This is a genomic window from Sulfitobacter sp. (assembly GCF_036960155.1).
Taxonomy (GTDB): domain Bacteria; phylum Pseudomonadota; class Alphaproteobacteria; order Rhodobacterales; family Rhodobacteraceae; genus Sulfitobacter.
On the sequence record NZ_JBALWB010000004.1, the window covers coordinates 1 to 57671 of the forward strand.

Below are 57671 nucleotides of genomic sequence, written 5' to 3' on the forward strand. Positions count from 1 at the left end.
ATTTTTTAACATTTACTGTCAGGGGCTGGGCCTTCGGGGGACCCTTTTTCATGTCAATTCGTTTGGTTTTAGGTGTAAAGCGATGCCACACCAAGCTGGGCGTGGATTTCGTTGATCTGCTGTGGTTGTAAACCATAGGCGCTTGCCAGTTTGTGTAGGTATTGCGCTTCGTCGCCGCTATCCAGATCGATGGCCATCACGCTCATTGCGTATACCTGCTGCCCCATACCTTGGGGCGTGTTTGCGACAAGGCCGTCCACATCAACAGGCGCTTGAAGTTGCGCCTGAACAAAGGCGGCCTCTTCAGCGTCTACTTCACCCAGTTGACCCAGCAGCTTTTCCTTCTCGGCGTCATCAAATGTACCATCCGATTTTGCGGCTTGGATCATGGCGGTCAGCATCAGCGCTGCTGCTGCTTCCTGATCCTGAGACGGGGCGATTGCCGGCTCTGGCGTTTGGTCAAACTGAGAGTTGAGAACCGCACCAAAGCTTTCATTGCTTTGAGCAGGGGCATTGCCCAACGCGCCACCAAGGCTACCAAGAAGGCCACCGGCACCTGCCGCGCCCGCAAGCCCACCCAGCAAACCGCCAAGGCCACCTTGTGAACTTGTTGTAGCACCTTGCGCGCCGCCAAGGCTCTCTAGCAAGCCACCCAAGCCGCCAGACCCGACGCCGCCCGCAGTTGTGCCGCCGCCCAAAAGGCCACCCAGCATATCCTGAAGCCCGCCAGCGCCGCCCGCCGCAGCCGTGCCGCCCGTCAAACTACCAAGTAAACCGCCCAAGCCGCCTGCTTGTGATGTGCCGCCTTGCTGGTTGCGCTTCATCATTGCGCCAGCGCCTTTGGCTACAGCCACGCCTAGGGCCACTTTGGCCAGTGTTTTCATTAGGCTCATGGACGAGCTCCCCTAAGTTGATTCATCTGTTGCAAAGCATGGCATATTTTTGTGCGTTATATTCGGGGAAAACACATTGTCTGGCTGCATTGACATTCCTGCGCCCTGCGGGGCTTGGTAAGGTATGGAACGTAAAACAGAAATGGACGCCTTTGGCGCCGCGGCTTTGACAGCATTTGCAGTGCATCTGGCCTTCAATCAAGTTGTGATCAAAGTAACGGGCGGTGGTTTTAACCCCGTTTTCGCGGCTGGGGTACGCTCAGCTGGCGCTGTGTTGGTGCTTTTGCTGTGGATGTATCTACGCGGTGTATCTTTTCGCATTCCACGGGTTGCGCTGCCATGGGCACTGGCATCCGGGCTGTTGTTCGCGTTTGAATTTTTGTGCCTTTATAATGCGCTTGATCTGACAACGGTTAGCCGTTCCGCAGTAATCTTTTACTCCATGCCGCTGTGGCTGGCCTTGGCCAGCACCGTCCTACTGCCAGATGAACGGCTGACACCGCGCAAGGCGTTGGGCCTCGCGTTGGCGTTTTCGGGCGTTGTTGTGGCGCTGTCAGATCGCAGTGGCGGCCACGTGAGCTGGACAGGTGATTTGCTTGCGTTGCTATCTGCGTTGAGTTGGGCTGGGATTGCGCTGTTGGTACGTGTTACGCCATTGGCCGATGTACCGCCCGAGCAGCAGTTGATTTCTCAGGTGGTTGTATCTGCGCCGATCTTGCTGCTGTTGGCACCATTGTTTGGGCCGCTATTGCGGGACATTCAGTTGATCCACCTTGCTGGCATGGCGTTTCAGATCATTGGGGTTGCCAGCCTTGGCTTTTTGTTTTGGTTTTGGCTGATGAAGCAATATCCGGCCAATTCGGTTGCGTCTTTCAGCTTCATTTCACCCGTGGCGTCGGTTTTGTTGGGCTGGCTTTTACTTGGCGAAGAGATCGCGCCATCAATCTGGCTGGCACTGGTGATGGTTGCGGTCGGGATCACATTGATCAATCGCCGACCGCGCAAAACTTAAGTTCCGCAGAACGTCGCCGGAATAATTTCCGCGCGAGTTGGCGGTTTGGCAAGGTCACTATCATCAAGGGAGTAGGGCGCTGCAAATGCCTTCATCAATCTCTCAAACGGGGCCATGTCACCTGCTGTTGCCGCTTGGATCATCTGCTCAACCCGGTGATTGCGCGGGATCACGGCTGGGTTGGCAGCGTTCATCGTCGCTGTGGCGTCCGGCACAGAGGCGGTGCGTGCTGCGTGGTTCTGCGCCCAAGCATCAAATGCTGCACGGTCGGTGAACTGATCGCGCGCGTTCGGAGTCGAGAGCGCGCGGAAGGTGTTGGTGAAATCAGCGCCGTCTTCTTGCATTAGGTTCAACAGACCTTGGATCAGATCAGTGTCTTCTACTTCGGGATCAGAAATGCCTATCTTGGCCGCGAACCGCTTGAGCCACTCTGCCTCGATTTGGTCGGGCATTGCATGAATGATTGCTGTTGCTTCTTCCACAGCGGCGTCTTTGTCGTCCAGTAACTGGACCAGCGCGGTGGCCAATTGCGCCATGTTCCACATCGCCATGTTGGGCTGGTTGCCATAGGCATAACGGGCCTGCTGATCGATGCTGGAAAACACGCGTCCCATGTGGAAGTCATCCGTAAATGCGCAGGGGCCATAATCAATGGTCTCTCCCGAGATCGAGCAGTTATCCGTGTTCATCACACCGTGGATAAACCCAACAGACATCCATGCGGCGATAAGTTCCGCTTGTTTTGCGCAAACAGCGCGCAGCAGGCCCATGGGGCCGTTTGCATCGGGGTAGTGGCGTGCAATTGCATATTCTGTCAGCGTTTTTAGCTCTGCCGTTTGTCCGCGGTGGGCAAAAACCTGAAATGTGCCCACACGCAGGTGGCTAGAGGCAACTCTGGTTAGGATAGCACCGGGCAGCATGCCTTGTTCACGCAGGATGTCTTCGCCAGTTGCCACAGCAGCCAGTGCGCGGGTTGTGGGCACGCCAAGCGCATGCATCGCCTCCGAGATGACGTATTCGCGCAGGACTGGGCCCAGCCACGCACGCCCGTCACCGCCCCGTGAATAGGGCGTGCGGCCGGAACCTTTTAGTTGAATGTCACGTCGTAAATTATTGGAATCTATTACTTCTCCCAAGAGGATCGCGCGTCCATCGCCGAGTTGAGCGTTGTAATTTCCAAACTGATGACCAGAATAAAGTTGCGCAAGGGGATCAGCATATTGGGGTACTTCATTACCTGCAAAAACGCGCTGTACTTGATCCATGTCAGGCGCGGATATACCAAGCTCATCTGCCAGATTTTTATTAAACGCCAATAGCTTGGGGGCTTTAACAGAGGTAGGATTGACACGTGTATAAAAGGTGTCAGGCAGGGCCGCATAGCTGTTGTCGAATGGAATGTGCATGGCGTTCTCCGCTACAGGCGCTTGGACATGAAGTAATAGTTATCTCTGGCCTCGAAACCAGCGCGGCGGTACAATTTCAGTGCCTTTTCGTTAGTTTTATCAACTTCCAAATGGATCGCCCGCAATCCGCCGCCTGCAAGTGCACGCGGCAACGCAATGAGCGCCTCGGATGCAATACCGCGTCCGCGCACACCGGGGCGGATATATAGCTCGTCAATCGTGCCGTCCAAACCGCCATATTCAACAGACCACGCAAAGGTAATCACCATATAACCGATGGGGGCACGCGGCGGCCCAATCAGGTAAGCACAACCATACGGGATGCCGTCCAATAACGGCCCGACGCCAGCGCGGCGGTCTTCCTCGGTTGAGGAAATGCCTTCTTCGACGTGAAACGAGGCCACGAGAGCCAGCAATTTTTCAAGATGGTCGGGACCACCAAGAGTGAGTGCCGCGCTCACAAACGGGCCAGACGTTCGGTTAGCAGATCAAAGAAACCATCTGCATCCAGATCACCCATGAAGGTGGCATTGGGTTCACGGTCGGTCACGCCCCACCAATCGGCCACTGTCATGCCCATGGTGAGTTCTGAGGATGTTTCGATTTCCACGTTGATGTGGCGGCCTTTGAACAGATCGGGGCGGATCATGTAGGCAGTGACACATGGATCATGCAGCGGCGCACCGGTTGAGCCGTACTTTTCCTTGTCAAAGCGTTCAAAGAAATCGGTCATTTGGGCAACTGCAATTCCGGCAGGTGTGCCGATTGCTCGAAAGGCATCGTTGCGTGGTTTGGTCACCAGGGCCTTGTGCGTCACATCAAGGGGCATCACAACAATGGGTGCGCCAGATTTAAACACAATATCAGCAGCCTGTGGGTCAACGTAGATGTTAAATTCAGCCGTAGGGGTGATGTTTCCACCCTCAAAATACCCACCACCCATCAGGACGATCTTGGCGATGCGGCTGGCGATGTCGGGGGCTTTTTGCAGAGCAGTTGCGATATTGGTGAGCGGGCCAAGCGGACACAGCGTAACCGTGCCGGGCGCATATGTGCGCAATTGATCAATGATGAAATCAACAGCATGGCCTTCAGCCATTGGCATGGTGGGATCAGGCAGTGTTGGCCCATCAAGGCCTGTCTTGCCGTGCACGTGTTCGGCCGTTACCAGCTCACGGCCCAAGGGGCGATCACATCCGGCGAAAACCTGCATCTGTGGAAAGCCTGCCAATTCACAGATGATGCGCGCGTTCTTGGTGGTCAGCGGCAGCGGCACGTTGCCCGCCACACAGGTAATGCCCAGAACCTCAATGTCCTCAGGACTGGCGAGGGCAAGCAGGATCGCAACAGCGTCGTCTTGGCCGGGGTCTGTATCAATAATAATCTTGCGCGCAGGCATGGCTCTATCCTTGGACGTGAGTTTTTTGCACATTCGCAAGGCGCGTCACGCTTGTCCAGCGTTACAGGGGGTGCTTGCGCTAGGGGGCGCTGATTATGTAAGCGTTTGGGTATGACGCAGGGAAAACCACTTTATGTGCATTTGGGTGCGCACCGCACGGGCACTTCATCGTTTCAGATGATGCTTTCGGAGAATCGTGAACTGCTCACGCAGGCCGGATACGATATTGCCTATCCCGGCCGCGATGACATCCCGCAGGGCGAGTTAAAGCTAAGGTTGCCGCACCCGCGCAATATGGGGAAGTGGGAAACCGAGTTTTTACCCGGTGCCACAACGGAGCTGCAACGCTTTGCCACTCCGGAAAGTCACGCGATGATCCTGTCTGAGGAAAATATCCCCGGTCGGATGATCCATTTTCCTGCCGGGCAGTTTTATCCTGCCGCTGAGGTTCGTTTGCAAACACTGGCTGCAGCTGCGCGTGCACCAGTGTTACGTGCCGTTTTGGTCGTGCGGGAATATACTGGATTATTCATCTCAGCGTATCGCAAGCGGGCAGAGGATAATAAATCACCATCCTTTGATGAAGGCCGCCAAAATATGTTGAATATGGACCGCGGTTGGCCCGATTTGGTGCGCCTGATCTTTAAACATCTCAAGGTGCAGGATTTGGTTGTGATTGATTACAGCCGTCGTGGGCGTAGCGTCGACATCATGGGAATGTTGGTGCCCGAGTTAGCAGGGGCGCCATTACGAGAACCTGCACGGCGGATGAACCACTCTGCCACGGACGCAGCACTGATTGCGTTGCAAGAGCGATATCAAGCAGGTGAGACGTTAGAGCGTGAAGCGTGGCAGAAGATCATCGCAGAACACCGTGATGACAAGGAATTGCGCGGCGTGTCTGAATTCACCAAACGCCAGACCAGAATATTGGAAGGGCGCTACCAAGAGCACCTAGACGAGATTGCCAAAATGCCAGCAGTGATGTTGTTGCGTTAGGTTTTCTCGGCTTTTTCATCGCGTTTGACGGCATCCCATAGTCCGTCCATTTCTGCCAGATCGCTTTGATCAGGTGTTTTACCCAGCTCTTTCAGCTTGGCCTCAACCCCTTCAAAGCGGCGGGTGAATTTGGCGTTTGCAGCGCGCAGGGCGGCCTCGGGCTCGATCCCTAGATGGCGGCCAAGGTTGGCCATGACAAACACCAGATCGCCGTACTCTTCGAATTGTTCGGTCTCTGTCAGGGTGTCACGGGCTTCTACCAGCTCTTCCGCTTCTTCAGCGATTTTGGCGATAACTTCGCCTGTGTCAGGCCAGTCAAACCCAACACGCGCGGCACGTTTTTGCAGCTTATAAGCGCGCAGCAAGGATGGTAGGCCAACGGCCACACCGTCCAGTGCGCCTTTTTGTTCCTTGCCTGCGCGCTCTGTGGCTTTGATCGCCTCCCAATCTGCGGTTTGTTGTTCTGCTGATTTTTCGCGGTTTTCATCGCCGAAAACATGGGGGTGACGCGCGACCATCTTGTTTGAAATATTGCGTACAACTGATTGAAAGGAAAACAATCCCTGCTCTTCACCTATCGCGGTGTGATAGACCGACTGGAGCAGCAGATCGCCCAACTCACCTTCAAGTTCTGGCCAGTCGCGCCGCTCGATTGCATCGGCGACCTCATAGGCTTCCTCAATCGTGTAGGGCGCGATGGTGTCAAAATCCTGCTCAATGTCCCACGGGCAGCCTGTTTTTGGATCACGCAAGCGGCGCATGATTTCTAACAGGCGCTCGATGCCTGCGTTTTCGTCATTTATCAGGGTGTCTGCATTTATCAAGACGTCTGCCATTGCGGGTCCTCTCGCTGTGGTGTCAGATAAGGACAACAGATCACAGGAGTCCACCCATGCCGATTATCAACCGGATCGCCGATATTGCACCAGACATGACAACATGGCGTCGCCATTTGCATACCATTCCAGAACTTAGCTTTGATTGCCCAAAAACAGCGGCATTCATAAAAGAGCGGCTGGAAGAGTTCGGCGTTGATGAAATCCACGATGGCATCGCGCAGACAGGTATTGTGGCGATCATCAATGGCACCGGCGAGGGACGTACAATTGGGTTACGCGCAGATTTTGATGCGCTGCCCATTGAAGAAGAAACTGGCGTTGAATACGCGTCGACCCATCCGGGCAAGATGCACGCATGTGGCCATGACGGGCACACGTCTATGTTATTGGGTGCAGCGAAATACCTGATTGAGACGCGTAATTTTTCCGGACGGGTTGCGCTGATCTTTCAACCGGCCGAAGAAGAGGGCGGAGGGGCGCAAGTCATGTGCCAAGAGGGCATGATGGACCGTTTCGACATTGCCGAAGTGTACGGCATCCACAACTTTCCCGGTGCTGAGTTTGGGACGTTCCACACGACACCTGGGCCGATTATGGCAGCCGTGGACAGCTTTACCATTCAGATCAAGGGGCGCGGCGGCCACGGTGCAATGCCCCATGAAACAGCGGACCCCGTTGTGGCTGCTTGTGGCATCGTTCAGGCGATCCAGACGATCATCAGCCGCAATACGCATTCCGGTCAGGAAAGGGTAATTTCTGTTACGCAAATCCACACCGGATCGGCCAGCAACATCATTCCTGATAGTGCAATGATTAATGGCACCGTCCGGACGTTTGACAAAGACACCCATGAATTGATCCAAAAACGCATGCGTGAGATCGTAGCGGGCCAAGCGGCAAGCTACGGTGTTGAGGCAGAGCTGGATTATGAAATCGGTTACCCCGCAACCGTAAATACCGAAGCGCAGACCGAGTTTGCAGCTCAGGTTGCGCGCGAAGTTGTCGGTGATGCCAATGTTGACGCAAATGCCCCTAAGGTCGCTGGTGCCGAAGATTTCGCCTATATGCTTGAGGAACGTCCGGGCGCCTATTTGTTCCTTGGCGCAGGTGAGGGCGCGGGCCTGCACCACCCCAAGTTCAACTATAACGATGAAGTCTCGCCGATTGGAGCGTCGTTCTTTGTGCGGATGGTTGAGACAGCGCAGCCTGTCGGAGGTAAATAATGGCGCTAGAGGATGCAAAGACTCAAGTAGATCAGGCGTTTACACGTGATGACCTAAAAGGTCCAAGCTTTGAAAATGCGTTTGGTGGGGCGACTTCGTTCTTGCGGCGTAAATATACCAAAGACCTGACAGGTGTGGATATTGCGATTACGGGTGTGCCATTTGATCAGGCGGTCACCAACCGCACTGGTACGCGCATGGGCCCTCGCGCAATCCGCGAGGCGAGCAGCCTACAACCCTATGATCAGCCCTATGGGTGGGATTTTGACGTGATGAGCGAATTCGCCATCGCAGATTACGGCGATCTGGCCTTTGATTACGCGCAAGTGTCTGAATTTCCATCCACTTTAACGCGCCATATCAAAGGCATCCTAGAGACAGGTGCTGCCAGCGTGTGTTTGGGCGGGGATCACTACATTAGTTTCCCAATCCTCAAAGCATACGCCGAAAAGTTTGGCCCGATGAGCCTGCTTCATTTTGATGCACATTCTGACACATGGCCCGATGATGACATGGAGCGGATCGACCACGGCACTATGTTCTATAAGGCGATCAAGCTGGGCTATGTTGATCCAGCAACTTCGGTGCAGGTAGGCATTCGGACGCATAACGATGATACCATGGGCGTCACCACTATTGATGCGCGCGAAGTACACGAGCGTGGCACAGCAGCAGCAGTTGAAAAGATCAAAGCTGTGCTGGGTGACAATCCTGTCTATCTAACCTTTGATATCGATGCGCTTGATCCGGCCTTTGCGCCCGGTACGGGAACACCTGTCTGGGGTGGGCTGACGAGCTGGCAGGCCGCGGCAATGCTGCGTGATCTGGCCGGAATAAACATTCAGGGTGGCGACATTGTTGAAGTGTCCCCGCCATTTGATACAACAGGAGCGACCGCCATTGCTGGCGCGCATGTCGCTACGGAAATATGCTGCCTCTTGGGGGCAAGGATGCGAAAAACATGACTAAAAAGAACCAACCCATTGGCGGCAACGAACTAGCGCGATTTTCCGGACCGGGAACCTTTATGAGGCTTCCAGCTGTCAACGACCTTAAGGGCCTTGATGTAGCTGTATTGGGCATCCCGATGGACATCGGGACATCGTGGCGTTCAGGTACACGGTTTGGGCCTAAACAGATCAGAGCAGAAAGCGCGATGTTACGGCCCTATAACCTTGCGACTGGTGCGGCGCCCTTTGACAGTTTGCAGGTGGCTGACATTGGTGATCTTGCGATCAACACGTTTTCTCTAAGTGATAGTTTGTCAATTATCAAAGAGAGTTACGATCAAATCCTAATGTCAGATGCGATGCCAATCGCGATGGGGGGTGATCACTCAATTACCTTGCCAATCCTGCGTGCGATGGCCAAACGCCACGGGCCTGTGGCGCTGGTACATGTTGATGCGCATGCAGACGTCAATGACCACATGTTTGGCGAAAAAGAAACCCACGGCACGGTCTTTCGCCGCGCCTATGAAGAAGGGCTAATTCGCCCAGAAAAGACGTATCAAATAGGGATACGGGGCACGGGTTATGCCAGTACTGATTTTTCAGAAGCCACAGGGTGGGGTTTTCAGCAATGGCCTGCTGAAGAGTTGTGGAACCGTAGCTTGTCTCAGCTTGCTGGCGAAATTCGCCGCGACATCGGGGATACGCCAACCTACGTGACCTATGATATCGACAGCCTTGATCCGGCATATGCTCCGGGTACTGGCACGCCAGAGATTGGCGGGCTGACAACGCCGCAGGCATTGGAGCTGATACGGGGGCTTAAGGGGCTCAATATTGTGGGATGTGACCTTGTTGAGGTGTCTCCTCCTTATGACCAATCTGGGAACACCGCGTTAACTGCAGCGAATTTGCTATATGAACTGTTGTGCGTGCTGCCAGGAGTTGCGTACAGGTAATTGTCCCGCAGGGGGCAAAGAGGTGTTGTAAACAAAGGTGCGTATGATGATCTGGACTGTATTGGTATTGGCCGCGATAGCGGGATTTGGATTCATCCGGTTTGCTTCCACTGATGTGGCACGTTGGCACAAACCCATCGGAGACGCCGAAAGTACAAATGGCGAAGGATGGTCTGCACGGGTTATTCCTGCCTCCTCGGATCTGTTGTCTGATCTTCACCAAGGGATGCTGGCACTTGAGCGCACTGAGTTGGTTGCGGGTAGTGTTACGGAGGGTCGCTTGACCTACATCACACGTTCAAAATTGATAGGTTTTCCAGATTACACTACAATCGAGCAGGACGGCGATCAGATCAAACTTTATGCGCGGCTGCGGTTCGGGCGTTCAGACCTTGGGGTGAATGGCAAACGTCTGGACAGGCTGATCGAGAACGTCCGCGCCAAACGGACTAAAGGGTAACTTATTCTGAGAGGTCATACAGCCTTCTTGGGTTTCTCGCCACATGGGCACGTTCAATGACATTTGGCATTGCGCCATGAACATACGGCCATCAACCTGCAAGCAAATCGTTTCGCCTAACTCAATGCGCGCTCCGCTAGTATCGGTGCAGTAGCAATCAATTGTGCGCCCCTGAGGGGTTTGTACATCAGCCTGCGCCCCAAACGGCAGCAGTAAAAGGCTAAGAGCAAGGTGTTTCATACCAAGAAGCATAACATATTGCGGCCCTTGACCAAAGTGCTTTGATCCGTCACTTCCAATCGGATGATACCAATGGACCGCCTTGCCCAGATTAACGCCCGTTTCGAGTACCTCGAAGCGGCTATGTCCACTGCTGGTGGCGACATTTCTAAACTCGCAAAAGAGTATAGTGATTTGCGCCCCGTGGTCGAAGAAATTAACGCCTATCGCACCTTACTTGAGAACCTTGAGGGCGCTCAGGAGATGTTGGCTGATCCCGACATGAAAGAGCTGGCCCGCGAAGAGATTTACGAGATTGAAAGCGCACTGCCTGCGGCCGAGGCCTCGTTGCAACTGGCGCTTTTGCCAAAGGATGAGGCCGACGCGCGTCCTGCGATGCTTGAAATCAGGCCTGGCACTGGCGGTGATGAGGCAGCGCTGTTTGCCGCTGATTTACTGCGCATGTACCACCGTTATGCGGATGCACGCGGCTGGAAGGTTGAGCTGATCGAAGAACAGTCAACTGAGTTGGGCGGTATCAAAGAAGTTGTCGCGCATATCACAGGTGAAAACGTGTTTGCGCGATTGAAATACGAAAGCGGCGTGCACCGCGTGCAACGTGTGCCCAGCACCGAAAGCGGCGGGCGTATTCACACCTCTGCGGCGACAGTTGCCGTGCTGCCTGAGGCCGAAGACGTTGATATCCAGATCGCCACTACGGATATTCGCATTGATACCTATCGATCCTCAGGGGCAGGTGGGCAGCACGTGAACACCACGGATTCCGCTGTTCGGATTACGCATATTCCGTCCGGTATCGTTGTGACCAGCTCTGAGAAATCCCAACACCGCAACCGTGAGATCGCGATGCAAGTGCTCAAGACCCGTCTATATGACGCAGAGCGTCAGCGCATCGATTCTGAACGCTCTGATAGTCGTGCATCGCAGGTTGGAAGTGGCGATCGTTCTGAGCGGATCAGAACCTATAACTTCCCCCAAGGGCGTATGACCGATCACCGGATTAACCTCACACTGTATAAGCTGGATGCGGTGATGCAGGGGGATCTGGACGAAATCGTTGATGCGCTGACTGCGGATGCACAGGCACAAATGCTGGCGGAGATGGGCCAGTGATGACCGCGGCTGTGGCGATGGCGACTGCCACGGCGCGCCTGCGCGCTGCTGGAGTGCCTGATCCTGCACGCGATGCGCGATTGCTATTGGCCCATGCCGCCAGCGTAGACGCGTCGCGCATTACCTTAATCGCCCCCGAAGAAATCGCGCCAGAAATTTCAGAACGCTACGAGCATCTGATTGCACTGCGTGCTGTGCGTGTACCCGTATCCCATTTGGTCGGAGAGCGCGCATTTTACGGCCGTGGTTTCAAGATCAGCCGCGAAGTGCTGGACCCACGCCCCGAAACCGAAAGCCTGATTGAGGCGGCACTTGGTGCCCCGTTTGAACGGGTTTTAGACCTTGGGACCGGATCGGGGTGTATCCTTGTGACGCTTTTGGCTGAGCGGGTTGAGGCCACAGGTGTTGCTGTTGATCTATCCGAGGGTGCGTGTTTGCAAGCCAGTGCTAATGCCGTGTTGCACGGTGTGGCAGAGCGCGCTCAGGTCACGCAATCAGATTGGTTTGCTCAGGTTGAAGGGCGCTATGACCTGATTGTCAGCAACCCTCCCTACCTAGCCAAAGAAGAAATGGGCGATGTCGCCCCTGAGTTGGCACTGCATGAGCCAGAGATGGCGTTGACGGATGGGGCAGACGGCCTCAGCGTGTACCGCGTGATTGCCGAGCAGGCGCAGGGCTATCTTACCGCGCAAGGGCGCGTGTTGGCCGAGATCGGTTGGAAGCAAGGCGATGCCGTGCGTGCGATATTTATCGAAGCAGGGTGGGCAGATGTAACGATTCTTCCTGATCTGGATGGGCGCGACCGCGTTCTGCGCGCTCAAAACCCTGCATAGTTGATATTTTGATGTATTTAGACGCTATTACCTCTTGCCCCGAAGGTGCAGAGAAGGGTATAAATTAGAAGTTGCAGCGGTGAATTCTAATTGTGGTCCCGCGCGGCATTATGCCCAACATCATCACGTACCGGCAGGGTTCAGTTTTCGCACTCTCGGTCAGAACGAATATCAGCACCAAAAGGCTGCCTTCCTCTATGAAACCTCAAAGATCGCGTTCGCGTAACAAAAATAACCGTAGCCGTAGTGGTGGCAATCAGGGCGGCAACGTTGTCAACCGTGTGTTTGACAGCTCGGGTCCTGAGGGAAAAGTGCGCGGCACACCCACTCAGGTGATCGAGAAATATAACCAGCTGGCGCGTGACGCACAGCTGAGCAACGACCGTGTTGCGATGGAAAACTTCCAGCAGCATGCTGAGCACTATATGCGCCTTCTGTCGGAAGCTCAAAAAGAACAAGACTCCAAGCGCGAAGAGCAAGAACGCCAGAACCGTGAGCGTCAGGCCGAACGTGATCGTGAGCGTGTTGAGCGTCAGGAACGCGACGCGCAACATCAAGCCGATGTACAGCAACAAGTTGCGGCGCAACCCGCGCCACAACAACAGCAGCAACATGCTCCGGTGCAGCCAGCGCCGCAGCAGCAGCAGGTTGATCCTTCTGAGCAGGCCCAACCAGTTGCGCCAGTTCAAGTTGTTGAGCCTGTAGCGGAAGCCGAAGAAAAAAGCGCCTTGGTCGAAACACCAGAGAGCAAACCAAAAACGCGCCGTGCACCACGACGCAAACCAAAGCCGAAAGTGGAGGCCACTGAGGCCCCCAAATCGGAAGGCGATGGCGATCAGCCAGAAGCTGCAGAATAATAGGAAAAGGCCTCGCAATGCGGGGCCTTTTTCGTTTCAGGATGCATGATGTTTGCCCGTCGTGACAGGCCCCGCGTATCCTAGCGCTTGGCGATCTCACGCGCCAAGGCACAGAACCCCTCAAGCGAGATCTGTTCTGCACGGTCCGTTGGTTTAAGGCCCGCCGCAATCAAGCGGTCTTCGATGTCAGGCGCGGTGCCTTTTAACGCTGCGCGCAGCATCTTGCGGCGTTGGTTAAACGCGGCGGCCACTGTGCGAGATAAGATCGCAGCATCCGCAGGAAATCTAGGCTCGGGCAGGGCTGTTAGATGCACAACTGCACTCGATACTTTTGGGGGAGGCGTGAAGGCTTCGGGAGGTAGGTTGATCACGATTTTAGCGTCTGCGCGCCATTGGGCCAGCAGCGCGAGGCGCCCGTAGGCCTTTGAGCCGGGCGTTGCCACAATGCGCTCCGCGACTTCGCGCTGGAACATCAAGGTGAGGCTTTGCCAATACGGTGGCCATTGTGGTGGCGTGAGCCAGCGAACCAATAATTCGGTCCCGATGTTATAGGGCAGGTTTGCAGCCACACGGATGGGCGGCGTGAGATACGCAAGCGGATCAATCTCTAGCGCGTCACCCTCAATCACTTGCAAGCGATCGGGATAGGCTGCGGCGATTTCAGCCAAAGCAGGCATGCAGCGGGAGTCTTTTTCGATCGCCAGCACGCGGCGCGCACCCTCAGAAAGCAGTCCGCGCGTTAGACCACCAGGGCCGGGGCCAATCTCAAGCACGTCACATTGCGTTAAATCACCCGCCTGACGGGCGATTTTTGCCGTGAGATTGAGGTCCAGTAAAAAGTTCTGCCCCAATGATTTACGAGCCTGTAGCTCGTGATCGGTGATCACTTGGCGAAGGGGCGGGAGATTGTCGATGGTGCTCATGTGGATAAGGCCATGCGGTGCGCCATAAGAATAGCCTCGATCATGCTGGAGGGGTTGGCGATGCCTTTGCCTGCGATGTCAAATGCGGTCCCGTGATCGGGAGACGTGCGGATGAAGGGCAGTCCAAGGGTGACATTTACACCTTTGTCAAAGTCGAGCGTCTTGATCGGGATCAATGCCTGATCGTGATACATGGCAATTGCAGCGTCATAGCCTGCGCGTGCGGCGGCGTGAAACATGGTGTCAGCGGGCATCGGGCCGCGCAGGGAATAGCCCTCGGTTTGCATGTCGCTGACGAGGGCGTTGATCCAATCTAGTTCCTCGGTGCCCATCGCACCCCCTTCGCCTGAATGCGGGTTTAACCCGCTGATCGCGATACGCGGTTCAGGAATGCCGAATTGCTGTTTTAGACCTTGGTGTGTAATCTCGATTGTGCGGCGCAGCAGCGCAGGAGTCAGGGTGGCTGGTACATCAGCAAGGGCGATGTGAATGGTTGCGGGCACAACACGGAGCTGTTCTGAGGCGAGCATCATGACTACGTCATCTTGGCCAGCAAGTGCCGCCAGATATTCGGTATGGCCCGGATAGGCGAAATTTGCGCCATCTTTAAGGGCCTTTTTGTGGATGGGTGCCGTGCATATGGCAGATGCATCACCGGATTGAACCAGCTCAACAGCGCGCGCGATCACCTCAATGACACCAATGGCATTTTCAGGATCAGGGATGCCTGCAGTCGCGCCACCAGAAAAGGCATGTCGTAATACAGGAAGGACCCTATTGCTGAGCTCAGCGGCTTGTTCAGGCTTTGTGATCACTTCATGCGGTGTTCCGGCTGGCAAATGGCGCGGATCACCCAGCCACATCATTGGAACGCGGTCGGCCAATGCCGCCCATGCTTGGGCGGCAATTTCAGGGCCTATGCCTGCGGGTTCGCCGCAGGTCAGTACGATAGGTTTCATTTTATGTTAATGCGAGCTTCGGAGCGCAGTTCCGACAGAAAGCTGTCGGCAAAACCGGACAAACGACGCTGGCGAATTGAGCTTGCTACATCTTCGCGGCTTGCTTCGGCGTTTTGCTCGGCTGTACGACCGCATAACATCAAGAAGACCAGTGCCTGTCCCTCAGAGCGGGTAAGCGCAGTTGATACTTCGCCTTCGTCCAATTTGCTAAGTTCGATGGCAAAGTCATTTGGGAGCTTAGCAGGAGGAAGCACTTCGCGCTCCAGAACGCCTTCGGGCTGACCTTTGGCAAAGGCATAAAGGTCATCGCAGACGTCTACTTGGGTTTTGAGATTTGCAGCCTGCTGCAAGGTCTCTGGTGAGCGACCGCCAGTCATATAATATGCGGCATATTCCACAGCAGAATAGGTTTTGGACGGTTTTCCAGTTTCCTCAATGTCGCGCAACTGGAACAGGGCTACTGCGTTTGGAATATTCAGCGGTTGTGTCACTTCACCGGGAGAAAGGGCGAGCATCAGTGGCTGTAGCGCAGGCGGCAGGTCGCTGAGCGCTTGCCACGGCAGGCGGCCACCTGCAGCGCGTGTCGCTGTGGCAGAGTATTTGCGTGCGTAGTTGGAAAATTCGGCAGCAGTACTGCTTTCCGCAATTTTTTCCGCCACGGCAGCCACGCGTGCCGCCTGAGGTGGAGGCGCAGGGATAATGATCTCAGATACCAGTACGCGGATGTTGGAACCGCCTGAACCCTGGGAGGATAACGCGCGGTCGATCTCTGCTTCTGAGACGCTGACACGTGAACCAAACCTTGCGCGGATCAGATCACGCCAAGCGATGCCGTTGAGGACAAAATCGCGGTAGGTTTCTTTTTCGACGCCAGAGCTAGCCAATGCAGCAGTGAACTCGGCGCGGGTCAGGTTTGCGCGGCTTGCAAATTCTTCGAGGGCGGCGTTGATACCTTCCTCTGACAGGTTCAGCCCCGCATCGCGAATGGCTTCGCCGCGCAGTCGTTCATTGATCAGGCTTTCGATTGCCGCTGAGCGGCTTGCGCCACTTGCATTGAGAATCTGAAGGAAACGCACACGCTGCTGCACTTCGAATTCTGTGACGACGCTGTCATTTATAGATGCCACTGGTGCAAAAAGGTTTTGCGCGCCAACTGGCCCCGCAAGAACAGCAATCAGGCCAAAGGCGGCGAGGGAAGTATTTAGTTTGAACATGAGCGAACGTATCTTTCTGTTCCGGTATCTGCGGAAAAACCCCGCAGACCGATATTTAATCCGAAATCTGTTGAAGGCTCAACGCTTGTTGAGCTGGTATAGCTGCGCTCGACCGTAAGATCGAGTGTTACGCATTCGTTTTCGTACCGCAAGCCGAAGCCCGCCGTCGAGGCGCGGTCTGATTCAGTGTCATATCGCCAGTCAGCAGAGGCAGTCCAAAACGAGTTGACCTCATAACTACCTTCTAGGGCGAACTCTGATACTTCACTGTCTCTGTCTTCGTCGGCATCTTCTTGAAGCCAGACGTATGAGCCGCCAATGCGGCCCCGTTTAAACGCATAGTCCCCGCGGAATTCTGCTTTTGATAGGGAAAAGTCGTTTTCGAACAGGCTGCGGCCCGTCAAGATGATGCCATTGTCTGAGCTAAGCTGACCAGCCAACAACAGATCAGAGGACAACGTGTTGAGGCCTGATGTAGTAGAAAAAGATGTATCATTGTCCTGACGGAACACTTGACCCGCGATCACCTGTGCATCCCATCCTTTTGGGTCGAACCGTGACCAGCCAACTCCGATTGCAGCCATGCCACCGCGTTCACGCCGGTCTGCACGTGGAAACCGCGACATGCTCAGCAGATTGCCCTGATCATATTCCACACGGGTGCTTTCCTCGTTTGGAATGGCCAAACGGTCTCCGCCAGTCCAGCTTAGTTGCACCACTGGTTCCAACACATGGCTAACGCCTGAAGCGGTTGTTTTGGTTAGGGGATAGCGCAGAGTGATTGCTGCATAGGGCGTCAGCTCGGTTGGGTCGTCTTCGGTTGTGTCGTCTTGACTGATGCTGAAGCTGTTAAAGGCAAGACCTACATTGGTATCTGTGCGCACTCCGCCGCGTAAAATAAAACTGTGCAGCCAATTGATTTCGGCATTTAGACGGACAACATCACGGCCATCTACAACGTCATCCGCATCATCGCTATCGGACGACAAGCTAGATGTACGGGTATGGCTGTGGGCCTCTAGACGTGTGCGAACCTCGCCACCCAAAGTAAGTGGGAAAAAGCGACGCTCGTATTCGCCGTCTAAAACAAGGGTAGGCAGGGTTTCGTTTACTTCGTCATCGCGCAAGGATTTGAAGTTGTAGAAACTAGCGCGGATATATTCATCACGGCGCGCACGGCTGATGGTGAGTTCAGAGCGCAGGCGGTCAGCGTCGGAATAGCCGTAATTATCTAGGTAGCCGTCATCGCTGACCGTTTCGATTGCGAAGTTCAGCACAAAATCATTGGGCAGGGCAAACAGGCCGTTGGCAAACAGATAACCCCGTGTTTCAGACGGGCGCAGATCATCACGGGTGACGGCGGCATCAACCTGAATCCGGCCATTGCGATAGGCCTGACGGTATCTAAGTTCGAGCGTTTTTGTTGAACTAGACAAGTAAGGTGTCAACGTCACGTCACGTTTTTCGCTGAGCTTGATGAAATATGGAATTTTCAACCCAACACCCAGACTGGAGGTCGAGCGGATGGAGGGCACCAAAAATCCGGTTGCACGTTTAACTGTTGGACCGGGCAGGCGCAAACGCGGCAACCAGAACACGGGCATGCGACCAATCAGGAATTGCGCTTCGTCAAAATAGAGCTGTTGTTCGAGTTCATCGTGGATCACGCGTTTGGCGCGGATTTGCCAAAGTGGCGGCGTCCCGTCATCGCAGACACGACAAGACGTCACAGCAGTTTTATAAAGTTGGTTGTAGCGGCCATCAACGCGGTCAATTTGCACAGCAGCCAGTTGTAACTGTTGGTTCAACACCAAACGCGCGCCTTTGAGGATACCATTGCGCAGGTCCGAATCCAGCTCCGCAGCATTGGCTAGAATAACAGTGCCTTCACCCTCGGTGAGGGTGATCGGACCCTCAATAGATAGGGAACCTGTTTCTTGGTTATAGCGAATGGCGCTGGCACTTAGACGAATACCGTTTTGAAAGGCCTCAACATTGCCAGAGGCCACCAATTCACGGTCGCGGGTAATATATAGCTCATCAGCTACCAATAGGGCGGCTGGTTGCTCTTGGGCGATTGCGCGCAAAGGCATCAATACAAGGATCAGGAGAGATAGCAGCCGGATCACTTAGCCATCCTCACGTTGTAAAATCAAACCGAGGGCCAACATAATTGCGGCGATCGGGGGCGCCCATGCAGCAAGCAACACAGGTATTTGGCCATTTTCACCAAGGATTTGTGCGAAACTGCGGATGAAATACAAACCAAACCCCAACAAAACTGCAGAGAGGACGGCAATGCCTGTGCCTCCTGATCTGGTATGGCGCATGGTGAACGCGCTCGCAACCAGAACCATCCCAATTAGGAACAGCGGACGCGCCAGTTCTATCTGCAACCAGACCTTATGACGGCGTGGAGAAAAGCCTGAATATTCGAGCTGTTTAATAAAGGCAGGCAGATCGTAAATGGATATTGCACCCGCTTTACCAAAACTGTCACGAATACGGTCCAGCGTAAGAGTGGAGGGGAGTGCCAAGCTGTCGTGAACCTGTGCGTTGCCTTCGGCATTAACACCCACTTCTAGTGGCCATGATTTCGCATCCCTAAGATGCCAGCCGTCTGGTCCCAAGGCCGCACTTTGCGCCTCAATGCGACGGATCGGGCCGCCACCGGGATCATAGGAGATAAATGTCACATCGTACAAAACCGAACCATCATTGTTGGAACGCCATGCGCGGATCACTGTTTGACCTTCATCTGTTCCTTGACGCAACCACAGCCCCTCTTCGGAGATTGAAAGAGTGGACGCGCCGCCATTTTGATACCCGTTTGAGACCTGCTCGTAGCGTTTGGATGTTGCTGCAACAATTGGGTTGAACATACCCACAACCATAAGGCCGATCAGAAACGCGACAAATACGGGCGACATCAATGTTTTCAACGCTGAGCGGCCAGAGGCACGGGTGACAACCATCTCTGACGAACGCGCCATGCCAAGGAAAAGCACAACAGTCGCCAAAACCATGTTCAGCGGCAGGATCAGGTTAATTTTCTGGGGAACATCCAGCAATGTCAAAGCGAGCAGATTCCCAAAAGTTACCGTGTCTGCATACCCGCGACGTGTCTCTTCAAGTAAGCTGGTAAGGGCGATCAGTGTAAACAGGATTGCCGTGATGAATAAAAAGCACATGGCAAAACGGCGGGCAAAGTAAAGGTGTAATATCATGTGGTTGCCCTACGCCGTTTGAGCCGAGCCCACCAGCTGGGATGTGCGGCGTGTAGCAACATAAAGGAGGCGATGATGGCTCCGATGAGGGACGGTAAATAGAGCAACGGCCACATGGACGCATTATTGCTCACCTGTGTTGTAAGAGATCCGCGTGTCCCGTCCAGTATGATCAATAGGCCGAAGGCTATCACAATCTCGCGCCAGACTCCAAAGCGGGAAAACCCGCCAACCAGCAATGTTGTAAAACCAATCAACGCTGCAACAATGCAGAACAATGGCTGTGCAAACCGAGTGTGCAGTTCTTCTGCGACAGATCCAAGCGAGCGGCCCGAGCGTTCAGAAAGGCTTGCCCAGTCTGTCAAAAGGTTTGTCGTGATTGTATTGTCAAGTTTGAGTTCGCGTTCAATGTCACTGCTTACGAGGCCAGAAATATCAAAGGAAAAGTCAGCAAATTTTGCAGTGGCGAGCCGCAAACCATCCTGCTCTAGCCGTTGGGCAAGGCCATCTACCATAATGAGTGTGGTCGCATCACCGTTGCGTACAATATAGGCTTCGGCGGCGGTATAGATGATGCCAGTGTCTGGGTTGCGGCGGTCTGACAAAAACACGTCACGCAGAACGCCGTCCGCATCAATCAAACGTGTGTAGAAGGTGATCTGCTTTGAAGGATGCAGGAATGTACCTTCTGTCAGAAGCCGAGCGGTGACGTTTTGTGCGATTTCCTGCTCACGCTCCTCTAGCTGGGATTGGGCCATGGGCACTAGAAAGTTGCTAAGTATTGCCATGGCCAGCGCAATACAGACCCCAAACACCAGAACAGGACGGGCCATGCGCCATGGTCCCGTGCCCGTTGCCTGAAGAACAATAAGCTCGCTATCTGTTGTCATGCGGTTGGTCACATAAACTGCCGCAGCAAAGGCTGCGATAGGCAGGACTGTTGCAATAAGCTTTGGCAGGCCAAGGGCCGTAAACTCTAGGAAAACAATGGCTGTCTGCCCGTCTCCGATGAGGCGGTCAAACAATACAACTGCGCGGTTAATCCAGAAAATCGCAACCAAAACAAGCGCGAAGAATCCAAATAGAACCAGCAGCTGCGACAGCATATAGCGGTCAAACTTTGCCACCCGATTCCCTCCTGTTGATGTGCTCTTTTGGCGATTGATGGAACATTACCTCAAACCGCGAGGGGGGAAAACTCATATCTGGTCACGGCGGCATCAGCACGGTAGGTCTATGGCAACACATAGCAAAAAGGCACGTCCCATGAGCACACTCACTTCATTCACATTTGCAGAGACCGATTTGGATGCAATCGCGGCACATGAGGGTCGTGTGGCCGTATTTGTGGATGGCGAGGGTAAGCTGGATCAATCTGCGCGTCGCGTGAACAGGCTGACCAAGGGAGCGTTGGCGCGCTTGGTCGAAAGTGATAAATGGGCCAAGATGAAAGAGGGTGACATTGTCAGCCTTGGATATCCTGCGGGGATGAAAGCAGACGGTTTGGATGTGATCCGTTTGGAACGTGCAGCAAAAAGCATACTAGCGCGCAAAGCTGGCGCAGCCTTGGCAAAGGCACGCGGCGGTAAAGGCGACCTGCTGGTGCTTTGTGCGTTGATCCGGCGCGCCGAAGAGATCGTCTTTGGTCTTGCGATGCGAGACTATGCGTTTGAACCTCATAAAAGCGCGGACAGCACGCGCAGCGGTGCTGTAAAGGTTGTTCACAATAAACCTGCCGATTTGGAAGCGGCTTGTGCGCCGTTGTTGGCCGTCGCAGATGGTGCACATATGTGCCGCGATTTAACGAACGAGCCTGCAAATGTGCTGACCACTACTAATTACGCTGAGCGTCTCAAAGAGATGGAAAGTCTTGGCTTAAAAGTCGAGGTTTTGGATGAGGATGCACTCACAACATTAGGAATGCGAACACTTTTGTCTGTTGGTCAGGGGTCGGACAGCCCCTCGTATGTTGTTGCGATGCGTTGGGATGGTGGTGAAAAAGATGCAGCACCTTTGGCACTGGTTGGTAAAGGTGTTGTGTTTGACACAGGCGGTATTTCACTGAAACCCGGCGCAGGCATGGAAGACATGACCATGGATATGGGCGGTTCTGCTGTTGTGGCTGGTGTGATGCGCACATTGGCGCTGCGCGGCGCCAAGGCGAACGTTGTAGGCATCGTAGGTATCGTCGAAAACATGCCATCTGGCAAAGCGACACGCCCGGGGGATGTGGTCACGACCATGAAGGGCGACACAGTTGAGAACATCAACACAGATGCGGAAGGCCGTTTGGTTCTGTGTGACGTGATGTGGTATGCGCAAGAAAAGTACAAACCCACTGCAATGATTGATCTGGCCACACTGACGGGTGCGATTATCATTGGTTTGGGTCATGAGAACGCAGGTGTATTTTCCAACAATACGTCATTCTGTAACGATTTCCTCAAAGCTGCTGAAGCTGAGGGCGAAGGCGCATGGCGCATGCCACTGGGTGCGGGCTATGACGCGCAACTCAAAAGCCGGATCGCAGATATGAAGAACGTTGGTGGACGGCCAGCTGGCGCAATCACAGCCGCGCAATTCCTGCAGCGGTTTGTAAAAGAAGACTGCCCTTGGATTCACCTCGATATCGCTGGCGTGGCATCAGTTAAATCTGAAACTGCATTGGCACCTGTGGGTGCAACTGGCTGGGGTGTTGCATCTCTAAATCGTTTGATCGCAGACAATTACGAGGCGGAGTGAACCTATGGGAGCAGTGATGTTCTACCACCTGACGCAGCGGCCATTGGTCGATACGTTGCGCATGCTGGTTGATAAATCGCTGGCTGCTGGCTGGCGCGTTTCGGTGCGAGGCACCGAGCGCGCAGGGCTGGAGGCATTGGACGCGGCATTGTGGATGGGCCCCGAAGATAGTTTTCTACCCCACGGTTTAGAGGGCGGCCCGCAGGACGTCGCGCAACCCGTTTTACTAGGTCTCGGAGAGGGCAATGCAAACAATGCGCAATGTGTGATGGTGGTGCATTCGGCTGAGGTGAGCGTGCAAGACGTTGAGGCCATGGAGCGGGTGTGTATCCTGTTTGATGGCTATGACGAAGAGGCCCTTGGCCATGCGCGTAAGCAATGGAAAACCCTAACTGCCGCAGGTGTAAGTGCGCAATATTGGTCCGAGGAATCGGGCCGTTGGGAGAAAAAGGCAGAGACGAAAGCAAACCCGTGATCAGGGTGTTTCGCTCTGTTGTCCTGTTGGCTGCGCAAGCCCTCTCATGGGGTTGATTAATGTGCCTTTGACAAGGCTGCTCAGTATAGCGGGCACTGGATAGATTTTACTAAGCGGCCCCAAAACGTAGTCACGCAAAATTGGCAAGCTGCGGCTGTTGGATTGATACATCGGGGTAAATGCCCAGCTCATCATTTGATATGTATTTGTATGTAATTTTCGTGTTTTAACGTATTTTTCTAGAGCTTGGTTCAAAGGGAACTGACGCAGGCATTCAATCAATGCAGCAGCGTCAAGCAACGCCATGTTTGCGCCTTGTCCCAATTGTGGGCTGGCGCGATGTGCCGCATCGCCGATATGCACAATCCGCTCGCCAAATGGTTTGCGCAAACTGCCATGTGTATAAACCGCGGGTGTCATTTGGCTGTGTTCAGTGATCTGATCGGTAAATGGCTTTAGCTCGGGCCAAAGGGCAGTTGCCTGCGCGCGCCATTGTTCGATCGGTGCCTTGTGCCATGCGTCAATCTGGGTGCGCGGGAGGGACCAAAACAATGCCGCTTTGGGTGTGTCATCATTGGGGAGCGTTCCAATCGGCAACACACCGATCATATTGGACGCGCGGCGATAACGTTGCTGCAAGCGGTCATATTGTAGGGTGCAATTTTCTGGCCAGTCAACTGTTCCCCAGATTGCGCCGTAGGGCAAGGGTGTTGATTTTATTTGACTAATTGTGGAGCTTGCCCCTGTGGTGTCGATGACCAGATCAAAGGGGCCAACAGTTTTACCGTTGTCAAAAGAGACATAGCGCGCGTCCTCCTTGAGCTGTGTTGACAGAACACGGTGTTTTGTCGTGATGCGAATGCCTTCATCAATGGCCACATCCAGCAACGCTCCAAACAGGCTTGAACGGTGGATGCCCAGACCAAAGTTTGGACCGCCCTTGGGGCCATATGATACATCCAATATGGTTCGGCCATTTTTGGCTTCGTGACCGATCATGTGATAGCCTTTGGCACCTTTTGCCAACGCGGCATCTGCGGCACCCAGTTGTTCTAAAACGCGCAAGCCAACCGGTTGAATGACCAGCCCTGAACCAACGGGGGCCGGCGTGTCAAACTGATCAAATACCGTAACATCAAAGCCGTATCGATGGGCCAGAATTGCAGCAGAAAGACCGCCGATACCACAGCCACAAATCGCGATCTTCATTCAATACCTCAGTCCGTTTTGCACAATGTACAATGGTGGCATCCCTATGAACAAGCGTGCAAATATGCGCTTCTTGAATATACAGCGGGTTCGAAGATGAATTGTTTTACTCGACGATAAGCTTGCTTAACGCGTCAGGCGTAACTCGCCGCCGCTGATCTCAATCCGGCCCCATTTTTCAAGGTAGCCCATGCCCAGCAGGGAGCCGTCCATCTCGCCGCCATTCACTGAGGCACGGACATCAGTATCGGTGATATCCCCCAAGCGCACGGTGTTGATGCGGACGGGGGCAGTACGTACTTGGCCGTTGGCGGTATTGGCGGTGCCCAGAAAGTGCAGCGTATCGAGATCAATCCCGGAACGGCGGGCATCATCACGCGTGAGCACCATATCCGTCGCACCAGTATCAACAACAAATCGGATGTTTTCGCCGTTTAGCGCAAGCGTGAGATAGTAATGGCCGTCTGCTTGGCGTGGAACCGAGATCTGGCCCTGTCCGAGTTGCAGCATCTGGTTGTTCATCGTCTGGCGCTGAACGTCATTCCAAAGCCCATAGCCAGCGACCACACCCAAAAATATAAAGCCCCAGATCATTGCCATCTGAAGGGTCTTGCCGATGTTGATGCGACCCGTAGTGAAAAACCATCCCCCCACGGCGCAGCCTAAAAGGACAAGGTAGATCAGGCTTGCAGTGTTGTCGGCGGTCATGATGGGCTCCCTCGTGCTTACCCTCAATATAGGGGCAGAGCGGCGTTATCCAAGCGGTGTAACAAAGCCATATTCAGCTAGACCATCCAGAACAAACTGAACCGACAGGGCAGCAAGCAACATGCCCAACACGCGGGTTATGACGTTAATGGAAACCTTGCCCATTACCTGCTCTAGTTTACTGGACAGGCGCAGCATGATGTACATAAGCATGAGAGCAACCGCACAAATGCCTAAGACCACAACCAGCCCCTCACCACCCGGCTTTTCGTTGACCAATAGAATGACAGACGCAATCGCACCGGGTCCCGCAATGAGCGGTATCGCAAGAGGGAACACAGACGGGTCGTTGTCTTCCTCATGCTCTTGTTCAATTTCTGAGCTGCCTTCGCGACGTTTTGTGCGCCGTTCAAACAGCATGTCCATGGCCGTCAGGAAAAGTAGAATGCCGCCAGACACACGGAACGCGGGCATGGAAATACCGATAAACCCCAAAACAGCACTTCCGAAGAAGGCAAAAATGGCCAAAAGTAATCCACCAACAAGTACCGCATGCAACGCAATGCGGGACCGTTGTTGTGGCGTCATGCCGGGCGTGAGCGCAAGAAAGATCGGCGCAATAGCAACAGGGTCAATCACCACCATCATCGTCACAAAGGCCGTGATCATATAGGCGGTGTCTAACGTCATGCTTGTGCTTTCTCCAGTTTTTCAGCAGCGGCCATCCAAATTCCTTCAGCACGTTCAAGGGCATGCATTACTTCAGCATACTTCTTGTTCCAGACTTCTAGCTCGCCGACCTTATCTTTTTCATAGAGTGCAGGATCAGCAAGCTTCTTGGCAAGCTTATCGCGCATTTCATTGATCTTGGTCACGCGCGCCTCTGAGGTGCGTACTTCGGAACGTATAGCCATCACATCTTCGCGGCTGGCGCGTTTTTGTTTTGGGGCCTCAACCTTGGGACGGGCGTTTTTGCTGACCGGTTTTTCAACAGTAAGCAGCATTTTGCGATATGCTTCGAGGTCATCCTCATATGGCTTTACAGTGCCGTCAGACACCAGCCACAAACGATCTGCGACCATAGACAACAGGTGCATATCGTGGCTCACAAGGATCACAGCACCGGAATAGCGCGTCAGCGCCTCTACCAGCGCCTCACGGCTTTCGATGTCTAGGTGGTTTGTCGGTTCATCGAGGATCAGCAGGTGTGGCGCATCGAGTGTGGCCAGCAAAAGTGACAGGCGCGCTTTTTGCCCACCAGACAAACGGCCAACAGCTGTATCTGCCTGATCAGGGCCAAGGCCGAAACCTGCAAGTTGCGCGCGCAGTTTGGGCTGCATGATGCCGGGACGTGCCGCGATCATGTGCTGCAGTGGCGTTTCTTCGATGATCAGCTCGTCGACCTGATGCTGGGCAAAGAAACCTATGCGCAGTTTGTTTGAGTTGACGGCTTTGCCTTCAAACAAAACCAGACGGTTCGAAAGCAGTTTCGACAACGTCGATTTACCTTGGCCGTTGCGGCCCAGCAAAGCGATGCGGTCGTCTTGGTCAATGCGTAGGTTGAGGCGCGATAGGACGGGAACACCTTCGGTATAACCAGTCGAACCACCCTCAATACTGATGATCGGCGGCGACAACTCATCCGGTTGGGGGAAGTTGAAGACCTTGCGCGCGGCCTCCTCCGGTGGCGTAATCGTCACCATCTTTTCAATGGCCTTCATGCGCGATTGCGCTTGTTTGGCCTTGGATGCCTTCGCTTTAAAACGGTCCACAAATGCCTGCATGTGCGCTTTATGCGCCTGCTGCTTCTTGGATGCCGCTGTCAGTTGGGCACGCTTTTCGGCGCGCATGTGGGCGAATTGGTCGTAGTTACCTTGGTAATAGGTCAGCTTGCGGTCTTCGAGATGAAGGATGCCGCCGACGGCACGGTTTAACAGGCCACGGTCGTGGCTGATGATGATAACCGTGTGGGGATATTTAGAGAGGTAGTTCTCAAGCCAAAGCGCGCCCTCAAGATCGAGGTAGTTTGTCGGTTCGTCGAGGAGCAGCAAATCAGGCTCGGCAAACAGGACACCCGCAAGGGCAACCCGCATACGCCAGCCACCAGAATAGGCCGAGCAAGGCTGTTTTTGGTCATAATCGTCAAAGCCAAGGCCTTTGAGGATAGATGAAGCCCGGCCTTCGGCGGTCCATGCGTCAATATCGACAAGACGCGCCTGAATGTCGGCGATGCGGCTGGCGTCTGTGGCGGTTTCGCTTTCCAGCATCAGGGATGCGCGCTCTTCATCAGCGGCAAGCACCGTATCAATGAGCGATGTCTCCGAGGAGGGCACTTCCTGTGCCACGCCGCCAATTTTGGCGCGCGAGGGCAGGGTAATGTCGCCGGCGTCTAGCCCCAGCTCCTTGCGGATGATGCGGAACAGGGTGGTTTTGCCAGCCCCGTTGCGTCCGACAAGGCCTACCTTGTGTCCATTGGGAATGACGGCGCTGGCCTCTTCAAAGAGGGGGCGGCCTTCGACGGAATAGTTGATCTCTGATATACGTAACATGCGCGCGGTGTGACTGATGTAGGCAGCTTCGTCAATCGCCGCTTTTCATGTGTGGGGGGCCATGTTAGGGAGCGGCCAAATTAACACCAAATTGGAGACGACCCATGGCTCTTGAGCGCACATTCTCGATCATCAAACCAGACGCAACAAAACGCAACCTTACAGGCGCAATTGCAAAGAAATTCGAAGATGCAGGTCTGCGCATCGTCGCATCCAAGCGTATTCACCTTACAAAAGCACAAGCGGGCGAGTTCTACTCTGTTCACGCCGAGCGTCCATTCTATGACGAACTGTGCGAATTCATGGCCTCCGCGCCAATCGTTGCTCAGGTTCTTGAAGGCGAAAACGCCATCGCGAAAAACCGCGAAGTTATGGGCGCAACAAACCCTGCAGACGCAGAAGCAGGCACAGTACGCGCCGAATTCGCAGAATCTGTTGGCGAAAACTCCGTACACGGTTCGGACGCTCCAGAGACAGCAGCGATCGAAATCGCATACTTCTTCTCCGGTCTAGAGCTGGTAGGCTAAGCCAGCCTGCTAACACGCCAAGAATTTAGGGTCGCCTTTGGGCGGCCCTTTTTCGTTTCGGGTAACTGGGGTGGTTATCTGATGAGCTTTGGATCAGCGCCTAAATCAACTCCCGGAAAAACGCTGGTTTCAATTGCGGATTTTGACAATCCGAACTGGCTGTGCAGCAACCAGCCCAAATAGGCGCGCACATCGCGTGTCGGCATGAGGTCACGGCGGCCATATAGCTGGGCTTCTTCCAGACCCGGCCAATCTGCCATGACCCTGCCACCGCGTAATGCACCGCCCGCCATCACCATCAATCCGCCCGTGCCGTGATCTGTCCCGCCCGTGCCATTGATTTTTGCGGTGCGGCCAAATTCCGTTACGGCAACAACGGTCGTTTTGTTCCAAACAGGCCCTCGCATGGTTTCCTGAAGCGTCAGGATAGCATTTGACAGGCGGCTCAACGCTTTGGGTAATGTGCGTCCTTGGCCTTGGTGTGTGTCCCAGCCATTGATGGAAAAGGAGGCGATGCGGGTGTCGCCACGCAACCGCTTTCCGGCAAATTCGGCGATACGCTGTTCCAAAGTGGTACGATTTCGGCCCGTCGTTTGTTTGTGGTTTTTGTTGATCTCTCTCATGAGGTCGTCCCGTGTGCCGGGTGTTGCTACCGCATCGCCGTCACCGTCTGAAATGGCCATCGCCTTTTGAAATGCTACATCAAACAGCGGGTCATCTTGCATAATCAAACCAGCAAGCTTGATCGCCTGCGGGCTAAGCACCAAATCCGATTCAGGCGACCATCGTTGTACTTCTGCAGGGCCGCTCAAAACGCTCAGCTTGTCGCGGCCAATTGCGTAGGCTGTTTCAGTTTGGCTATTGGGAAGGTGTTGCAACGCGCGGTTCAGCCATCCGTCACGGGAGGTACCACTGTCAAAATCAGTCAGACCCGCCTCTAGCAGGTCTTGCCCGTCAAAATGGCTGCGGTGGTCGCGGTAGGGGGTCGACACGGCATGTGCAAACCCTAATTGCCCGTTGGACCATAGCGGCATCAGCGGGCGCAACGCGGGGTGCAACGCAAAATAGCCATCTAGATCAACCGCGCCTTCAGGATCAGATATCCCGCCGTTACCGCGCAGTGCACGGTAGCCCGGATCGCCGTAGGGGCGCACGACATCCAATCCGTCCATTCCTCCACGTAACAAAATCACCACCAAACGGTTTTCACCGGGCGTAGAGGCAAAGCTGAGGGGGGTCATCAACGGGCTTGCGGCCAGCGAGCAGCCAATGATCGCTGAACGGGATAGAAATGCGCGGCGGTTAAGGGATTGGGTCATTTGATCAAGTCCTTTGAAACGCGGGCGAGGCCAGCACAAGGCCAACACCGTCCCAGCGGGTTTCGGCGGCATTTGCGGCAAATTCAACGGCAGGAGTTGTGAAGTCACCAAGGGCTGTGTGCACAAATTCTCTTGGATCGGGCAGGTTTTCCATCAGCAATTGGGGTGCAGTGATTGACCACTGCAGGCGCGCTGCAATACCTTGCGGTGCGATCCACGCTGCGTCTTCCTCAGGAAGCCCATCTGGTCCGTCAGGTTTTTCCCAAATATGGCCCATCTGCCGCAGGGGCACGACAATCAGGTCGCGGGTCATTTTTTCTTCTAAAGATGTGATCGCCTGGGCTGGTACATCAAGCGCGCGCACAGCAGAGCCGATAAAGTGGAATGCGGGTTTGACGTTGCTGCGTTGTTTTACCCATGCTGCAGGATGCGACAAAAGCGCCTCGTTGACAGCGCTCAGATCACCATCTGTTTCAAGATACCGTGCTTCAAGCGCGTCGATAAGGGCCGGATCAGGTGTGTCAGAAGTAAAGTGAACCGCAAGTTTCCATGCGATATGGCGCGCGGTTGCCGGGTGATGTGCCAGATCGCGCATCGCTGCGACAACATCGCGAATATGCGCAGGCCCGCCACCATAGGATTTTCCCAGCACCGTCTCCGCTCCGGGTTCAGCCTGATCTTTGCGAAACTTGAGCCGCATGGGGGGGGCAAATGTAACCCCAGTTAACAGCTCGGCAAGTTCGGTCACATCGGTTTGGGTATAGGGGCCGTTAACACCCAATGTATGCAGCTCAAGCACTTCACGTGCGAGGTTTTCATTCAAGCCCACCAGTTTGCCGCCCCGCGCGGCCCGTTTCGAATTTGCACCGATTGAGCGTTGTTGATCAAGGTAATGGATCATCAAAGGGTGCAGAACCGCAGCGATCAACAGGTCCTCAAAGGGGCCGTTAATATGGGGCCTAATCGCGCTTTCCATATAGGGAGATGCCGAACGACGTATGAGACCAACTTTGCCCGTGGCCGTGAAGTGATCCGCCCAAAACAGCGTCAAACGTTCGCGAAGAGGCGCTTCAGTCGAAACCCATCTATTCAGGTGCTGGCCTATCCATCCGGCTTGGGCAATGCGCGCTTCTTTGTTGAGAACGCGTCGGCCCTTTTTTGCAGCAAGAGCTTCCGGTGAGCCGCGGTTTTTCTTGCGTATCTTTTGCAATGATTGGGTATAAGCGATGCGTTTTTGGAAGGCATCGAAGTTTTCAATAGGAAAGCGGGACGCAATGGCGTCCGTATCGGTTAGTGTCGCCAGCATCTGCTCGATCGATGCAGGTGCGGCCACACTGGGAGACAAGCCACAGCCGAACCGGATTTCCGCCAATTGGGGATCGAAACGCATCTAAAACTTCCTCAACTCAGACAGGTTAGAACATAGCATCATATGATGTGCATAAAAGCACCCAGCATGGGGAACGGCCCTAAGCAGCGACAGTTAGCCGAAACTGCCGAATTTATGCGTCAATAATCAACGTTTTTTGCCACGACCCTTTTGGGAATAGTTACCTTTGGGGCCCGTTATGTCGGGAGTATTGGCGTCGTTTTCATCTTGCAGCTTGCGCCACCGCTCTAGGCGTGCGGGATCGACGCTGCCGTCTGCAACTGCCGCCTGAATGGCGCAGCCGGGTTCATGGGCGTGTGTGCAATCGCGAAAATGACAATCGGGTGCGCGTTCGGTGATTTCTGCAAACAAGATGTCCAATCCGTCGGACACATCGCTGAGGTGGAGCGTGCGTATGCCGGGTGTGTCAATCACCCAACCGCCACCTTTGATCCCATGCAGGGAACGCGATGTGGTTGTGTGACGCCCCTTTGCGTCGTCTTCGCGGATATCGCCCGTCAACTGGGCATCTTCGCCTTCTTTGGCTGCCAACGTATTGAGAAGTGTTGATTTTCCCACGCCTGATGATCCCACCAATACCACCGTTTGCCCCTCATGGCACCACGGTGCCAAAGTATCGGCGGCGTCAGGTGTCTTTGCGTTTAGGGTGACAACATCCAATCCGCGCTGCAACTGGGCTGCACCCGCGACAAACGGGGCCGTATCGCCAGCTTTATCAGCCTTGGTCAGTACAATCACTGGATTAGTCTCGGCCTCATTGGCAAAGGCGAGGTATCGTTCAAGTCGAGCAAGATTAAAGTCGTCGTTGCAAGAGGTTACGATGAACATCGTATCTACATTTGCCGCGATCAACTGAGGAGCACGCGCGCCTTCCGTCTTGCGCTGAAGCAAGGCGTGACGGTCAAGCCTGCGCACAATTAAATGGGTGTCCGGCTCAACTATGATCCAATCGCCAACGGCATAATCAGTGGTTTTCATTTTTGGCGGCAAGGCTACTCTGACAGGGCCGTGCGTTGATTGCGCCGTCATGCGGGAGCGGTGGACAGTCGCGATGCGCAACCGCTCAAGACCCGTTTCCGCATCTGAAAGCTGGCCCTCAAAAAATGCGGACCACCCCAGAGAAGGGAGAGAGGTGGCGGCATCATCTGGAATTTCTGTCACAGTGTCCTGAATGGGATTTATCCAATTATGTGTTTTGGCGCATGGCACAGTGCCAGCACCCTAAAGCTGGGGGCCATGATAGAGCACGAAGGCCCCCAATAGAAAGTGCCATGAGGATGAGAGGCGTAAATCTGTAGCGGGGCAGCATCAACCCAGCACAGTCAGCCAGACCCATACGGTTAGAATAGATGCGCCTGTTGCGATCAAAACAGATGACGCAGCTACTCTTTTGCTGCGCCCGTACATATTTGCAAAGATATAGGCGTTAAACCCTGGGGCCATTGAGGCCGTCAGCACACCGGAACGGAACAGATCATTAGGAACCGAAAGTGCGGTGCCCATCATCCAGACAATCGCGGGATGCACCAAAAGGGCAATACAGCAGACCATCGCGATGGCTTTCATGTCGCCTTCGGGTTTGTATTGGATCAAAACACCACCAAGGGCGAACAAAGCAGCAGGCAGCGCGGCGCGTACAATGAGCGATAGGCCGTCATCCACAACCGATGGGATTATTAGGCCGCTAAAGTTCACAGCAAAGCCAGCCATAATGCCAATCACCAGTGGATTGTGGAACATCGCGCGGCTAATTGAACGCGCTAGCGTTGCGGGGCTTTGTCCGCGGTTGCGCACAAACTCCATCACCGTGATGCCCAGTCCGTAACAAAACGGAGAGTGGATCGCGATGATCATATAGTTTCCGGTTAAGCTGTCGGTGCCGTAGGCGCGTTCGGAAATCGGCAGACCCAAAAGGACTGAGTTTGAGAAAAGGCAACAAAATCCGATGGCTACACAATCTTCCCAGTCGCGTTTGAAAAACAGGCGTGCCCCGAATGTGCCAAGCGCAAAGCAAATAGCAGCGCCTGAATAGAAACTGAACAGCAGCCGCGCGTCAAACGATGCTCCAAGGTCCAGATGTGCGATGGCTTGGAATAGCAGGCACGGCACAGCAAAGCTTTGGGCAAATCGCAGAACGCCGTCCACGCTCTCGGCTGGGAAAAAACCGCGCCAGACAGCGACATAGCCAAATCCAATGACCATAAAAACGGGCAGGATGACATCTAAAAGAGTTTGCATGGCTTTGGGTGCTCAGGGCTGGGGATTTGACCCTGATTACACCTCCAAAGTGAGAGGTGAAAGGCATGATCCTAGTTTAACGGGAACTCTAGCTGCATGCCGTCATAAGCCGGATCAATATGATCAGGTGTTTCGGCGGCGAGGGTGACATAATCCAGATCGTTGTGCATGTTTGTCAGCACGCCACGCTTGGGCTGCATTTTTTCGATCCAACCTAGCGTTTGTTCTAGGTGGCTGTGTGTCGGGTGTGGATCGCGGCGCAAGGCATCAACGATCCAGCAATCCAAGCCTTCTAGATGATCCCAGATATGATCCGGAATCGCTGCAACATCAGGTAGATACGCGACGTCATTCATGCGAAAACCTAACGCATCCATACCGCCATGGGGCACTGTAAACGGGGTAAAGCGAAGCGGTCCGCCCGCGCCGTCAATTTCAATATCACCGTCCATTAGGTTCATTTCTAGGATGGGCGGGTACATCGACCCTTCAGGCTGGATAAACGCATAGCCAAAGCGGTCCATCAACGCGTCACGGGTTGGCTGGTCTGCCCAAACAGGCAGGCGTTTGCGCATGTTGATCACAATCATGCGCAGATCATCCATGCCGTGAACGTGATCCGCATGGGCGTGGGTATAGAGGACTGCATCCAGTCGTCCGATACCTGCATCCAGCAGTTGGCTGCGCATATCGGGTGAAGTATCGATCAACACAGACGTTGTTCCTGTGTCGGTTATCCGCTCAACTAAAGCCGAGCAGCGGCGGCGTGCATTGCGAGGCTCATTGGGGTCACATGCGCCCCATGCGCCGCCCAAACGCGGCACGCCGCCCGATGATCCACAACCAAGGATGGTAACGCGCATGACATCACTCATGATGCACCGCTATAGGTTGCGACTTTGGTAAACAGGCGTTCAAAATTTGCCTCGGACTGGGCGGCAAACACGTCATATTCAACGCCGAATGTCTCTGCTGCACGGCGGGCGGTGTGCGCGCTATAGGCGGGTTCATTGCGTCTGCCGCGAAATGGCGGCGGGGCAAGGTAGGGGCTGTCTGTCTCAACCAGAATACGTTCTAGCGGAGCGGCGGCAAAGATATCGCGCAACTCCTGGCTTTTTGGAAAAGCGGTGATGCCCGACATGCTGAGGTAAAACCCCAAATCAAGTGCGGCCCGGCCCAGTTCAGCAGAAGAGGAAAAGCAATGCATGACGCAGGTATAGGCGCCCTTGGTGTGTTCATCGCGCAGGATCGCGGCCATATCATCATCCGCATCGCGACTGTGGATGATCAGCGGTAGGCCTGTTTCGCGGGCAGCGGCAATGTGAATGCGCAGACTGTCTTGCTGCTTTTGCGCACTTTCAGCCGTATAGTGATAATCTAGCCCAGTCTCACCGATACCGACCATTTTGGGATGCTGCGCAATAGTGATAAGTTGCTCAAGCGTTGCCATTGGCTCATCTGCGACGCTCATCGGGTGGGTGCCTGCGGCATAGAACACGGATGCGTTTGCTTCGGCAATTGCGCGCACATCGGGTTCATTTTTCAGCTTGGTGCAAATCGTGACCATCCGCATAACGCCTGCGTCATGGGCGCGGGAAATTACCTCAGGCAATTCCTCAATTAACTCGGGGAAATCAAGGTGGCAGTGACTGTCGGTGATGTGTGGTGTGTCGGTCATGGAACTCCGTAGGCGCTTATCTTGGGGCGGCCTTTGCCATCTTTATAAACGTATCTAGAACCAGCGCGGCAGGGTCAAGGTTGACCGCGATGCCATGGCGCGCACGTGCGCTGATTTCAGCGGCTAGATCAGCCCAGATCCGCGCTTGATGTGGAGTGGGGCACAAGCGCATCAGGGTGCTGGCCTCTCCCACACATGCTTCGATCTGGGGTGGCGCGCCCATAGCACCTGCGCGGGCCATGCGGCTGAGCAGTAAATCAATGAGGGTGAATAACAGGTCGCGTTTTGCTTCACCGCCGCGTGCTGCTGCAAGTTCGGCCAGTTTGAGGGCACGGGGACGATCCATGTTGGGCAGGGTGCCCACAAGCCCAACCAATTCGGCATACATCGACGCGCCGCCCAATAAAGATAGACGCATCGCCCCGCCAACAGACCCACCAGATAGGGCGGATAGAGCGGCGGAATTGGCCGCCTGAACATCTGCTTGGGCCATAGCCTCAGTCACTTCACCTGCGTCAAGCGAGCGTAGAGCCAGCGTGCGGCACCGCGAGCGGATTGTCGGTAACAGGCCAGAGGGTTGATGCGAGATCAGGATCAGCAGCGCACGGGCAGGTGGCTCTTCGAGCATTTTAAGGAGCGCATTCGCCGCTGTGACGTTCATTAAATCCGCATCATCAATGATGACTACACGGTAACCGCCATCTGGTGCCGACATCTGAAAGAACCCGTTAAGCGCGCGAATATCATCCGCAACAATTTCCTGACGCATCTTTTTGGTAGTTGGATTGATTGAACGGGTGACGTTACGAATGCGTCCTTCGCCGCCTGATGTAATCCGAACAGCAACGGGATGATCCGGCGCGATCTCAAGACTGGTAGGAACCTCTGGCGCAAACATCCCGCCGTCATCAGGCGTAGGTGTCGCAAGGAGAAATTTGGCGATCCGCCACGCCAAGGTGGCTTTACCAACGCCGCGCGGTCCCGTGAGCATCCAAGCGTGGTGCAAACGGCCTGTGTTAAACGCATCAACAAATGCCATCTGCGCCGCGTCCTGCCCAATCAGCCGGTCGGTGTCGCGCGGATGCGGTGCACCTTCTAGGCGCTCAGGCTGTGGGGTTGTGTCATCGCTCATATGTGCGGTTTAACTTGGTTTGATTGGGTTGGAAATGGGCTGCGCGTTCTTTGGCATGTTGGGCCGCATAATGATCAGTTATTTTCGCCAAGGGCCTTATCGGTAACAGCGTAAATATCTGCCGCGACTTTATCCATATTCTGGCTGCCATCAATCACGCGGAAACGGTCGCTAAACTCTTTAGATAGCGCAAGAAAACCTGCGCGCATGGCTTCTTGTAGGCTTGCACCAAAATCCTCAAACCGCTCTTCGGTGCCTTGGCGGCCTTTGGCACGCTTTAGTCCCTCGGCAGGATCCATATCTATCAAGATTGTCAGGTCAGGCTCGACGCCAATCATGAGGTCGTGCAGTTGGTCAACATCGGCACGTAAATCGCCACGGCTAAGGCCCTGATACATGCGCGTGCTATCAGCAAAACGATCACAAATAACAATTTTTCCCTCAGCAAGGGCAGGGCGGATCAACCGCTCAAGATGATCTCGCCGCGCGGCGGTGAACAACAGGATTTCGGTTTCCGCTGACCACCGATCTGGATCACCTTGTAGGACAAGCGCGCGGATTTCTTCTGCACCAGCTGAACCACCCGGTTCACGTGTCAGAACGACATCGTGCCCACTCGCGCGCAAATGCTGCGCCAGTCGGGTCACTTGCGTAGACTTGCCCGATCCGTCGATGCCTTCAAAACTAATGAAAAGTCCGCGCTGCGTCACGTTTTCGTTCACGAAGCCTCCGGCGCAGGGCCGTCGTTGATACGTTTGGCAAGGTGCTGTGCCGCTGCGACAACCCGCCCGACAAACCCATGACGTGCAATGCTGCGATCCGCAACCAGCGGAACACGTTGTTCAGGCAGACCTCCAGGAGTGATGATCAGCTCACCGATTTGATCGCCCTTTGTAATGGGTGCTTTGACAGGACCGTTGTAAACAACTTCTGTTTTCAGTGGCGCAATTGGGTTCACGGGTAAGAGCAGCGAAATATCTTCGGCCAGTTCCAAACCTACACTATCTTCAGCGCCAATTGAGACGTCAGCATCCGCGATTTTTGTACCTTTTGCACCCAGTTCTGTCTGCGAAAACTGACGGAATGCCCAGTTTGTCACCGCTTCTGCCTCATTTGCGCGGGCTTGCGCAGTATCTAGCCCTGACAAAACAAAAATAACCCGCCGCTGACCCTGCTTTGCCGATCCAACAAGGCCGTATCCAGCTTCTTGGGTATGACCCGTTTTTAATCCGTCAGCACCAATGCCAAGACCGAGCAGAGGGTTTCTGTTTAGACGGTTTGCAGACTCGGATGGATCAAACAGAAATTCTTTTTGCGCAAACATGGGATAGTACTGCGGGTAATCTTTGATCAATTTTGACGCGATCAGCCCCAAATCACGCATAGACATGCGGTGACCAGCCTTTGGCCAGCCATTTGAGTTTGTGAAGGTTGAATTTGTCATACCCAGCTGTTGCGCGCGCATGGTCATTTGGCGTGCGAATTTGCTTTCGGTTCCCGCCAGCGCTTCAGCGATAACAACACAGGCGTCGTTGCCGGATAGAACGATAATGCCGCGGATCAGGTCCTCAACACGGACACGTTCACCCGCTTTGAGAAAAAGAGTCGAACCGCCGTATTGCTGCGCCGCTGCGGACACGGGCAACTTTTGATCCAAATCGAGAATTCCGTTCTCAATGGCTTCAAACGCCATATACAGCGTCATCAGTTTTGACATTGACGCCGGCGGTAAGGGTTGATCGGCATCCTTGGCCATCAACACAGTACCCGTGTTGTAATCCATTACATAGGCGGCCTTTGCGCGGGTATCAAAAGCATGCGCGCTCACGGATGAGGCAAGCAGCGCTAGTGCACTAAGGGTCAGTTTTAATCCGCGCATATCAGGCACCTTTGCTATCAGCTGGAGACGGCGTAGGCATCCGTGAAGCCTTCCGATTTGATGGTCGACAAAATCTTGGCCCGTTCAGAACTGGTTGCGGCAGGGCCAACAACAACACGCCAGAAGGTTTTGCCGTTGATTTGGCTTTGTTTGACGGTCGGCGACAATCCTGCGCCGCGCATCTGTTTGGCCGCACGGTTTGCGTTTGCCTCGATGCTGAATATGCCGATCTGGATAAACGGTTTGGACAGGTTTGAAGACTGCGTCGGGACAACCGGAGACGGCGCTGCAGTTTCTATCGCGGCGCCAGCTGCTGCTGTGACAGGATCAAGCGGCGCTGAATTCACTTCAGGTGCGGCATCTACCGTCGTTTGCGTGGCTTCTAGTGCAGCAGTTGAAACGGGCTCTTCTACTTTGCGCAGTGCCGTTACGTTTAGTTTTGTAGGGGCACCTGCAAGAATGCCAAGGGCGGCAGCCGCATCTGATGATATCTGTAGGCTTGGTCCGGGGATGTCCCGCTCACGGCGAAATAGGGCGCCAACTACAAATTTTCCATTACTTTGATTGCGAATAATCACGCGCTCAGGTTCATTTACGTCCGGATGGGCAACCCAAACCCCACCCAAGCTGGGGCGACCATCCCACAAACCTTGATCCGTAACCGAAAACACTTCAGGCGCTTCGACATCGCGTTCAATGGTTGGCCCGGTAGGAGTGGCTGTTTGGCTGGACGCGTTTGCACCACCTATCGTCGGGAAGGAGAATTTTCCTTGATCGTCACAACCCGCAAGCAAAGACGCAATAACAAGCGAACCCGCTAAAACATGAACTGATCGATGCTTAGGCGCCCTGTTGGTGTTTTTGTTCTGACTGCCCATAATCCCTCGTCCTTGCCTGTTCGCGGACCATGTTCTCATGGCACACCCCTTCACCCCTTTTGCGGAGCATTTGAAACACTCTAACGCGCTCAAGCCCCGCACGACAAGAGAGGCCAGCACGGATAGGCAAATTTCCCCGCCAAAATGAATGTATTTTCCCCAATTGCAGAATCATTTCTACCGATTTAGGAAACCCACACTGCGGAGGTTTGGCAGAGTGGTCGAATGCACCGGTCTTGAAAACCGACGGGCGTGAGAGCGTCCCCAGGGTTCGAATCCCTGAGCCTCCGCCAATACGCCAAAATTTTTGATTTTTCAGACCAGTAACTTAACGTTACATATTTCCAACCCGATTTTAAACTGACGTAGTTATCTTTTTTCATTGGAAATGAAGGCATGTGAAAATGGAAGAGTGCTGCTGTTCCTAGACTTGGGGATGTTCGTTTTTGGAGTAGTTAATTTGCACCTGCCCTTGATATAAGTCGTTGATTAATTGGCGAGATAATCTTTTTGAAGGTAACGGATCAGCGAGTATTATTCCGCTCTAAGATTGCAATTGGCATAGCAGATTGAACAGATCTCAAGACCGCAAGGATATTGGGGCGTTTCATGATGACGGGGATGCCTAACAATGGAGTAGGTTATCGACAGGACAGCGTAGCACACACCGTAAGATAGAGCGAAAAGCTACCATTCGGCCCCAATGAATGGCCTGATTTAAATTTTTTAGTTCATTACGCGGTAAATATTCGGGTCTTCGAATGTAAGTAGGTGTAGTTTTGCACCCAAAATGACGAAAACCGCGAAATACGGTTTTCGTCATTTACTCAGTGGGTACTAACGTTGAAATACTGTGGGAAACCAATCTTCTCTAAGAGATTGACCCGGTTTCATTTCATGTCCTGGAAAAGGTGGCGATGTTGGACCCGGTCGTTCTACGTAACGGGCGTCGTCCCCTATGAACCTAAGAGAAAATGCCCGTCTACGAATATTGGTGGTGTTTCCCCGCGCGCCATGTAGCGTTCCATAGTTGAACGCAACCGCGTCGCCAGGCTCCATTTCCCATTCCTTGATGTCCATTCCTTCAGCGTCGGGGTCAGGCACGGGCATGTAGTCGTCGTCGTTCGGGTAAAAGCTTGATTCTGCCAGCCAACGGGTTGGCAATACAGGCTTTTCCCAAGCATGGCTTCCTGCAACGCAACGCAAGCTATTGCCCTTGACCGGGTCCACTGGCGACCAGAAACTGACATTCTGAAGGCCATCGACAAAATAGTAGGGACCGTCCTGATGCCAAGGTGTGGCCTTGGAAGTGCCAGGTTCCTTGACGAGAACATGATCATGAAAGACCTGCACCCTTTGCGAGCGCATCAGGTCGGCCGCTACTTCGGCGGCGGGTGAAGAACGGACTACATCCTCAAATTCCGGTATGCGTGTCCAGTTGCAATAGTCATCAAAAAAACGGCCGCCTTCGCCTTCTTTCAGGTTTTCCGCAGCATATGGCCCGGGTTCAGCCATGTTTCGTTCGATCCCAGCGCGGATAGCTTCGACATGGGATTTGAACAGCCCTTTGATAAGGACCACACCGTCCTTTTGAAATGTATCGATGTCAGTTTGATTGATAAGTGCGTGCATCTTAAAGTGCTCCCTTTTTTGAAACCATATGTGAGCCACTTAATAGCTTCCAATAATACTTATCTATTATATAATTAGCCTCATGCTATATCTCACCTTGCGCCAGTATCAGTATGTCGTCGCCGTTGCGGATGCGAGCAGCATGACTGATGCTGCATTAGCGTTGAATGTCTCACAACCTTCGCTGTCGGTTGCGATCACCCGCGTAGAAGCGCGATTGGATCGAAAGATATTTGTCCGCCGCAAGGGTGCAACGATTTCCATCACTCCGTTTGGCTATCAATTTGTCGAGCAAGCGCGTGATTTATTGCACAACGCAACTGCAATTGAGCAATTGGGGAGGGCTGCGCGGCCATTTGTGTTGGGATGCTTTGAAGACATGGCCCCGTGGTATCTCACCAAGGCTCTGCATGCCCTCAGATTAAATTTTCCCGCTATGTCTTTTGAGGGCCACGAGGGTCGCTTTTCTCAATTGGCTAGTGATATCACCGAAGGTCGCATCGATTTGGCCATCTCATACGATATTGGTTTCGATGACACATTCCTGCGTCAGAAAATAAAGGATGTTGCACCAGTCGCGTTTGTCTCTCCGACACATCCTTTGGCAACGTTCAGCACCCTTAGTTTGCATCAACTGACGCAGCATCCGCTGATCCTTTCGGCCGAGGAGTTATCCCTTGGGTATGTCATGCGTATCTTTGAAGAGGCTGGGCTGAAGATGAATGTGGAACACAGAACGGCTTCGCTAGAGATGATGCGTTCTTTGGCCGCGCAAGGTACTGGTGTTGGTGTCAGCTACTCAAACCCACCTTCAGCAATCAGCTATGATGGCCAGCCTCTTGTTACGATACCAATCAGCGCACCAGAGGCGGTAGCAGACATAGTGTTGGTTCAGTCAAATCTAGTGGAACCCAGCTCAAAAGTGATTGCTGTTTCGGAGGTTTTGGTTGCGATTTAATGCGGAACTGCACCGTTTGATTGTGAGCAGACATTGGCGCATCTAGAGCAAAAAATGGATAGCTTGAGGAGAGAGCTTCGACTTCATTTTGTTTCCCAATGGGTTCACGGCATTTATTGAGGATCGGCACCTAAATTAGCAACAGTTTCGGCAGCCTTTGAAGAGCTTGGCCTTGTATCTGCGCTTTCGCACACAACAAGAATACGCGCATCGTCGTTCCCGTTTGAAGCATACAAATGCCCGATTTCGCTGTCGAAATAAATGGCATCACCTTGCGCTAACGTGACCGGATCACGGCCTTCGAGATGGACCGTAACTGCGCCTTCGAGCACCATCAGGAATTCCTGACCGTCGTGACGTACAAAGTCTTCGAATTGATACAATTCGCGGGCCTTCAGCGTCCCCATCATGGGCAACATCGACTTGTTCCAAGTGTCGGTAAACAGCATGTCATAGACGTAGTTGTCAGTTTCCTGTCGCTGAAAATCGCCCTTGCGCGCAATGGCAAAGCTACCCCGTTCAAATCCCTGACCAGCATCAGAAAAGAACGCCGCTAGATCAACATCCAACCCGTGCGCAAGCTGCCCCAACCGGTCATAGGTCAGCGCAATGATGCCACGCTCAGCTTTGGAAATGGTTGAAATGGCAAGGCCCGTTCGTTCAGACAGGTCAGTGAGGGTCCAGCCCTTTTCGCTGCGCAACCGCTTGATGCGTTGGCCAAATTCGATGCGCTGTGTGGCTAGATCAGTATCCTGCTTCATGCCCCAAGCATAAACTGGGTGTCTCCATGTACAAGCACAAATATTTTCCAATCGGAAAAATACCCTTTTCCAATTGGAAAATTGTGTTAGCGTATTGGTAAGGAGATCCAGTGAAATGATTCACTCTACAGATCAGGCACCCAAAATCGAGACGCATTTTGACTGCATCGTGATTGGTGCGGGCATCGCAGGAACAACCGTCGCAGCCGAGTTGGCGCGCGTGATGAATGTCGCGCTGTTAGAGCGGGAAAATCAGCCTGGATATCACACAACCGGTCGGTCTGCCGCTCTCTATACGGTTGCATATGGTCCGCCTATCATCCGCGCACTCACCCGCGCATCGGGTCCGTTTTTCAACGTTCCGGATAGTCCTTATCTTACTGAACCATTGCTCTCAAAACGTGGGGCCGTCTTTGTGGCGCGCAAGGATCAGTTGGCGGCCTTAGCAGCACTTAAAGAAGAGCTGGGCAGCGCGGTTAAGTCGCTAGATGCCAGTCAGGTTACGCAAATGGTGCCCTTGTTGCGGGAAGGGTACGCTGCTGGGGGCCTCCATGACGAAGCCGCAAGCGACATAGACGTACATGCGCTGCACCAGCACTATCTGAGGGTATTCAAAGCCGCAGGCGGCACTTTGGTAACGCGCGCTGAGGTGACAACTATTAGGCGCGGTGAAGACTGGATTGTCCACACAACCGCCGGCAGGTTCCGTGCTCCGGTTGTCGTAAATGCGTCTGGCGCTTGGGGGGATGAAATCGCTGCACTTGCGGGGGTCGCTCCACGGGGATTAACGCCCAAACAGCGCACAGCTATGATCGTGGCTGCGCCAGAGGGCATGACACCTGATGGCTGGCCAATGGTGGTAGACGTCGAAGAACAATTCTATTTGAAACCAGACGCAGGGAAGCTGTTGATTTCCCCAGCGGATGCGGAGCCAACTGTGCCCTGTGATGCACAGCCAGACGAGTTATGGGTTGCACATTGCATAGATCGTATCGAGCGTGCGTTTGATTTATCTGTCCGCAGAATTGAAAATAAATGGGCAGGTTTGCGCAACTTTCTCCCGTCAGGTTGCCCGCTTGCCGCCTATGACACAGACGCGCGCGGGTTTTTCTGGCTTGTGGGGCAGGGAGGATATGGCATTCAAACCGCCCCGGCCCTCGCGCGCGCGGCGGCGGCTTTGATACAACACAAACCCATCCCCAAAGATATTGCAGATGAAGGCGTCACTGCTGACAGCCTGTGCTGCGACAAGGGTGTGCAAACTGAACAACAGGTTGCATCATCATGATTATTCTCATCCCTGTATTGGCGATTGTTCTGCTCACCTCGGGTTTGGCCATTGCCTATGTCATTGGCGGTGCTGCTGTTTTGACCTTTGTTGCGACGGATAACGCCCGCTATCTGGCGATCCTTCCACAGCAGATTTTCTCCAAGATCGATGTATTTGCCTTGATGGCGATGCCGCTGTTTATCCTTGCAGGTGAGTTGATGAACAGGGGCGGGATTACCTCGGCTTTGATCAACCTTTCCATGGCATTGGTCGGGCGTTTGAAGGGCGGATTGGGCCATGTGAATGTGCTTACATCGGTTTTCTTTGCTGGGATATCGGGCTCAGCCGTGGCGGATTCAGCGGCTTTGTCAAATACGTTGGTGCCTGAAATGACGCGCCGTGGTTATAGCTTGACGTATGCCAGTGCCATTACTGCGGCGTCCTCGGTGATTGGCCCGATTGTGCCGCCCTCGATCATCCTGATCTTTTACGGCGCTTTGATGCAAACCTCGGTTACTGCGCTGTTTTTGGCGGGAATTGTACCGGGGTTATTACTGGCTGCTTCATTGATAGCATTGAATACTTTTTATGCGTGGCGTGATGATCTGCCCAGCGTCAAACGCGAGGATATGCCGCCCTTTTTGCCAACGCTTGTACGTTCCATTCCAGCGCTGTCATTGCCCGTTATTATTCTGGGCGGGATTGTATTTGGCTGGATGACACCAACCGAAGCCGCGGCTGTTGCTGTTGTGACGGCGTTGTTTGCTGGGTGGTTCTATGAAGGACTAACGCTCGCCTCAATTCTCGAAGGGTTGCAGCGGACTGCGATGTTATCGGGGTCCATATTCATCATCATTTGTGCGGTCTCGGCCTTGGGCCACCTCGGCGCGCTTGAGCGTATTCCGGAGGCGATATCAGAGCTTGTAACAACGCTGGGTCTGGGGCCTGTTGGCTATATGATCACGCTGAATGTGATCTTTATCATCGCGGGTATGGTGCTGGATATCCCCGTCGCACTGGCGCTGCTTGTGCCGTTGCTTGCACCTGTTGCTTTGGCCCAAGGCGCTGATCCTGTGCATCTGGGTATCGTGCTCAGCTTTAACTTGTGCATCGGGTTGATCTCACCCCCGATGGGCGGGTGCCTGCTGGTGGTTTCGACCGTGACAGGCCTCAACTACTGGAAGCTGGCCAAGGCAATCATCCCCTTCGTTCTGGTTGAAATCATCGTGCTGGGGCTACTGGTTGCATTCCCACAAATCAGCCTCGCGCTGCCACAGGCCTTTGGTCTGGCAGGGGGATAAGCGGCCTAATTATTCAAATATTTCGAACAATCTAAAATACGAAACCTCAACATGGGAGACAATAAGATGACACATTCAATTTTGAAAACGACATTTCTTGCAGCCGCAATGGCGCTCGCTGCGCAGGCCAGTTTTGCCCAAGTCAAAGTGGCCCTCGACAGCCCCCCCGATCTTGAAGGATCTGGCAGCTATGTCTGGGCGCATACATTTGCCGAACACCTCAAGGCGAATGGCATGGAAGCCGAAGAATACCAGCGCGGTGCGCTTGGCGGTGATGATGAGTTGTTTGATCAAACGAGCCAAGGTTTGCTGGAAGTAAGCATGTCGCCGCTTGGCATTGTGGGGTCAATTGACGACACGATCTATGGCCTGCGCCTGCCGTATTTCTTTAAAGACATGGAAGAAGTTGATCACGCAATGATTGATGGCGGCATGTTAGAGGTCATCAATGCTGCAACAACAAAAGAAGGTGTTCGTGTTCTGGCGGTAGATACCGTTGGTCAGGCATCAGGGATCTTTAACACCAAGAAAGCCGTTAAATCTGTATCCGATATGGCGGGTCTGAGGATGCGTGCATTGGATGAAAGCCAGATCGAGCTTTATAAATCATGGGGCGCTGACGGCACAATTGTAAGCTGGGCAGAAGTACCAAACGCGCTGCAAACTGGCGTTGCGGATGGTTATCTGAACCCCAACTTTGTGCCGCTGCTGTTTGGTCATACCGATTTTCTGAAACACTATACTGATGCGGCAGTTACCCCGTCGTTGCGGATCGCGATTGCGTCCGAGGATTGGTATCAAGGCCTAAGCGATGCTGAGCGTGCCACCGTTGACGGTGCTGTTTCGGCTGCAAATGCAGCAAACCGCGCATGGCTTGGCACACAAGACGGTGTGATGGACAAGCTGCGGGCGGCAGGTGTTGAAATCCAGATATTGGATGAGGCGGCACGCGCCGAATTCCGCGACGCCTCTGCCTCAGCTTACGAAAGTGGCTTGCTCACCAAAGAGCAAATTGCCGCTTGGGAAGTTGCAAAAGGAAACTAAGATCATGCGCGCGATTGCCCGTTGGCTAGATAATGCTTCTGCCGCTGTTAACAGAATTGCCCTTTGGGGGGCGGTTCTGGCTGTGCTCACCATGGTGGCGGCGGCTGGCTGGCAGGTGATCGCACGTTACGTTCTGGATGCACCGCCCATATGGACCGAAGAACTGGCCCGCCGCGCAATGGTCTGGACGGGCATGTTGGGGGCGTCTTGCGCCTTTCGCATCTCGGCTGATCCCACACTATTCCCCACAATGCGGCTGGTGCCGGGACGGTTGGGGGGTGTTTTGGCACTGATCAGGTGTTGCGGCGTCTTGCTGTTTGCAGCCCCCGTAATTTGGTACTCGGTCTTTGATGCACGCATGAACCCTGCACGCGGATTTCTGGGCCGCAGCCTGAACCGTTCTGCAGAAATGCTTGATGTCTCCATGATATGGTTCACCGCTGCTGTTCCGCTCGCGTTTGCAATTATCGTGCTTCACGTCGTTGCCCTCACGCTGATGCGGTTAACAGGACAGGCCGATCTAAAGCCTGCTGATATCACTTCTTCTACGAAAGCCTGAATTATGAAAATTTTCATCGCCGGTTTAAGCACCGAAACCAATTCGTTTTCTCCCCTGCCAACGGGCATCATTTCGTTTCAGGAGGGATCGATCCACCATGGCAATGCCACGCAGGACCCCGTGCAATACTGGACTGGTCCACTGCACATCTGGCGCAACCGTGCCGAGGCTGAAGGCCATCAGATCATTGAATCGCTATCTGCCCATGCACAACCCGCAGGCGTGACCGTTAAGGCCGTTTATGAGGCGTTCCGTAATGAAATCTTGAGTGATCTCAAGGCTGCTGGTGGCATAGATGTCATTTTATTGTCGCTTCACGGCGCGATGATTGCCGATGGGTATGACGATTGCGAAGGTGACCTGATCGCGGCGTGTCGCAAGATTGCGCCAAATGCGGTCATTGGCGGGCTGCTAGATCCACATTGCCACCTAACCGATCTGATGATGGACAGCGCGACCTTGTTGGTCGCGTTCAAGGAATATCCGCACATCGACATACCCGCCCGCGCGGAAGAGCTGTTCACCCTTGCCATGGATGCGGCCGAGGGGCGCACAAAACCAATGATGGCTGATTTTGACTGTAAGATGGTCATGGCGCTGCCAACGCCTTCTGGCCCGATGCGTGATTTTGTGGATGAAATGCAGGCTCAAGAGGGCAAGGATGGTATCCTGTCGCTGTCTATTGCCCATGGCTTCCCGTGGGGTGATCACCCCCGCGTTGGCACCCGCGCACTGGCAATCTGTGACGGCACAGGTGCGCAACAAGTGGCCGAAACATTAGGTCGCAAGCTGTACGACCTGCGCCATGTCCTCAATACCGAAATACCCGATATTGCGGGTGCCCTTGATCTCGCTGAAGCCGAGGCTGATGGCCCGATTGTTCTGGCTGATATGTCTGACAACGCTGGAGGCGGCGCGCCATCTGATGCGACGTTCCTTCTGCGGGCTATGATCGACCGTGGCATGACCAGTATCGCTACGGGGCTGTTTTATGATCCGGGCGCGGTGCGGATTTGCCGTGAAGCGGGTGAGGGGGCGACACTTGATCTTCGTATCGGCGGCAAACACGGGCCAATGTCCGGCGACCCGCTGGATTTGGCGATAACGGTGATGAAATGTGCCTCTGGATTGACCCAGCGGTTCGGCGAACTGCCTGCGCCAATGGGGGAAAGCGTCTGGGTGAAAGCAGGCGATATCGACATTGTATTGACCGATACACGAGGTCAAACATTCCACCCCGAAGCGTTTACAAAGCTGGGAATTGATCTGACGAAACGTCGTTACGTTTGCGTGAAATCATCCAACCATTACCAAGCTGGTTTTAATCCGATCGCCAGTAAAGTTATTCCTGTCGCCACGCCCGGTGCGATCACGCCAGATTTTGCTAATATCCCCTTTACCCGCCGCACCCGCGATTATTTCCCTGCTCTGAAGGATCCGTTGTCATGACAAACGCATTGATTGCCGATCGCGACCGCTTTTCCGCTGAACACCCCGAACAGCGGATCACCCTAAATGATCGTGACTGGGGCTTTTTAGATGTTGGCCAAGGGCCAGTGTTGATCCTTATCCCCGGTACGTTGGGGCGTGGTGATATCTTCTGGCAACAGATCGACGCGTTAAAAGGCCGTCTACGGATCATCGCACCCAGCTATCCGGCCACAGGTGGCGTTGCTGAGTGGTGTGAAGATATCATCGCGCTTATGGACCACTTGAAAGTAGACAGCGCGTCGATTTTGGGATCGTCTTTGGGCGGCTATTTGGCGCAGTTTATCGCGGGTAAATATCCACACCGGATGGACAGCCTTATCGCGGCGAATACGTTACATACAACAGCTGGCATTGATCATCGTCCGCCATACTCCAGCGACCTAGATGCCGGACCAATCGCAGAATTGCGCGCGGGGTTTGGAGCAGGTCTTGAAGGATGGCGCGCGGCCCATCCCGATCAAAGTAATCTGGTTGATTTGTTGCTGGTTGAGGTTGGCGGCCGCATTCTGGAGCCTGAACTTCGCCGTCGTTTGGGCGCGATCAAGGAAGGGCCCGTTTTGCCTGACCTGGGATTACCCTCTGAAAAGGTGTTTACGATTGATGCTGCCGATGATCCGTTGATCCCATCTGAAATGCGCGATGTTGTGCGTGCCCGTTTACAACCAGCTGTTGCTTACCGCTACCTTTCTGGCGGTCATTTCCCCTACATTGCACGGCCTGACACCTACACCGCATTGCTGGAGCAGGTGATGGGCCTTGATATAACCGGCCCTGATTGGGGCATGAAAGCGGAGCGGTTCCTATGATTATTCTGACCTCTGAAGACGTTGCACAGCTGCTTCCGATGTGCGCGGCGATCGAGGTGATCGATACCACGATGAAGATGGTATCAAAGGGCGAGGCCGAGCTGCCGTTGCGCAGTGCGATACCCGTCGGTGGGGCCAATAGGATGGGCATCATGCCGGGTGCGATCATGGCCCCAGACAATTCGTGTTTCGGTGTTAAGCTCTTGAGCCTTTTCCCCGATAATTCAAAACATGGCCTATCCTCCCATCTTGGGGCGTATGTGTTGTTTGCCGCAGACACAGGTGAAGCGCGCGCGATGATGGATGCCAGCCTGCTAACTGCCCTGCGTACTGCAGCCGCCAGTGGTGTCGCCACGCGTGCTTTGGCAAGGGAGGATGCAAGCGTGTTAACCATCATCGGATACGGTGAGCAGGCGGAACATCATCTAGATGCGATCTGTGCGGTACGTGATATTGCGACGGTCCATGTTGTCGGGCGTGATGCCGCGAAAGCCGAGGCTTTTTGTCAGACTGCAAGAACGCATTACCCGAAAGTGGAATTTAACGCAGGTTCAGATGTGCAATCGGCTGTAGCGCAGGCCGATATCATCTGTACAGTGACGTCTTCCCCGACACCGATTTTACACCATGCGTGGTTGCCCGAAGGGTGCCACGTCAACGTAGTTGGTTCGTCTATTCCGACAATGCGAGAAGTGGATGACGATCTTGTTTTCAATACATCAATTTGGGTGGATTACCTTCCCTCTACGCTTGCACAAGCTGGGGAGGTTGTGGATTTGATCGCTTCAGGTGACTTCACATCGGATCAACTGATGGGTGAAATCGGGAGTGTTTTGGACGGACAGTTAGCAGGACGAACGTCAGCGGACCAACAAACTGTCTATCGTTCACTTGGTGTGGCTGCGCAGGATTTGATGGCCGCAAAGGCGGTTGTTGAGGCCGCAATAACGCAAGGGTTAGGACAAGCGGTTCGGCTGTAAACTTATGTTCCTATTGCAAGGTATCGCACCGCGATCGGCCGATTACGCTACCCGTATATCTCTACGGGTAGCGTAGCAATGACGGCAGTTCTGAGCAGTCGTTCAAGGAAGAAAACTCTACGGGCGTGGCCTGCATTGAGCCGTCGTTGACATAACCACGCGCAAGCTTTGCCTAATCTGGCAGAGCGGTCCTTGATGGAGCGTAGAAGTGATTTATGCTTCGATAAACGTTTCGATGATCTCGAGTACGATGAGAAAAATCTAATTTATTCGAGATCCATGCAACTGGCGTAGTAACTGACAGTGGCGGGCCAGTCGGAGAAAATGCCAGTGACGCCAACGTCTTGTGCTAGCACGTCGATTACTTGATACACTGCCCCGTCTGATGTGATGGCATCGGCGATGGATTGGTAGTACCAGCCACCGCCGTTTTGCAGTGATCCAGAACGCTCGAACGACCAAGCAATTATGTTGAGCCCAGCCTCCCTCGCTTTCACCGAATAGGTTGAGGGAACGATCTTATCGTTTTCCAAGGTTAGCAGCACCCATAACGGTGGGGCAATGTAGTTGACGCCGAGGGCCTTCAGCTCATCCATCTGGTGGGCCCATGTTACAGGCGCGTTGGGGTTCCAGCCGTCGATGCGATAGCTTGCGTCAAGGTAGACGGCTTGTGCGCCAAACTCCGGCTCGTTCTTGATCCAATAGAGAACATCGTCGAGGTTGAACGACTGCGCCCAGACATCTGATGCAGGGACACCTGCGGATTTATACGCATCGATCATTTTCTGCGCGTAATCTTCTTGGGTGAACCCGTCAAACGGCATATCGACGGCGGCGGCTTTTAGTTCGGGCATGAATTTCACTCCGAGCGATTTGAAGAGTGCGATGGACTCCGCGTGGGTCATCAGCTCTCCACCATCTGCGGCATATAGATCTGTGCGCCAGCTTGCGGTGGCGTTCATATATTCTTTAATCGTCAAAGCCGTTGTGTTGGCAGCATCCATCTTACCGTTTAGGGTTTGGAATTCCGCCAGTGTGATGTCTGAGGTTCTGCACTCAGCACTGGCATTTGTACCCTCTTTGGCAGGGGTGAACCCCGCTGTGCAGCTCAAAGCGAGGTCAGTTGTTAGAATGTCAGTTGTGGTATGCAGATCGTTTTGCGCATGGCGGCAAACGAGTTGTTTGTCAGACGTGAATGTTACGTCGCACTCAATGATGCCAGCACCCATACGCGCGGCGGCCACGTAACTTTCGACGGTATGTTCAGGGAATTGCATGGGGGCGCCGCGATGACCTATGGAAAAATCAGTACGCTTTACCGGATCACTCGCGCAGGACAGGAGCGTGTCTTTGAGCGGGCCAGATTCCATCTGATCAATCAGGTAGAGCGGGCGTGGACCAGTGGATATTGGGTCAGAGAAGGCTGGCGTTGCAACAGCAAGAAATAGTAGAAAAGACCTAATCATATCAATATCTTTCGAGATGGATTATCGTAAGTTATATTCCAAATAATGCGTTTTCGATATGGTGTGTTTACCCCACATGACAACGGATTTGGCCTGTTTTGCGAAGGTCTAACATTAAGTGAATTGGGTCGACTGTACACCCGTAGTGTAAGCTGGCAATAGCCATCTGCATCAGTATTTAGATCGTGCACAAGAAGTCAGCATTGGGCCAGTTGTGTATCGCTACGGCCGTCAAAACAGTTGCCAACGTTGCAGTTAGCTTTCTCAATTCGTTCGCGCGTTACGTACCCATGCCACAATCGTTTTGCGGTTTTCTGGTGTCATGGTTGCAATTGCGTTGGGCGGCGGCATGGCGTTGCTGAGGCCTGCGTGTAGAAAGATTTGCTCGGCGTAGCGGGCGACGTCGCTTTGTGTTTCAAGAACCACGCCTTTTGGGGCCCACCTGATGCCATCCCACGCGGGTTCGCGGGCGTGGCACATGGAACAGTTGCCCAACACCACGTCATACGCATCTTCAAATCCGTCAGCAGAGGCATATTGCTGCTCATGTGGGGTAAGGGCGCGTGCTTCGGCTTCCTCATAGGTGTCCTGACCCGGCACAGTGGAAAGCCATGCGATGATGATCATCAAAATGACCGTGACCGCCCAAGTCCAATGGGGACCTTTGCCCGTCGCGTGCATGGTATTGAAATAGTGGCGAATGGTAACGCCCGTCAGGAAAATCAGACTGGCGATGATCCAGCTGTATTGCGTTCCAAATGACAGGGGATAGTGGGTTGAGAGCATCAGGAAAACAACGGGCAGTGTCAGGTAGTTGTTATGAGTTGAGCGTAACTTGGCGATCTTACCGTATTTGGCGTCCGGCTTTCGGCCCGCCTTTAGGTCTGCCACGACAATGCGCTGGTTTGGCATGATCTGGAAAAACACGTTGCCGGTCATAATTGACGCGGTGAAGGCCCCCAGATGCAGAAGCGCTGCGCGGCCCGTGAATATCTGGTTGTATCCCCATGCCATGAACACCAGCAGCACAAATAGCAGGAGCATCAGCAGGGTTGAATGTTCGCCCAGCTTGGATTTGCACATAAAGTCATATGCCAGCCAGCCAATTGTGAGGGACCCGCCAGAGATTAGAATACCTTGCCAAAGGGACAGCTCTGCCTTGTTGGGATCAAGCAGAAACAACTCTCCACCAACCCAGTAGACAATCATCAACAAAGCAGCGCCAGAAACCCAAGTGATATAGCTTTGCCATTTGTGCCAGATCAGATGCTCAGGCATATTATCTGGCGCCACAAGGTACTTCTGGATGTGGTAAAAGCCGCCTCCGTGGACCTGCCATTCCTCACCAAAGACGCCATGGGGCATGTTCGGTGCTTTGCGCAGGCCCAAATCCAATGCGATGAAAAAGAACGAGGCACCAATCCATGCCATTGCTGTGATGACATGAAGCCAGCGCACTGCAAATGCGATCCAGTCCCAAATGATGGCGAAATCGTACATAAAATGCTCCTGAAGGGCGAAAGGAAAGGACTGTGTGGTTAGAACCAGAAAAACGAATTTTTGTTAAACTGGTATCACTGCTCAACGGCAAACTGCATGAAAAAAAGCAAGAGGTTTTAGGGTGGGCGATGCTATCCGTCCACAGAAGTGGCTTTAGCTGCCGCGATAGGTTGAGTAACCGAACGGCGAGAGCAAGAGGGGCACGTGATAATGCGTCTCTTCTGACATGCCAAACCGCAGTGGGATAACATCTAAGAAACGCGGGCTTTCGGGGGGCGTGCCGATAGCATCCAAGTAATCGCCTGCGTGAAAGACCAGCTCGTAAGTACCTGTTTCAAAACGATCCGCTGGGAGGATTTGTTCATCCGTGCGGCCATCGGCATTTGTAACAAGTGTTTTGAGGGAGGTACGCTGGTCTTCGTCAACCTTAAACAGCTCAATTTTTAGGCCCTGTGCGGGGCATCCGCGCGCCGTGTCCAAAACATGGGTGGTCAGATATCCGGTCATTTAGTCTCTCCTCGACTTTGGGGCGCAATGGGCCGCCCTATTGCTTATCAGCAAAACAAAGGCACCCGAAGGTGTTTTTGGTGCTTTTTGACAAAACAGTTGGTTGTACTGGCAAAGAGAGATGAAACGGGCAAATGTTCTTGCTGAACGTATTGTGCTATTTTCCTGTACACATTGACGCGGACACAAGGTGTCGGTCTTGTAGGAAGCAACATCGACGGTACTCAAACGAGTCTCCGCCAGCCACCTCGCAAATACGCGACCCAATCCCGAGAAGTATCTCCATGACGAAGCGCGTCAAAGTCGAACCACTCACTTCTGAGGCATTCGCCCCATACGGCGATGTTATGGAGGCGTCTGGAGCTGCAGATAAAATGATCAATCAGGGTAAGTGTGGACGTTATCATGACCGCGCGCAGTTAGATTTTTCGGATGGAAAGGCTGGCATCAGCATTTTTCAGGGCGAAGTGGAAACGCTGCCGCTCACGCTTGAGCTGGTTGAGCGGCACCCGCAGGGCAGTCAGGCGTTTGTGCCCATGTCCAATGATCCATTTTTGGTTGTTGTGGCGCAGGATGATAATGGGACCCCTATACATCCGCGCGCATTTGTCACCAAGGCGGGGCAGGCGATCAATTTTCACCGCGGCACGTGGCACGGGGTGCTTGCGCCGCTTCACGCGCCGGGCCTGTTTGCGGTTGTTGACCGCATAGGGCAGGGCGCAAACCTAGAAGAGCACTGGTTTGAAGACCCCTATACCATCGAAGAATAATCAAGCTGGCAGCGTAAAAAGCCAGCATACCACCAACAAAAAGGGACAAAAAAATGACGGATTCATCCATCGGAACGCCGCAGCAGTTGCGCGATCCAAATTATACACCTGCTCTGCATCGCGCGATTCCACTGGGCATTCAGCATGTCTTGGCGATGTTCGTCTCGAACGTAACGCCAGCGATTATTATTGCGGGTGCTGCGGGTTTTGGCTTTGGCTCGGATGCGGGGGCGCAGGGATTTCCTGACATGACCTACCTCATTCAGATGTCCATGCTGTTTGCGGGCATCGCGACCTTGTTCCAGACCATCGGTTTTGGTCCGGTTGGCGCGCGCTTGCCGATTGTGCAGGGGACATCGTTTGCATTTATCCCGATCATGATCCCACTGGTTGCAGGCAAAGGTGTTGAGGCGCTTCCTGCGTTGTTTGGTGGGGTTATCATCGGTGGATTGTTCCATACATTCATCGCAACCTTCATTGGTAAAATCCGTTTTGCGCTACCGCCGCTGGTGACTGGCCTTGTGGTGACAATGATTGGATTGGCGCTGGTCAAAGTGGGCATTCAGTACGCTGCGGGTGGCATTCCAGCGATTGATAAGCCTGAATACGGTTCGCTGTTGAACTGGTCTGCGGCCTTGATTGTGATCTTTGTGACCTTGGGACTCAAATTTTACGCCAAGGGGATGCTGGCAGTGTCTGCTGTCGTGATCGGTATTATTGTTGGTTATTTCTACGCGATGGCCATGGGCATGGTCACGCTGGAAGGCATCGCCACCAGCTGGAGCCGCGCTGCGCCAATCGCCTTTCCATCGCCTTTCAAATACGGATTTGAACTCAGCTTTGCTGCGATCATCGGGTTCTGTTTGATGGCCTTTGTGTCGGCTGTGGAAACCGTTGGTGATGTATCGGGTATCACCAAAGGGGGCGCTGGCCGCGAAGCAACGGACGAAGAGATTTCAGGCGCAACTTACGCGGACGGTCTGGGTTCGGCTGTAGCGGGTGTTTTTGGTGGCTTTCCAAACACTTCGTTCAGCCAAAACGTTGGCCTAATTGCGATGACGGGCGTCATGAGCCGCCATGTGGTCACGATTGGTGCGATCTTTTTGATCATCTGCGGATTGATCCCAAAGGTTGGTGCTGTCATCCGTACCATCCCAATTGAGGTTTTAGGCGGCGGCGTGATTGTGATGTTTGGTATGGTTGTTGCTGCCGGTATTTCGATGCTGTCAGACGTGAACTGGAACCGTCGCAACATGGTGATTTTTGCAATCGCCCTATCGATTGGTTTGGGTCTACAGCTTGATCCTAAGGCAGTTCAATATCTACCTGATACGCTGCGCATCTTGATGACATCAGGCCTATTACCTGCTGCGGTCATCGCGATTGTGCTAAATCTGATCCTCCCCGAAGATCTATCAGATGAGGCAACCGATGCAGTCTCTGGTGGGATGCAAGGCCACGGCGAAGGATCGTTCAAAAGCAAGTAACGCGTTACTTTGAAAAACCGCTCCGCCGCATGTTTTTGCGGCGGAGTGATGCGTGGCTAGGTCTGCGCCGCTAGCAGTCTCGCCATGTCGATCATGCGGGCAGAAAAACCCCACTCATTGTCATACCAACCAAACAGCCGCAGCTGGCTGTTACCAATGGTTTGAATTTCTGGCAGCGCAAGGATCAGCGAGTCAGGGCGTTCACGCATGTCGCGAGAGACACAAGGATCGTCGATTGCGCCAATCACGTTTGACTGTTTGATCGCTTCCAAGACGGTGTCACGCGCCGAACCCTTGATCGGGGAAGACAGCTGCAGGACTGCGTCTATGGATGAAACACTAAGGCTGGGGACACGCACGGCTGCAACACTGGTGCGTTCACCAATGTCAGGCAGCACCTTTTGCACTTCTTTCGCGGCACTTGTGGTGGTGGGAACCATAGATTCCGCACCCGCCCGACTGCGGGCCAGATCACCGCGCGGCGCATCAACCATCGGCTGGCTGCTGGTGTAGCAGTGGATTGTAGTGATGTGGGCACGTTCGATCCCAAAGGCCGTGTTCATAACCTGCATCAATGGCGCAATTGCATTTGTTGTACAGGATGAGTTGGAAATGATGCGTGCATCCCCCAATGAGCCTTCATTTGCGCCCAAGACGATTGTCTTATCTGCATATTCTGAAGGGCCCGAAATCAGGACCGCTTTTGCTCCCGCATCAAGGCCACGCTGCGCGATGTCGCGCGATTGCACTTTTCCGGTGCATTCCAAGAAGACATCAACAGCGGGAATATCAGCACCGCCAAGTGCGCCATGGGACGAAAACGGGATGAACTTTCCATTGACGCGCAGGCCAGTGCCCTCGGTCACGACGTCATAGGGAAGGGGGCCGAATGTACTGTCGTATTTGAACAGATAGGCACATGTTTCCAGTGGCGCGATTTCATTGATCAACGCGACTTCGATATCGCGATGTTCGGGTTGTGTCAAAATTTGACGCAGAATGGTCCGCCCGATCCGACCAAACCCATTTATGACGACCCGCATTTTGTTCTCCTAGGGCATTCGTAGCAACCGCGCAGTCGGCTGCTTTCACTATGCTATTTGAGACATGTTCGATTTTTTGGGGTGATACAACCAGTGCGATGCGGTTGTGATGTTGTTGAAACAAGCGGTGAATGGGTTGCGTGCTGGTTTGGGAACGATTTTCTCTCTCATGCCTTCTTGTTGGTAGGGGGTGTCGTGAATATATCTGTGTTTGCAATAATATACCGCACTGCAATCGTGCCCATACTAGGACCATTATCATGACCACCACCCTGATTGATCAGTTGAACTGGCGCTATGCCACAAAGAAAATGGACGCCAACAAGGCAGTGCCACAAGAAAAAGTGGATGCGATCATCGAAGCGATCCGTTTGGCGCCTACCTCCAGTGGAACGCAACCCTTTGAGCTGATTGTTGTGACCAATCCGGAAAAACGGGCTGAGATCCGCGCCGCCGCTTCTGATCAGGCCCAAGTTACGGATGGTTCTCACTTGTTGGTATTTGCAGCGTGGGACAACTACACCGCTGATCGCATTGACGAGGTGGTCGATCTGGTAACCCAAGAGCGTGGCGAGTTGCCGATGCTGAACGCCTATTACGAAAATCTGAAATCCAACTATCTGCCACGCGATGCGTCGGTGAATTACGAACACGCCGCCCGTCAGGCCTATATTGCCTTAGGCATTGCCATGGTTGCCGCCGCTGAGCAAGAAGTCGACAGCACGCCCATGGAAGGGTTTAATCCGCGCAAGGTTGACGAAATTCTCGATCTAAAAGCGCGCGGTTTGCGTTCAGTTGTTCTATTGCCGCTGGGGTACCGCGATGCATCAGGCGACTGGCTGTTGCCGATGAAGAAGGTGCGCAAATCTGTTGAGACCATGGTCTCTACAATCGACTGATCGCTAAGATTTTTAAAATGCTAGGGGTATTTGATATGCCTCTAGTATTTACACATTTGTATTAAGTTTCATTATATTACGGTGCATTCCTCATGTTTGAAGAATGCCACTTTTTTTGGAACACCTCGCGTCGGGTACTACATGCAATAGGTCGCGTTTCTTTCACATATGTTCGCCGTAATGACGGAAATGTGAGCGGTAACATCACCATAAATTGCCCGCAATTTACCTCTCCCCATTCCAATTAATACGTCTCTGTGCCAAGTACAGCTGACCTTTCAACTTTCCTCAGCAAGACCACAAAAGGATAATCTCATGACCTCACCCAAACCTAACGTCGGCGCGAAAATCGAAGAAATGAGCTTTCCAGTTGTTGGAAAAACCGAGCCCGTGACAATTGGCAAACCCACAGACCGTTGGACCATGCTTTTTGTGTACCGTGGCAAACATTGCCCGCGTTGTAAGCGCTTTCTCAACAAACTGAACGCGGCGTTGCCTGCATGGACCGACGTGATGAACATCGTTGTTGTTTCTGCAGACACCGAAGAAAAAGCGATCGCAGATAAAGCTGAATTTGGGTGGGATTTTGATCTTGCTTATGGAATGACCGTGCCTCAGATGCGCTCACTTGGTCTTTATGTCTCTGAGCCGCTTTCAGAAGCTGAAACAACTGACCAGTTCGCCGAACCAGGCGCATTTGGAATTCGCCCCAACGGCACGTTAATGTTGGTCGACATCTCAAATGGTCCCGCAGCGCGCCCCGATTTGGAAGAGCTGCTGGATGGCATGAAGTTCAATATCGAAAATGATCGCCCAGAACGCGGAACAGCATAAACTTTCGACCTAAACCAAACGCACCCTACTCGAAGTAGTTGGGGTGCGTTTCATGAATAAAGTCCACAGTTGCGTCGAGACGGGACAGGTGACGCCTGACCGATTCTTGTGCTTTTGCCAGATCACCAGATGC

The 57671-nt window shown here is 53.7% G+C and carries 56 protein-coding genes and 1 tRNA gene (1 of these 57 running past the window's edge); 25 read left to right on the plus strand and 32 right to left on the minus strand.

The features are described 5' to 3' along the window. Positions 1–68: 68 nt before the first annotated feature. The gene (locus V7775_RS11420) at positions 69–893 is read right to left on the minus strand and encodes a tellurite resistance TerB family protein (protein ID WP_335752026.1); all 825 of its coding nucleotides are present in this window, start codon (positions 891–893) and stop codon (positions 69–71) included. 124 nt (positions 894–1017) lie between these two features. On the opposite strand from V7775_RS11420, the gene V7775_RS11425 reads away from it, so the two are divergent. After that, a complete protein-coding gene (locus V7775_RS11425; protein ID WP_335752027.1) occupies positions 1018–1905 on the plus strand; it encodes a DMT family transporter in 888 nt (295 codons plus the stop codon). Here the strand turns inward: V7775_RS11425 and V7775_RS11430 are convergent. The 3 genes from V7775_RS11430 to V7775_RS11440 are packed head-to-tail and all read right to left on the minus strand — an operon-like array spanning position 1902 to position 4710. Beyond that, positions 1902–3311 carry a protein adenylyltransferase SelO gene (locus V7775_RS11430; protein WP_335752028.1) on the minus strand — a complete coding sequence of 470 codons (1410 nt, stop codon included), beginning with the start codon at positions 3309–3311 and terminating at the stop codon, positions 1902–1904. The two genes, V7775_RS11425 and V7775_RS11430, sit on opposite strands and share 4 nt — an antisense overlap. Before the next feature lie 11 nt (positions 3312–3322). Then, positions 3323–3772: a GNAT family N-acetyltransferase gene (locus V7775_RS11435; protein WP_335752029.1), complete on the minus strand. Its 450-nt coding sequence runs from the start codon at positions 3770–3772 to the stop codon at positions 3323–3325. After that, positions 3769–4710 carry a nucleoside hydrolase gene (locus tag V7775_RS11440; RefSeq protein WP_335752030.1) on the minus strand — a complete coding sequence of 314 codons (942 nt, stop codon included), beginning with the start codon at positions 4708–4710 and terminating at the stop codon, positions 3769–3771. Before V7775_RS11440 ends, V7775_RS11435 begins: the two co-directional genes overlap by 4 nt. A 111-nt stretch (positions 4711–4821) precedes the next feature. On the opposite strand from V7775_RS11440, the gene V7775_RS11445 reads away from it, so the two are divergent. Beyond that, positions 4822–5709 (plus strand): hypothetical protein, encoded by an 888-nt coding sequence (locus V7775_RS11445; RefSeq protein ID WP_335752031.1) that lies wholly within the window; start codon positions 4822–4824, stop codon positions 5707–5709. Here the strand turns inward: V7775_RS11445 and mazG are convergent. After that, positions 5706–6545 (minus strand): nucleoside triphosphate pyrophosphohydrolase, encoded by an 840-nt coding sequence (mazG, locus tag V7775_RS11450; protein ID WP_335752032.1) that lies wholly within the window; start codon positions 6543–6545, stop codon positions 5706–5708. The genes V7775_RS11445 and mazG overlap by 4 nt on opposite strands. 56 nt (positions 6546–6601) lie before the next feature. Between mazG and V7775_RS11455 the strand changes: the two genes are divergently transcribed. The 7 genes from V7775_RS11455 (at position 6602) to V7775_RS11490 (ending at position 13183) form a co-directional block, all read left to right on the plus strand. Next, positions 6602–7771, plus strand: a complete 1170-nt coding sequence (locus tag V7775_RS11455; protein WP_335752033.1) for a M20 aminoacylase family protein — start codon at positions 6602–6604, stop codon at positions 7769–7771. Beyond that, positions 7771–8736 (plus strand): agmatinase, encoded by a 966-nt coding sequence (gene speB, locus V7775_RS11460; protein WP_335752034.1) that lies wholly within the window; start codon positions 7771–7773, stop codon positions 8734–8736. The genes V7775_RS11455 and speB (V7775_RS11460) overlap by 1 nt, the downstream gene beginning before the upstream one ends. Then, positions 8733–9680, plus strand: a complete 948-nt coding sequence (gene speB / locus V7775_RS11465; RefSeq protein WP_335752035.1) for an agmatinase — start codon at positions 8733–8735, stop codon at positions 9678–9680. Before speB (V7775_RS11460) ends, speB (V7775_RS11465) begins: the two co-directional genes overlap by 4 nt. A 46-nt stretch (positions 9681–9726) precedes the next feature. Beyond that, positions 9727–10140 carry a DUF1499 domain-containing protein gene (locus tag V7775_RS11470; RefSeq protein WP_335752036.1) on the plus strand — a complete coding sequence of 138 codons (414 nt, stop codon included), beginning with the start codon at positions 9727–9729 and terminating at the stop codon, positions 10138–10140. 303 nt (positions 10141–10443) lie between these two features. Next, on the plus strand, positions 10444–11493 hold the full coding sequence (gene prfA, locus V7775_RS11480; protein ID WP_335752038.1) for a peptide chain release factor 1: 1050 nt from the start codon (positions 10444–10446) through the stop codon (positions 11491–11493). Beyond that, the gene (gene prmC / locus V7775_RS11485; RefSeq protein WP_335752039.1) at positions 11493–12326 is read left to right on the plus strand and encodes a peptide chain release factor N(5)-glutamine methyltransferase; all 834 of its coding nucleotides are present in this window, start codon (positions 11493–11495) and stop codon (positions 12324–12326) included. The genes prfA and prmC overlap by 1 nt, the downstream gene beginning before the upstream one ends. Before the next feature lie 197 nt (positions 12327–12523). Further along, entirely contained in the window at positions 12524–13183 is a 660-nt protein-coding gene (locus V7775_RS11490) for a DUF4167 domain-containing protein (RefSeq protein ID WP_335752040.1), read from the plus strand. 80 nt (positions 13184–13263) lie between these two features. On the opposite strand, the gene rsmA is transcribed toward V7775_RS11490, so the two are convergent. Genes rsmA through lptF form a run of 6 tightly spaced genes read right to left on the minus strand, consistent with a single transcriptional unit; the run spans position 13264 to position 20633 of the window. Next, positions 13264–14106: a 16S rRNA (adenine(1518)-N(6)/adenine(1519)-N(6))-dimethyltransferase RsmA gene (gene rsmA, locus V7775_RS11495; RefSeq protein WP_335752041.1), complete on the minus strand. Its 843-nt coding sequence runs from the start codon at positions 14104–14106 to the stop codon at positions 13264–13266. Continuing rightward, a complete protein-coding gene (gene pdxA, locus V7775_RS11500) occupies positions 14103–15065 on the minus strand; it encodes a 4-hydroxythreonine-4-phosphate dehydrogenase PdxA (RefSeq protein ID WP_335752042.1) in 963 nt (320 codons plus the stop codon). Before pdxA ends, rsmA begins: the two co-directional genes overlap by 4 nt. Beyond that, positions 15062–16279 carry a peptidylprolyl isomerase gene (locus tag V7775_RS11505; protein WP_335752043.1) on the minus strand — a complete coding sequence of 406 codons (1218 nt, stop codon included), beginning with the start codon at positions 16277–16279 and terminating at the stop codon, positions 15062–15064. Before V7775_RS11505 ends, pdxA begins: the two co-directional genes overlap by 4 nt. Continuing rightward, entirely contained in the window at positions 16267–18408 is a 2142-nt protein-coding gene (locus V7775_RS11510) for an LPS-assembly protein LptD (RefSeq protein ID WP_335752044.1), read from the minus strand. The genes V7775_RS11505 and V7775_RS11510 overlap by 13 nt, the downstream gene beginning before the upstream one ends. Then, positions 18409–19506, minus strand: a complete 1098-nt coding sequence (lptG, locus tag V7775_RS11515; RefSeq protein WP_335752045.1) for an LPS export ABC transporter permease LptG — start codon at positions 19504–19506, stop codon at positions 18409–18411. After that, a complete protein-coding gene (gene lptF / locus V7775_RS11520; protein ID WP_335752046.1) occupies positions 19503–20633 on the minus strand; it encodes an LPS export ABC transporter permease LptF in 1131 nt (376 codons plus the stop codon). The genes lptG and lptF overlap by 4 nt, the downstream gene beginning before the upstream one ends. A 139-nt stretch (positions 20634–20772) precedes the next feature. Between lptF and V7775_RS11525 the strand changes: the two genes are divergently transcribed. Then, positions 20773–22248, plus strand: coding sequence for a leucyl aminopeptidase (locus tag V7775_RS11525; protein ID WP_335752047.1), 1476 nt, complete (start codon positions 20773–20775; stop codon positions 22246–22248). Between the two features lie 4 nt (positions 22249–22252). After that, complete coding sequence (locus V7775_RS11530) at positions 22253–22723, plus strand: DNA polymerase III subunit chi (RefSeq protein ID WP_335752048.1); 471 nt, start codon at positions 22253–22255, stop codon at positions 22721–22723. Here V7775_RS11530 and V7775_RS11535 read toward each other — a convergent pair whose 3' ends face one another. The 4 genes from V7775_RS11535 to V7775_RS11550 all read right to left on the minus strand — a co-directional run bounded on the left by V7775_RS11535 (position 22724) and on the right by V7775_RS11550 (position 27189). Then, positions 22724–23932 carry an FAD-dependent oxidoreductase gene (locus V7775_RS11535; RefSeq protein ID WP_335752049.1) on the minus strand — a complete coding sequence of 403 codons (1209 nt, stop codon included), beginning with the start codon at positions 23930–23932 and terminating at the stop codon, positions 22724–22726. 126 nt (positions 23933–24058) lie between these two features. Next, a complete protein-coding gene (locus V7775_RS11540; protein WP_335752050.1) occupies positions 24059–24640 on the minus strand; it encodes a retropepsin-like aspartic protease family protein in 582 nt (193 codons plus the stop codon). A 45-nt stretch (positions 24641–24685) separates the two neighbouring features. After that, positions 24686–25330, minus strand: a complete 645-nt coding sequence (locus V7775_RS11545; RefSeq protein WP_335752051.1) for a MarC family protein — start codon at positions 25328–25330, stop codon at positions 24686–24688. Next, positions 25327–27189: an ABC-F family ATP-binding cassette domain-containing protein gene (locus tag V7775_RS11550; RefSeq protein ID WP_335752052.1), complete on the minus strand. Its 1863-nt coding sequence runs from the start codon at positions 27187–27189 to the stop codon at positions 25327–25329. The genes V7775_RS11545 and V7775_RS11550 overlap by 4 nt, the downstream gene beginning before the upstream one ends. Positions 27190–27293: 104 nt before the next feature. Between V7775_RS11550 and ndk the strand changes: the two genes are divergently transcribed. After that, entirely contained in the window at positions 27294–27716 is a 423-nt protein-coding gene (gene ndk / locus V7775_RS11555; RefSeq protein ID WP_335752053.1) for a nucleoside-diphosphate kinase, read from the plus strand. A gap of 74 nt (positions 27717–27790) precedes the next feature. Here the strand turns inward: ndk and V7775_RS11560 are convergent, their stop codons facing one another. The 10 genes from V7775_RS11560 to V7775_RS11605 all read right to left on the minus strand — a co-directional run bounded on the left by V7775_RS11560 (position 27791) and on the right by V7775_RS11605 (position 38230). Then, positions 27791–29035 carry a DUF1501 domain-containing protein gene (locus V7775_RS11560; RefSeq protein ID WP_335752054.1) on the minus strand — a complete coding sequence of 415 codons (1245 nt, stop codon included), beginning with the start codon at positions 29033–29035 and terminating at the stop codon, positions 27791–27793. Between the two features lie 4 nt (positions 29036–29039). After that, a complete protein-coding gene (locus tag V7775_RS11565; RefSeq protein ID WP_335752055.1) occupies positions 29040–30425 on the minus strand; it encodes a DUF1800 domain-containing protein in 1386 nt (461 codons plus the stop codon). Positions 30426–30551: 126 nt separating this feature from the next. Beyond that, on the minus strand, positions 30552–31586 hold the full coding sequence (rsgA, locus tag V7775_RS11570) for a ribosome small subunit-dependent GTPase A (protein WP_335752056.1): 1035 nt from the start codon (positions 31584–31586) through the stop codon (positions 30552–30554). Positions 31587–31733: 147 nt separating this feature from the next. Next, positions 31734–32663, minus strand: a complete 930-nt coding sequence (locus tag V7775_RS11575) for an AEC family transporter (RefSeq protein WP_335752057.1) — start codon at positions 32661–32663, stop codon at positions 31734–31736. 71 nt (positions 32664–32734) lie between these two features. Then, positions 32735–33538, minus strand: a complete 804-nt coding sequence (locus V7775_RS11580; protein WP_335752058.1) for an MBL fold metallo-hydrolase — start codon at positions 33536–33538, stop codon at positions 32735–32737. Continuing rightward, positions 33535–34341: a TatD family hydrolase gene (locus V7775_RS11585; RefSeq protein WP_335752059.1), complete on the minus strand. Its 807-nt coding sequence runs from the start codon at positions 34339–34341 to the stop codon at positions 33535–33537. Before V7775_RS11585 ends, V7775_RS11580 begins: the two co-directional genes overlap by 4 nt. 16 nt (positions 34342–34357) lie before the next feature. Then, entirely contained in the window at positions 34358–35473 is a 1116-nt protein-coding gene (locus tag V7775_RS11590) for a DNA polymerase III subunit delta' (protein WP_335752060.1), read from the minus strand. Between the two features lie 74 nt (positions 35474–35547). Next, on the minus strand, positions 35548–36195 hold the full coding sequence (gene tmk, locus V7775_RS11595; protein WP_335752061.1) for a dTMP kinase: 648 nt from the start codon (positions 36193–36195) through the stop codon (positions 35548–35550). Then, entirely contained in the window at positions 36192–37352 is a 1161-nt protein-coding gene (locus V7775_RS11600) for a D-alanyl-D-alanine carboxypeptidase family protein (RefSeq protein ID WP_335752062.1), read from the minus strand. Before V7775_RS11600 ends, tmk begins: the two co-directional genes overlap by 4 nt. Positions 37353–37369: 17 nt before the next feature. Further along, positions 37370–38230 (minus strand): SPOR domain-containing protein, encoded by an 861-nt coding sequence (locus tag V7775_RS11605; RefSeq protein ID WP_335752063.1) that lies wholly within the window; start codon positions 38228–38230, stop codon positions 37370–37372. Positions 38231–38433: 203 nt separating this feature from the next. On the opposite strand from V7775_RS11605, the gene V7775_RS11610 reads away from it, so the two are divergent. Further along, a tRNA-Ser gene (locus tag V7775_RS11610) sits at positions 38434–38523 on the plus strand. Between the two features lie 544 nt (positions 38524–39067). On the opposite strand, the gene V7775_RS11615 is transcribed toward V7775_RS11610, so the two are convergent. Next, positions 39068–39862, minus strand: coding sequence for a phytanoyl-CoA dioxygenase family protein (locus V7775_RS11615; RefSeq protein ID WP_335752064.1), 795 nt, complete (start codon positions 39860–39862; stop codon positions 39068–39070). A gap of 82 nt (positions 39863–39944) precedes the next feature. On the opposite strand from V7775_RS11615, the gene V7775_RS11620 reads away from it, so the two are divergent. Next, positions 39945–40820 (plus strand): LysR family transcriptional regulator, encoded by an 876-nt coding sequence (locus V7775_RS11620; protein WP_335752065.1) that lies wholly within the window; start codon positions 39945–39947, stop codon positions 40818–40820. Between the two features lie 113 nt (positions 40821–40933). On the opposite strand, the gene V7775_RS11625 is transcribed toward V7775_RS11620, so the two are convergent. After that, a complete protein-coding gene (locus V7775_RS11625; RefSeq protein ID WP_335752066.1) occupies positions 40934–41581 on the minus strand; it encodes a helix-turn-helix domain-containing protein in 648 nt (215 codons plus the stop codon). 115 nt (positions 41582–41696) lie between these two features. Between V7775_RS11625 and V7775_RS11630 the strand changes: the two genes are divergently transcribed. From V7775_RS11630 to V7775_RS11660, 7 genes are all read left to right on the plus strand, one after another. Then, positions 41697–42869 (plus strand): NAD(P)/FAD-dependent oxidoreductase, encoded by a 1173-nt coding sequence (locus V7775_RS11630; RefSeq protein WP_335752067.1) that lies wholly within the window; start codon positions 41697–41699, stop codon positions 42867–42869. Next, positions 42866–44152, plus strand: coding sequence for a TRAP transporter large permease (locus tag V7775_RS11635; RefSeq protein WP_335752068.1), 1287 nt, complete (start codon positions 42866–42868; stop codon positions 44150–44152). The genes V7775_RS11630 and V7775_RS11635 overlap by 4 nt, the downstream gene beginning before the upstream one ends. Positions 44153–44218: 66 nt before the next feature. Next, on the plus strand, positions 44219–45196 hold the full coding sequence (locus tag V7775_RS11640) for a TRAP transporter substrate-binding protein (RefSeq protein ID WP_335752069.1): 978 nt from the start codon (positions 44219–44221) through the stop codon (positions 45194–45196). 4 nt (positions 45197–45200) lie between these two features. After that, positions 45201–45755, plus strand: coding sequence for a TRAP transporter small permease (locus V7775_RS11645; protein ID WP_335752070.1), 555 nt, complete (start codon positions 45201–45203; stop codon positions 45753–45755). A gap of 3 nt (positions 45756–45758) precedes the next feature. After that, on the plus strand, positions 45759–47204 hold the full coding sequence (locus V7775_RS11650) for a M81 family metallopeptidase (RefSeq protein WP_335752071.1): 1446 nt from the start codon (positions 45759–45761) through the stop codon (positions 47202–47204). After that, complete coding sequence (locus V7775_RS11655) at positions 47201–48052, plus strand: alpha/beta fold hydrolase (protein WP_335752072.1); 852 nt, start codon at positions 47201–47203, stop codon at positions 48050–48052. The genes V7775_RS11650 and V7775_RS11655 overlap by 4 nt, the downstream gene beginning before the upstream one ends. Next, on the plus strand, positions 48049–49032 hold the full coding sequence (locus tag V7775_RS11660; RefSeq protein WP_335752073.1) for an ornithine cyclodeaminase family protein: 984 nt from the start codon (positions 48049–48051) through the stop codon (positions 49030–49032). The genes V7775_RS11655 and V7775_RS11660 overlap by 4 nt, the downstream gene beginning before the upstream one ends. Before the next feature lie 266 nt (positions 49033–49298). Here the strand turns inward: V7775_RS11660 and V7775_RS11665 are convergent, their stop codons facing one another. The 3 genes from V7775_RS11665 to uraH all read right to left on the minus strand — a co-directional run bounded on the left by V7775_RS11665 (position 49299) and on the right by uraH (position 52505). Further along, positions 49299–50498, minus strand: coding sequence for a glycerophosphodiester phosphodiesterase family protein (locus tag V7775_RS11665; RefSeq protein WP_335752074.1), 1200 nt, complete (start codon positions 50496–50498; stop codon positions 49299–49301). A 264-nt stretch (positions 50499–50762) separates the two neighbouring features. Further along, complete coding sequence (locus V7775_RS11670; protein ID WP_335752075.1) at positions 50763–51998, minus strand: urate hydroxylase PuuD; 1236 nt, start codon at positions 51996–51998, stop codon at positions 50763–50765. A gap of 153 nt (positions 51999–52151) precedes the next feature. Next, positions 52152–52505, minus strand: a complete 354-nt coding sequence (gene uraH / locus V7775_RS11675; protein WP_335752076.1) for a hydroxyisourate hydrolase — start codon at positions 52503–52505, stop codon at positions 52152–52154. Between the two features lie 284 nt (positions 52506–52789). On the opposite strand from uraH, the gene V7775_RS11680 reads away from it, so the two are divergent. Both V7775_RS11680 and V7775_RS11685 read left to right on the plus strand, forming a co-directional pair. Then, positions 52790–53275 (plus strand): ureidoglycolate lyase, encoded by a 486-nt coding sequence (locus V7775_RS11680; RefSeq protein ID WP_335752077.1) that lies wholly within the window; start codon positions 52790–52792, stop codon positions 53273–53275. Positions 53276–53328: 53 nt separating this feature from the next. After that, positions 53329–54762, plus strand: a complete 1434-nt coding sequence (locus V7775_RS11685; protein ID WP_335752078.1) for a uracil-xanthine permease family protein — start codon at positions 53329–53331, stop codon at positions 54760–54762. Between the two features lie 56 nt (positions 54763–54818). On the opposite strand, the gene V7775_RS11690 is transcribed toward V7775_RS11685, so the two are convergent. Next, positions 54819–55805 carry a type I glyceraldehyde-3-phosphate dehydrogenase gene (locus V7775_RS11690; RefSeq protein WP_335752079.1) on the minus strand — a complete coding sequence of 329 codons (987 nt, stop codon included), beginning with the start codon at positions 55803–55805 and terminating at the stop codon, positions 54819–54821. A 260-nt stretch (positions 55806–56065) separates the two neighbouring features. On the opposite strand from V7775_RS11690, the gene V7775_RS11695 reads away from it, so the two are divergent. Both V7775_RS11695 and V7775_RS11700 read left to right on the plus strand, forming a co-directional pair. Beyond that, entirely contained in the window at positions 56066–56704 is a 639-nt protein-coding gene (locus V7775_RS11695; protein WP_335752080.1) for an NAD(P)H-dependent oxidoreductase, read from the plus strand. Between the two features lie 315 nt (positions 56705–57019). Further along, positions 57020–57538, plus strand: coding sequence for a redoxin domain-containing protein (locus tag V7775_RS11700; protein WP_335752081.1), 519 nt, complete (start codon positions 57020–57022; stop codon positions 57536–57538). A 25-nt stretch (positions 57539–57563) separates the two neighbouring features. On the opposite strand, the gene V7775_RS11705 is transcribed toward V7775_RS11700, so the two are convergent. After that, positions 57564–57671: the 3' end of a GntR family transcriptional regulator gene (locus tag V7775_RS11705; RefSeq protein WP_335752082.1), read on the minus strand. Its footprint extends 561 nt past the window's final position; the window shows 108 of its 669 coding nt (coding positions 562–669); the start codon falls outside the window, past its right edge; its stop codon occupies positions 57564–57566.

Bases quoted from the DNA above. Each gene is read 5' to 3' on its own strand.
- V7775_RS11420 (WP_335752026.1), bottom strand. From the start codon at position 893: ATGAGCCTAATGAAAACACTGGCCAAAGTGGCCCTAGGCGTGGCTGTA.
- V7775_RS11425 (WP_335752027.1), top strand. From the start codon at position 1,018: ATGGAACGTAAAACAGAAATGGACGCCTTTGGCGCCGCGGCTTTGACA.
- V7775_RS11430 (WP_335752028.1), bottom strand. From the start codon at position 3,311: ATGCACATTCCATTCGACAACAGCTATGCGGCCCTGCCTGACACCTTT.
- V7775_RS11440 (WP_335752030.1), bottom strand. From the start codon at position 4,710: ATGCCTGCGCGCAAGATTATTATTGATACAGACCCCGGCCAAGACGAC.
- V7775_RS11445 (WP_335752031.1), top strand. From the start codon at position 4,822: ATGACGCAGGGAAAACCACTTTATGTGCATTTGGGTGCGCACCGCACG.
- mazG (WP_335752032.1), bottom strand. From the start codon at position 6,545: ATGGCAGACGTCTTGATAAATGCAGACACCCTGATAAATGACGAAAAC.
- V7775_RS11455 (WP_335752033.1), top strand. From the start codon at position 6,602: ATGCCGATTATCAACCGGATCGCCGATATTGCACCAGACATGACAACA.
- speB (WP_335752034.1), top strand. From the start codon at position 7,771: ATGGCGCTAGAGGATGCAAAGACTCAAGTAGATCAGGCGTTTACACGT.
- speB (WP_335752035.1), top strand. From the start codon at position 8,733: ATGACTAAAAAGAACCAACCCATTGGCGGCAACGAACTAGCGCGATTT.
- V7775_RS11470 (WP_335752036.1), top strand. From the start codon at position 9,727: ATGATCTGGACTGTATTGGTATTGGCCGCGATAGCGGGATTTGGATTC.
- prfA (WP_335752038.1), top strand. From the start codon at position 10,444: ATGATACCAATGGACCGCCTTGCCCAGATTAACGCCCGTTTCGAGTAC.
- prmC (WP_335752039.1), top strand. From the start codon at position 11,493: ATGACCGCGGCTGTGGCGATGGCGACTGCCACGGCGCGCCTGCGCGCT.
- V7775_RS11490 (WP_335752040.1), top strand. From the start codon at position 12,524: ATGAAACCTCAAAGATCGCGTTCGCGTAACAAAAATAACCGTAGCCGT.
- rsmA (WP_335752041.1), bottom strand. From the start codon at position 14,106: ATGAGCACCATCGACAATCTCCCGCCCCTTCGCCAAGTGATCACCGAT.
- pdxA (WP_335752042.1), bottom strand. From the start codon at position 15,065: ATGAAACCTATCGTACTGACCTGCGGCGAACCCGCAGGCATAGGCCCT.
- V7775_RS11505 (WP_335752043.1), bottom strand. From the start codon at position 16,279: ATGTTCAAACTAAATACTTCCCTCGCCGCCTTTGGCCTGATTGCTGTT.
- lptG (WP_335752045.1), bottom strand. From the start codon at position 19,506: ATGATATTACACCTTTACTTTGCCCGCCGTTTTGCCATGTGCTTTTTA.
- V7775_RS11525 (WP_335752047.1), top strand. From the start codon at position 20,773: ATGAGCACACTCACTTCATTCACATTTGCAGAGACCGATTTGGATGCA.
- V7775_RS11530 (WP_335752048.1), top strand. From the start codon at position 22,253: ATGGGAGCAGTGATGTTCTACCACCTGACGCAGCGGCCATTGGTCGAT.
- V7775_RS11535 (WP_335752049.1), bottom strand. From the start codon at position 23,932: ATGAAGATCGCGATTTGTGGCTGTGGTATCGGCGGTCTTTCTGCTGCA.
- V7775_RS11540 (WP_335752050.1), bottom strand. From the start codon at position 24,640: ATGACCGCCGACAACACTGCAAGCCTGATCTACCTTGTCCTTTTAGGC.
- V7775_RS11545 (WP_335752051.1), bottom strand. From the start codon at position 25,330: ATGACGTTAGACACCGCCTATATGATCACGGCCTTTGTGACGATGATG.
- V7775_RS11550 (WP_335752052.1), bottom strand. From the start codon at position 27,189: ATGTTACGTATATCAGAGATCAACTATTCCGTCGAAGGCCGCCCCCTC.
- ndk (WP_335752053.1), top strand. From the start codon at position 27,294: ATGGCTCTTGAGCGCACATTCTCGATCATCAAACCAGACGCAACAAAA.
- V7775_RS11560 (WP_335752054.1), bottom strand. From the start codon at position 29,035: ATGACCCAATCCCTTAACCGCCGCGCATTTCTATCCCGTTCAGCGATC.
- V7775_RS11565 (WP_335752055.1), bottom strand. From the start codon at position 30,425: ATGCGTTTCGATCCCCAATTGGCGGAAATCCGGTTCGGCTGTGGCTTG.
- V7775_RS11575 (WP_335752057.1), bottom strand. From the start codon at position 32,663: ATGCAAACTCTTTTAGATGTCATCCTGCCCGTTTTTATGGTCATTGGA.
- V7775_RS11580 (WP_335752058.1), bottom strand. From the start codon at position 33,538: ATGAGTGATGTCATGCGCGTTACCATCCTTGGTTGTGGATCATCGGGC.
- V7775_RS11585 (WP_335752059.1), bottom strand. From the start codon at position 34,341: ATGACCGACACACCACACATCACCGACAGTCACTGCCACCTTGATTTC.
- V7775_RS11590 (WP_335752060.1), bottom strand. From the start codon at position 35,473: ATGAGCGATGACACAACCCCACAGCCTGAGCGCCTAGAAGGTGCACCG.
- V7775_RS11600 (WP_335752062.1), bottom strand. From the start codon at position 37,352: ATGCGCGGATTAAAACTGACCCTTAGTGCACTAGCGCTGCTTGCCTCA.
- V7775_RS11605 (WP_335752063.1), bottom strand. From the start codon at position 38,230: ATGGGCAGTCAGAACAAAAACACCAACAGGGCGCCTAAGCATCGATCA.
- V7775_RS11615 (WP_335752064.1), bottom strand. From the start codon at position 39,862: ATGCACGCACTTATCAATCAAACTGACATCGATACATTTCAAAAGGAC.
- V7775_RS11620 (WP_335752065.1), top strand. From the start codon at position 39,945: ATGCTATATCTCACCTTGCGCCAGTATCAGTATGTCGTCGCCGTTGCG.
- V7775_RS11625 (WP_335752066.1), bottom strand. From the start codon at position 41,581: ATGAAGCAGGATACTGATCTAGCCACACAGCGCATCGAATTTGGCCAA.
- V7775_RS11630 (WP_335752067.1), top strand. From the start codon at position 41,697: ATGATTCACTCTACAGATCAGGCACCCAAAATCGAGACGCATTTTGAC.
- V7775_RS11635 (WP_335752068.1), top strand. From the start codon at position 42,866: ATGATTATTCTCATCCCTGTATTGGCGATTGTTCTGCTCACCTCGGGT.
- V7775_RS11640 (WP_335752069.1), top strand. From the start codon at position 44,219: ATGACACATTCAATTTTGAAAACGACATTTCTTGCAGCCGCAATGGCG.
- V7775_RS11645 (WP_335752070.1), top strand. From the start codon at position 45,201: ATGCGCGCGATTGCCCGTTGGCTAGATAATGCTTCTGCCGCTGTTAAC.
- V7775_RS11650 (WP_335752071.1), top strand. From the start codon at position 45,759: ATGAAAATTTTCATCGCCGGTTTAAGCACCGAAACCAATTCGTTTTCT.
- V7775_RS11655 (WP_335752072.1), top strand. From the start codon at position 47,201: ATGACAAACGCATTGATTGCCGATCGCGACCGCTTTTCCGCTGAACAC.
- V7775_RS11660 (WP_335752073.1), top strand. From the start codon at position 48,049: ATGATTATTCTGACCTCTGAAGACGTTGCACAGCTGCTTCCGATGTGC.
- V7775_RS11665 (WP_335752074.1), bottom strand. From the start codon at position 50,498: ATGATTAGGTCTTTTCTACTATTTCTTGCTGTTGCAACGCCAGCCTTC.
- V7775_RS11670 (WP_335752075.1), bottom strand. From the start codon at position 51,998: ATGTACGATTTCGCCATCATTTGGGACTGGATCGCATTTGCAGTGCGC.
- uraH (WP_335752076.1), bottom strand. From the start codon at position 52,505: ATGACCGGATATCTGACCACCCATGTTTTGGACACGGCGCGCGGATGC.
- V7775_RS11680 (WP_335752077.1), top strand. From the start codon at position 52,790: ATGACGAAGCGCGTCAAAGTCGAACCACTCACTTCTGAGGCATTCGCC.
- V7775_RS11685 (WP_335752078.1), top strand. From the start codon at position 53,329: ATGACGGATTCATCCATCGGAACGCCGCAGCAGTTGCGCGATCCAAAT.
- V7775_RS11690 (WP_335752079.1), bottom strand. From the start codon at position 55,805: ATGCGGGTCGTCATAAATGGGTTTGGTCGGATCGGGCGGACCATTCTG.
- V7775_RS11695 (WP_335752080.1), top strand. From the start codon at position 56,066: ATGACCACCACCCTGATTGATCAGTTGAACTGGCGCTATGCCACAAAG.
- V7775_RS11700 (WP_335752081.1), top strand. From the start codon at position 57,020: ATGACCTCACCCAAACCTAACGTCGGCGCGAAAATCGAAGAAATGAGC.